Origin of the sequence: Pseudomonas sp. 57B-090624, from assembly GCF_003234055.1 — a bacterium.
GTDB classification, from domain to species: Bacteria; Pseudomonadota; Gammaproteobacteria; order Pseudomonadales; family Pseudomonadaceae; genus Metapseudomonas; species Metapseudomonas tohonis.
This window is the reverse complement of the sequence record NZ_QKRU01000060.1, coordinates 1-43,260: the sequence shown is the minus strand read 5'-3', so window position 1 is coordinate 43,260 and position 43,260 is coordinate 1. Positions and strand designations below refer to the sequence as shown.

36 protein-coding genes are annotated in these 43,260 nt (G+C 68.1%); 12 read left to right on the top strand and 24 right to left on the bottom strand.

What is annotated here, in order from left to right:
* Window positions 1-560: 560 nt before the first annotated feature.
* From DMX10_RS24145 to DMX10_RS24085, 13 genes are all read right to left on the bottom strand, one after another.
* The gene (locus tag DMX10_RS24145; protein ID WP_111263475.1) at window positions 561-2,078 is read right to left on the bottom strand and encodes a YdgA family protein; all 1,518 of its coding nucleotides are present in this window, start codon (window positions 2,076-2,078) and stop codon (window positions 561-563) included.
* 153 nt (window positions 2,079-2,231) lie between these two features.
* The gene (locus tag DMX10_RS24140) at window positions 2,232-3,305 is read right to left on the bottom strand and encodes an AI-2E family transporter (RefSeq protein WP_111263474.1); all 1,074 of its coding nucleotides are present in this window, start codon (window positions 3,303-3,305) and stop codon (window positions 2,232-2,234) included.
* A 75-nt stretch (window positions 3,306-3,380) separates the two neighbouring features.
* Window positions 3,381-4,199: a DUF4892 domain-containing protein gene (locus DMX10_RS24135; RefSeq protein ID WP_111263473.1), complete on the bottom strand. Its 819-nt coding sequence runs from the start codon at window positions 4,197-4,199 to the stop codon at window positions 3,381-3,383.
* An 8-nt stretch (window positions 4,200-4,207) separates the two neighbouring features.
* The gene (locus DMX10_RS24130; RefSeq protein ID WP_111263472.1) at window positions 4,208-4,870 is read right to left on the bottom strand and encodes a glutathione S-transferase family protein; all 663 of its coding nucleotides are present in this window, start codon (window positions 4,868-4,870) and stop codon (window positions 4,208-4,210) included.
* 50 nt (window positions 4,871-4,920) lie between these two features.
* Window positions 4,921-5,784, bottom strand: coding sequence for an alpha/beta fold hydrolase (locus tag DMX10_RS24125; protein WP_111263471.1), 864 nt, complete (start codon window positions 5,782-5,784; stop codon window positions 4,921-4,923).
* A complete protein-coding gene (locus DMX10_RS24120; protein WP_111263470.1) occupies window positions 5,781-6,590 on the bottom strand; it encodes an alpha/beta fold hydrolase in 810 nt (269 codons plus the stop codon). The genes DMX10_RS24125 and DMX10_RS24120 overlap by 4 nt, the downstream gene beginning before the upstream one ends.
* 112 nt (window positions 6,591-6,702) lie before the next feature.
* Entirely contained in the window at window positions 6,703-7,512 is an 810-nt protein-coding gene (locus tag DMX10_RS24115) for an AraC family transcriptional regulator (protein WP_111263469.1), read from the bottom strand.
* A 128-nt stretch (window positions 7,513-7,640) separates the two neighbouring features.
* A complete protein-coding gene (locus DMX10_RS24110) occupies window positions 7,641-8,084 on the bottom strand; it encodes a hotdog fold thioesterase (RefSeq protein WP_111263468.1) in 444 nt (147 codons plus the stop codon).
* 55 nt (window positions 8,085-8,139) lie between these two features.
* A complete protein-coding gene (locus tag DMX10_RS24105; RefSeq protein ID WP_111263467.1) occupies window positions 8,140-9,807 on the bottom strand; it encodes an AMP-binding protein in 1,668 nt (555 codons plus the stop codon).
* Between the two features lie 254 nt (window positions 9,808-10,061).
* Complete coding sequence (locus DMX10_RS24100; protein ID WP_111263466.1) at window positions 10,062-10,496, bottom strand: hypothetical protein; 435 nt, start codon at window positions 10,494-10,496, stop codon at window positions 10,062-10,064.
* A gap of 22 nt (window positions 10,497-10,518) precedes the next feature.
* Complete coding sequence (gene sixA / locus DMX10_RS24095; RefSeq protein ID WP_111263465.1) at window positions 10,519-10,983, bottom strand: phosphohistidine phosphatase SixA; 465 nt, start codon at window positions 10,981-10,983, stop codon at window positions 10,519-10,521.
* Window positions 10,980-11,327 (bottom strand): DUF4389 domain-containing protein, encoded by a 348-nt coding sequence (locus DMX10_RS24090; RefSeq protein WP_111263464.1) that lies wholly within the window; start codon window positions 11,325-11,327, stop codon window positions 10,980-10,982. Before DMX10_RS24090 ends, sixA begins: the two co-directional genes overlap by 4 nt.
* Before the next feature lie 30 nt (window positions 11,328-11,357).
* Window positions 11,358-12,380, bottom strand: coding sequence for an NAD(P)H-dependent glycerol-3-phosphate dehydrogenase (locus DMX10_RS24085; RefSeq protein WP_111263463.1), 1,023 nt, complete (start codon window positions 12,378-12,380; stop codon window positions 11,358-11,360).
* A gap of 330 nt (window positions 12,381-12,710) precedes the next feature.
* Here DMX10_RS24085 and DMX10_RS24080 point away from each other — a divergent pair, with 330 nt between their 5' ends.
* From DMX10_RS24080 to DMX10_RS24065, 4 genes are all read left to right on the top strand, one after another.
* Window positions 12,711-14,639, top strand: coding sequence for an ATP-binding protein (locus tag DMX10_RS24080; protein WP_111263462.1), 1,929 nt, complete (start codon window positions 12,711-12,713; stop codon window positions 14,637-14,639).
* Window positions 14,640-14,845: 206 nt separating this feature from the next.
* Complete coding sequence (gene fabA / locus DMX10_RS24075) at window positions 14,846-15,361, top strand: 3-hydroxyacyl-[acyl-carrier-protein] dehydratase FabA (RefSeq protein ID WP_021220691.1); 516 nt, start codon at window positions 14,846-14,848, stop codon at window positions 15,359-15,361.
* A gap of 11 nt (window positions 15,362-15,372) precedes the next feature.
* The gene (gene fabB, locus DMX10_RS24070; protein WP_111263461.1) at window positions 15,373-16,590 is read left to right on the top strand and encodes a beta-ketoacyl-ACP synthase I; all 1,218 of its coding nucleotides are present in this window, start codon (window positions 15,373-15,375) and stop codon (window positions 16,588-16,590) included.
* Window positions 16,591-16,800: 210 nt separating this feature from the next.
* Entirely contained in the window at window positions 16,801-18,426 is a 1,626-nt protein-coding gene (locus tag DMX10_RS24065) for a methyl-accepting chemotaxis protein (protein WP_111263460.1), read from the top strand.
* A 262-nt stretch (window positions 18,427-18,688) separates the two neighbouring features.
* Here the strand turns inward: DMX10_RS24065 and DMX10_RS24060 are convergent, their stop codons facing one another.
* The 6 genes from DMX10_RS24060 to DMX10_RS24035 form a co-directional block, all read right to left on the bottom strand.
* Complete coding sequence (locus tag DMX10_RS24060) at window positions 18,689-19,420, bottom strand: hypothetical protein (RefSeq protein WP_111263459.1); 732 nt, start codon at window positions 19,418-19,420, stop codon at window positions 18,689-18,691.
* 91 nt (window positions 19,421-19,511) lie between these two features.
* On the bottom strand, window positions 19,512-22,337 hold the full coding sequence (locus DMX10_RS24055) for a PAS domain S-box protein (RefSeq protein ID WP_111263458.1): 2,826 nt from the start codon (window positions 22,335-22,337) through the stop codon (window positions 19,512-19,514).
* A 198-nt stretch (window positions 22,338-22,535) separates the two neighbouring features.
* Window positions 22,536-23,255, bottom strand: a complete 720-nt coding sequence (locus DMX10_RS24050) for a response regulator (RefSeq protein WP_111263457.1) — start codon at window positions 23,253-23,255, stop codon at window positions 22,536-22,538.
* Window positions 23,256-24,001: 746 nt separating this feature from the next.
* Window positions 24,002-25,372: a DUF1329 domain-containing protein gene (locus tag DMX10_RS24045; protein ID WP_111263456.1), complete on the bottom strand. Its 1,371-nt coding sequence runs from the start codon at window positions 25,370-25,372 to the stop codon at window positions 24,002-24,004.
* 55 nt (window positions 25,373-25,427) lie between these two features.
* Window positions 25,428-27,383 carry a DUF1302 domain-containing protein gene (locus tag DMX10_RS24040; RefSeq protein ID WP_111263455.1) on the bottom strand — a complete coding sequence of 652 codons (1,956 nt, stop codon included), beginning with the start codon at window positions 27,381-27,383 and terminating at the stop codon, window positions 25,428-25,430.
* A gap of 391 nt (window positions 27,384-27,774) precedes the next feature.
* On the bottom strand, window positions 27,775-28,239 hold the full coding sequence (locus tag DMX10_RS24035) for a DUF3859 domain-containing protein (RefSeq protein ID WP_111263454.1): 465 nt from the start codon (window positions 28,237-28,239) through the stop codon (window positions 27,775-27,777).
* Between the two features lie 501 nt (window positions 28,240-28,740).
* Here DMX10_RS24035 and DMX10_RS24030 point away from each other — a divergent pair.
* Window positions 28,741-29,082, top strand: a complete 342-nt coding sequence (locus tag DMX10_RS24030) for a BRO family protein (protein WP_043246180.1) — start codon at window positions 28,741-28,743, stop codon at window positions 29,080-29,082.
* Between the two features lie 199 nt (window positions 29,083-29,281).
* Here DMX10_RS24030 and DMX10_RS24025 read toward each other — a convergent pair whose 3' ends face one another.
* Window positions 29,282-30,313, bottom strand: coding sequence for an amidohydrolase family protein (locus DMX10_RS24025; protein ID WP_111263453.1), 1,032 nt, complete (start codon window positions 30,311-30,313; stop codon window positions 29,282-29,284).
* Between the two features lie 121 nt (window positions 30,314-30,434).
* On the opposite strand from DMX10_RS24025, the gene DMX10_RS24020 reads away from it, so the two are divergent.
* The 4 genes from DMX10_RS24020 (at window position 30,435) to DMX10_RS24005 (ending at window position 34,238) form a co-directional block, all read left to right on the top strand.
* Entirely contained in the window at window positions 30,435-31,292 is an 858-nt protein-coding gene (locus tag DMX10_RS24020) for an ABC transporter substrate-binding protein (protein WP_111263452.1), read from the top strand.
* A 95-nt stretch (window positions 31,293-31,387) separates the two neighbouring features.
* Entirely contained in the window at window positions 31,388-32,809 is a 1,422-nt protein-coding gene (locus DMX10_RS24015; protein WP_371921725.1) for a methyl-accepting chemotaxis protein, read from the top strand.
* A 79-nt stretch (window positions 32,810-32,888) separates the two neighbouring features.
* A complete protein-coding gene (locus DMX10_RS24010) occupies window positions 32,889-33,308 on the top strand; it encodes an OsmC family protein (RefSeq protein ID WP_111263450.1) in 420 nt (139 codons plus the stop codon).
* Between the two features lie 66 nt (window positions 33,309-33,374).
* Window positions 33,375-34,238: a pirin family protein gene (locus DMX10_RS24005; RefSeq protein ID WP_111263449.1), complete on the top strand. Its 864-nt coding sequence runs from the start codon at window positions 33,375-33,377 to the stop codon at window positions 34,236-34,238.
* Here DMX10_RS24005 and DMX10_RS24000 read toward each other — a convergent pair.
* The gene (locus DMX10_RS24000) at window positions 34,235-35,035 is read right to left on the bottom strand and encodes a helix-turn-helix transcriptional regulator (protein ID WP_111263448.1); all 801 of its coding nucleotides are present in this window, start codon (window positions 35,033-35,035) and stop codon (window positions 34,235-34,237) included. The two genes, DMX10_RS24005 and DMX10_RS24000, sit on opposite strands and share 4 nt — an antisense overlap.
* Before the next feature lie 85 nt (window positions 35,036-35,120).
* Here DMX10_RS24000 and panB point away from each other — a divergent pair, with 85 nt between their 5' ends.
* Window positions 35,121-35,951, top strand: coding sequence for a 3-methyl-2-oxobutanoate hydroxymethyltransferase (panB, locus tag DMX10_RS23995; RefSeq protein WP_111263447.1), 831 nt, complete (start codon window positions 35,121-35,123; stop codon window positions 35,949-35,951).
* A 56-nt stretch (window positions 35,952-36,007) separates the two neighbouring features.
* Here the strand turns inward: panB and DMX10_RS23990 are convergent, their stop codons facing one another.
* The 3 genes from DMX10_RS23990 to DMX10_RS23980 all read right to left on the bottom strand — a co-directional run bounded on the left by DMX10_RS23990 (window position 36,008) and on the right by DMX10_RS23980 (window position 41,586).
* The gene (locus DMX10_RS23990; RefSeq protein ID WP_111263446.1) at window positions 36,008-37,015 is read right to left on the bottom strand and encodes an HD-GYP domain-containing protein; all 1,008 of its coding nucleotides are present in this window, start codon (window positions 37,013-37,015) and stop codon (window positions 36,008-36,010) included.
* Window positions 37,012-40,710 carry a PAS domain S-box protein gene (locus DMX10_RS23985; RefSeq protein WP_111263445.1) on the bottom strand — a complete coding sequence of 1,233 codons (3,699 nt, stop codon included), beginning with the start codon at window positions 40,708-40,710 and terminating at the stop codon, window positions 37,012-37,014. Before DMX10_RS23985 ends, DMX10_RS23990 begins: the two co-directional genes overlap by 4 nt.
* 150 nt (window positions 40,711-40,860) lie before the next feature.
* On the bottom strand, window positions 40,861-41,586 hold the full coding sequence (locus DMX10_RS23980; protein ID WP_111263444.1) for a dienelactone hydrolase family protein: 726 nt from the start codon (window positions 41,584-41,586) through the stop codon (window positions 40,861-40,863).
* A 261-nt stretch (window positions 41,587-41,847) separates the two neighbouring features.
* Between DMX10_RS23980 and DMX10_RS23975 the strand changes: the two genes are divergently transcribed.
* Together DMX10_RS23975 and DMX10_RS23970 are read left to right on the top strand one after the other, a co-directional pair.
* Window positions 41,848-42,450 (top strand): hypothetical protein, encoded by a 603-nt coding sequence (locus tag DMX10_RS23975; RefSeq protein WP_111263443.1) that lies wholly within the window; start codon window positions 41,848-41,850, stop codon window positions 42,448-42,450.
* The gene (locus tag DMX10_RS23970) at window positions 42,447-43,034 is read left to right on the top strand and encodes a hypothetical protein (protein WP_111263442.1); all 588 of its coding nucleotides are present in this window, start codon (window positions 42,447-42,449) and stop codon (window positions 43,032-43,034) included. Before DMX10_RS23975 ends, DMX10_RS23970 begins: the two co-directional genes overlap by 4 nt.
* Window positions 43,035-43,260 lie beyond the last annotated feature (226 nt).

The following is a 43,260-nucleotide window of genomic DNA, read 5'->3' as shown; positions in this document are numbered from 1 at the left end:
AATTCGTAGGATGGGTAGAGCCGTGCGAAACCCATGCTGTGCAGGCCGATGCTCGCGGTGTGGCTGGAGCCTTCCAATCGATGGGTTTCGCTGCGCTCTACGCCATCCTACGAAGCGGTGCCATGCAATTCGTAGGATGGGTAAAGCCATGCGAAACCCATGCTGTGTCAGCCGGCGTACACGATGTGGCTGGCGGCTTCGAATCCATGGGTTTCGCTGCGCTCTACGCCATCCTACGAAGCGGTGCCATGCAATTCGTAGGATGGGTAGAGCCGTGCGAAACCCATGCTGTGCAGGCCGATGCTCGCGGTGTGGCTGGAGCCTTCCAATCGATGGGTTTCGCTGCGCTCTACGCCATCCTACGAAGCGGTGCCATGCAGTTCGTAGGATGGGTAGAGCCGTGCGAAACCCATGCTGTGTCAGCCGGCGTACACGATGGGACTGGAGGCTTCGAATCCATGGGTTTCGCTGCGCTCTACGCCATCCTACGGGGCGGTATGGCGCCCATGAAAAAGGGCCGGCGCCTGGTGGCGGCCGGCCCTTTGTCGTGCCTGGGAGGATTATTCCTCGATCGGCATCTCTTCGTCCGGGAAGGCCGGCTGCTCGCCGCCCATGGCGCCGCCCAGGCCACCGGCACTGGCCATGACCAGGCCGGCGAACTCCTCGACCGTCATCTTCTTGCCGTTGAACTCCACCTGGCCGTCGGCGTAGTGCAGGCGGGCGCGGATGTCGTTGCCCTCCAGGGCCACGAGCTGGGTGGAAAGCAGCATGCCGCTGGCCATCTCGGTGGTCATGGAGGCCTGCTGGGCGATGGCTTCCTGGTCGTCCTGGCCCTGGAGCACGGCCTGCACGCTGACCAGGTCGCTGATCATCGGCTTGGACAGGCTCAGGTCCAGGTCGAGGCTAGTGATGGCTTCGCGAGCGATCTGGTCCGGCGGCAGGTCGAAGGACGCCGGCTTGGCCAGTTGCATGGCCAGGCTGAAGCGGCTCTCGCCATTGGCGGTCTTCAGGCTCAGGCGCTCCAGGGCGAACTGCGGCTTGCCTTCCAGCAGCTTGACGAGGTCGGCCTTGGCCTGCTCCTGCTGCGCCTCGGTCAGCTCACCGAGGCCCGGTTCGCCAGCCTGGCCGACCTGCTGGTACAGCGCGCCGTAGAAGTCGGCCAGGGATTTCAGCGCGACCGAGTCGAGATTCTTCATGGTCCAGACCATCTGCGCGCTGCCGATGGGCTTGTCGGCGTAGCTGATGCTGCCGGCGTCGAGCGTCAGGCTGCCTTCGATGTTGCTGCCGTTCTCGCGGGTGTCCTGGCGCTGGGCCAGGTCGGCGAGCACCACGGCCGGGTTTTCGCCGATGGCGACGTTGGCGGTCTTCAGGCTGAAGTCGCTCTTGCCCACGTACAGGCCACTGGCGGCGCGGCTCTGGTCGCTGGCCAGGGACAGGCCCTGGAACAGCACGTGCACCGGCTCGCCCTGTTCGGAAACGGCGTCGACCTTGAGGCTGTCCATGGTGCCGATGGCGGCGACGCGGTTGCCGCCGGCATCGCTGCGCACTTCCAGGTTCAGGCCGGAGAAGCTCAGGTGGGACTCGTCGTCCATCTGCATGTCCAGGGGCAGCAGGGCCAGGCTGCCGCTCATGGAGCGGTCGTAACCGATGCTGACGTCACCGACCAGGGGCGCGGCGCCCTTGCTGGCGGCGAACCACTTCTCGACGCTGGGGCTGGATTCCAGGGCGTAGTTGCTGGCAGCCATCACCGGCGCCAGCTTGAAGGCCTTCAGGCGCGACACCGGGAAGGGGCCGTGCTCGATGTTGTCGACGAACAACAGCTCCAGGCCCTGGCCTTCCTCGCCGACGCGCACGCGGTAATGGGCGGTGCTGCTGAACAGGCCCTGTTCGAGGGAGACCAGCTCCATCGAGGCGGAGGTACCGAAGGCCGGCGCGGACAGCTTCAGCTGCGCATTGGCCTCCTTGATGGAGGTGTCCAGCACGGCGGGCAGCTGGGTGCCGGTGTACCAGGCCCCCGCGGCGGAGACAGCGGCGATGGCGACGACTGCGCCCAGGGCGATCTTTACGGTTTTGCTCATTGTTCGACTCGCGGAGTATCCATGTGAATGTTGCTTCCCTGCATCCGCAAGCGGGGCCGATGCAAAGCGGCGCGGAAAAATGCGGCGCAAAGGCTATCACTGCGCCATTGCGCCTCCAAGCGGCGGCCTGCGGTTCTGATGGCCAGTCGACGTTCAGTGCGGGCCGGGCCCGTCAGGCTTGTCGATCACCAGCGGCTGGGGCCGGCCGATCCAGTCGGAGATCAGGCTGTAGGCCACCGCCAGCAGCGTCGTCCCGAGGAACAGGCCCATGAAGCCGAAGGCGAGGATGCCGCCGAACACACCGAGCAGCACCACCACCAGCGGCAGGTTGCCGCCACGGCTGATGAGGTAGGGTTTGAGCACGTTGTCCACGCCGCTGATGATGAAGAAGCCCCAGATCGCCAGGAACACCCCATAGCCGTAGTCGCCGTGCCAGAACAGCCAGGCGGTGGCGGGCACCCACACCAGCGGCGGCCCCATCGGAATCAGGCTCAGGGCGAAGGTGGCCAGGCCCAGCACCAGCGCACCCGGCACCCCGGCGATCCAGTAGCCGATCAGCCCCAGCAGGCCCTGTGCGGCGGCGGTGCCGATCACGCCGTTGACCACCCGTTGCACGGTGCCGGCCACCAGCTCCAGGTAGTGCGGTGCGCGGTCGCCGATCAGGCGCTCCAGGGCACGCTCGGCGAACAGTGCCATGCGCGGGCCGTCGCGGTAGAAGAAGAACACCAGCACCAGGCTCAGGGCCAGTTCCAGCATGCCGCCGCCGATCTGTGCGCTGCGTGCCAGGATCCAGTTGCCGGCCTGGCCCATGTAGGGCTTGAGGCTGGTGAAGAAGGCCGCGCCCTGGGCGTCGACCCGTTGCCACAGCGCCACCAGGCGCTCACCCACCAGGGGCAGCTCGCCCAACCACTCCGGTGGCTGCGGCAGGCCTTCCACCTGAACGTTCTTGACCAGCTCGGTGGCATCGCGGATGTGGTCGGCGAGGTTGAAGCCCATCCACACCAGCGGCACCGCCACCAGCAACATCCAGCCAGCGGTGAGCAGCCCCGCAGCCAGGGACACGCGTCCGTCCAGCAGCCGCGTGAGCAGGCGCATCAGCGGCCAGCTGGCGAAGGCCAGCACGGCCGCCCAGAACAGCGCCGACCAGAAAGGGGCCAGCACCCAGATGCAGGCGCCCAGCAACGCGAGCAGCAGTATCTGCACCAGCAGGCGATCGTTATTCAGCATGAACGGGGCACTCCGTGGCAAAACGCGACCGTGGCGCCGAAGGGCGCCACGGGTGACAAGCATGGACGCTGCGCTTCAGCGCAGCCACTCGAGGTGCAGGCCTTCTGCGGTGTTTTCACCCAGTTCCAGGCGTGCGGCGCGCACGCCCTGCTCCACCAGGGCCTGGCGCCAGGCTTCGCCGCCCGCGCCGGACAGGCTGATGCGCAGGGTGCTGTCGAGGTTCAGGCAGCGCGCCAGCAGGGTCGCCCAGGCGGGCGTGGGCGCCGCCGGCAGGCTAGTGAGGTGAAGCTCGCCGCTGCTCTTGAGCTCGCGCATCAGGGTGCCGGGGGTCGGCAGTATCTCGCCCAGGGGCGCTGCGGAATCCAGCTGCTCGGCGTGCAGGTAGGCGCGGCGATTGCCCCGGGTGATGGCATACAGCGCCAGCAGGCTGTCCTGCTGGGGTTCGGCCAGGCGCACCAGCAGGTAGGCCTGCTGCTCGTCCGGCCCATAGAGACGGGCGTTGCCGAACACCGAGTTGGCCCACAGGCTGCTGGAGCCACAGTCGCGGCCCTGGCACCAGTAGAGGGGCACGGCGCCCTTGTCGAGCAGGGCGACCCGGGCGTTGTCGAAAGCCTCGCCCGAGCCGTGGCCGCTTGGCAGCAGGTAGGTGACCGAGGTCTGCCGGCCCTGGGCATCGATCTTCTGCTCGAAGCGCAGCTGGTTGCTGATGCGCCGGATCGAGCCTTGCGGGTAGATGCGCTCCTGGTCGCCGGCTTCCTTGAAGTCGACGATCTCGGCGTGGGGGAAGCGCGGCAACGCGCTGAGGTCGTGGCTGTCGGGCAGGTCGGCGGCGTGCACCGCGATCGCCTGCAGGGACGCGGCCAGGAGCAGGCCGCTAACGATGAAAGAGCGCATGCGCCTCCTTAGCGAATCAACATGGACTGGGCGGACTTGACCACCGTCTCGGCGGTTTCCTGGCGCCTGGGCACCTGCAGGCCACGCTGCACGGCCGGGCGGGCCTCGATGGCCGCCAGCCAGCGCTGCAGGTGGACGAGGCCCTCGACCGGCACACCGGCCCAGTCGTGCAGGCGCACCCAGGGGAAGGTGGCGATGTCGGCGATGCCGTAGTCGCCGGCCAGGTATTCCACCAGCGCCAGGCGCGAATCGAGCACCTCGTAGAGGCGGCGGGTCTCGTGCTGGTAACGGTCGATGGCCGGCTGGAGGGTTTCCGGGAAGTAGCGGTAGAAGACGTTGGCCTGGCCCTGCATCGGCCCGACCCCGCCCATCTGGAACATCAGCCACTGCATGGCCACCGAGCGGCCCTTGGCGTCGGCAGGCAGCAGCCGGCCGGTCTTCTCGGCGAGGTAGACGAGGATGGCGCCGGACTCGAACACGGCGAAGTCCCCCTCATCACGGTCGACGATGGCGGGGATGCGCCCGTTGGGGTTGATCTCCAGGAAGGACGGCGCCTTCTGTTCCTTGCGCTCGAAGGACAGCGCGTGGGCCCGGTAGGGCAGGCCCAGTTCCTCGAGGGCTATGGAGACCTTGTGTCCGTTGGGCGTGGCAGCGGTATAGAGATCGATCATCCGGGCTCTCCTTGGGAAGGCGCCCAGCCTTCCCGGTTGCCCCGATCAAGTCAAGGCGAGGCGAAGAAGCTATTGAAACAGTCTGCTACGGCCTGGGCGCCGCTTTCGTCATTGAGGTGCAGGTGGTGGCCGCCCGGCTTGTAGTGCACGTCGAAGCCTAGACCCTGGAGCAGCTCGGCGATACGCGGCTCGGCACGGATCTGCCCCTGCTCCGCCAGCACCAGGGAGGTGGGGCAGCGTACCGCGCGGACGAACTCGGTGGCGTGGGCGAAGGTCAGGCGCATCAGCGACGGCAGGGTCAGGCGCATGTCGGTGCGCCAGGTGTAGCCGCCGGGCACCGGCATCAGGCCACGGTTGGCGAGCAGTTCGGCGGCCTCGCGGCTCACCGCCACCACGCCCTTCATGCGCGCCTCCACCGCGCGCTCGACATCGGTGTACACCGGCTTGCGCTTCTCGCGCAGCGCCAGCCGCGCCTTGAGCGCATCACCCAGGCGCTTGGGCGCACTGTCGGCCTCGCCGGTGTAGGGAATCAGCCCGTCGATCAGCGCCAGGCGCTCGATGCGCTCGGGCAGGGAACCGGCCACCAGCACCGAGACGATGGCGCCGAGGGAGTGCCCCATCAGCGAGAAGCGCTCCCAGCCCAGTTGCTCGGCCACCAGCAGCACGTCCTCGGCGTATTCCCACAGCTGGTAGCTGGAGCCCGCCGGGTAGTGCCCGGAATGGCCGTGGCCGGCGAAGTCCAGGGCCACGATGCGCAGCCCCTGGAGCTTCGGCGCCAGGCGCGCGTAGGTCATGGCGTTGTCCAGCCAGCCGTGCAGGGCCAGCACGGGCTTGCCGTCCTCGGGCCCGAAGATGTGCGCCGCCAGTTCGACGTGGGGCAGGTTCAGGCGGATTTCCTCGACGTGCGCGGTCATGCGTGCTCCCGGTCGGTGCGCTGGCCTTCCCAGCGGTTGAAGAGATTCCTCAGCAGTTCGGCGGTGTCCTGCGGGCGCTCCAGGGGGAACATGTGGCCGCCCGGCAGGGACAGGTATTCACCCTTGGGTACGCGCTTGACCAGGCGTGCGTGATGGGGCAGCACCACGCGGCTGTGGCGGCCGCGCACCACCGCCAGGGGCACCTCGAGCTGCTGCGGACGGCCCGGGCTGTTGTGCGGGACGCTGCGGTAGATGCTGATCTCGGTGGCCGGGTCGAACTTCAGCCGCAGGCCGCTGCCGGTCTCGGTGAAGCCGTGGCGCACGTAGGCCTCCAGGCAGTCCGGGTCGAAGCGGCGGAACAGGGACTTGCCGGAAAAATACAGGCGCGCCTCGTCGAGGTCGGCGAACTCCTCGCGCCGGCCCAGGGTGCGCCCGGCCGGGGTGATGCGGTCGATGAAGCCGAAGCGCTTGGCCGCGCGGATGACGATGCGGTCGGCCAGGGTCAGCACCGGCGAGTCGAGCATCGCCACGCCGCGGTAGAGGTCCGGGCGGCGCAGTGCCGCGTGGTAGTGCAGCACGCCGCCGAGGGAGTGGCCGACGCCGAACACCGGCTCACCGTGGGCCTCGAGGTGGTGGATGAGTTCGTCCACCAGGTTTTCCCAGTTGTCGTTGACCGGGAAGCGCGGGTCATGGCCGTGCTGGTCCAGGTGCCGGATGCGGAAGTCCGGGCCCAGCGCCTGGAACAGCTTGGCGTAGGTGGCCGACGGGAAGCCGTTGGCATGGGCGAAGAAGATCGTCTGGGACATGGCGATGCCGGCTGGTTGGGAACTGCCAGGGATTTTCCGGCAGCCCGGCGCCCTCGGCAATGACCGTAACTGCCAGTGATGATGGCGCTATTGCCACAGCGGCGGACGGCCCTCAACCCAGCGTGCGCAAGCGTGCCGGCGGCACTCCGTAGGTGCGGCGGAACAGCCGGGAGAAATGCGCCTGGTCGTAGAAGCCCAGCTGCAGGGCCACGTCGCTGAGTGGCTGCTGGCCACGCAGCACCAGCGGCAGGGCCCGCTCCAGGCGCAGCTGGGTCAGCCACTGGTGGGGCGGCAGGCCGCAGTGCTGGCGGAAACGCCGCAGCGCCTGCCAGGGGCTGAGGCCGCAGAAGGCCGCCAGCTCCTCCAGGGACGGCGGCGATTCCAGGCGCGACTCCAGCCACTCGCGCAGGCGCTGCCAGGTACGTGCATCGAAGCCCTGGGCGGGCTCGCTGACCCGCAGCGTCGAGCCCTGCCCGAGCAGGCAGGCCAGCGCCGGCCAGAGCAGGCTTTCCAGGGCCAGGCGGGAGTGGCCGAGAAACCCCGCGTGCACGGCCTGCAGGCGTGCCTGCAGGGTGGGGTCGCGCAGGGTCGCGCTGGTCAGGCGGGGGGCGCCCTGGCGACCGTCGCTGAGCACGCGACTGGCTTCATCCAGCCATTGCGGCTCGATGGCCAGCACGCGGATGTGATAGCCCTCCCCGCCCTGGCTGGCGCCGTCGTGGATCTGTTCCGGCGCCATCAACAGCGCGTCGCCGCGCCCGGCCAGGCGCGACTCGCCCCGGCAGACGAAACGCTGCCGCCCGTTCAGCAGCAGGCCCACGTGGTACTCCAGGTGGAAATGCCGGGGAAAGGCGAAATCGCGGTACTCGGCATCGATCAGGCGGACGCCGGGCAGGCCGCTGACGATATGACTGATGCGCTCCATGGGCGCCACTCTAGCGCGTGGCAGTGCGATCGGCTTGGATGAAATTGCGCGACTGCCGGGAATCATCCGCCGAAGGCACGCGGCAACCGCAGGGGCGACTGAACTCGCCCCTGCATAGAGCGGTGTGATCACCCCTTCGGCGGCTGCTCGCCCAGGGGCACGATGGCCATGGTCAGGCGCGAGATGCAGCTGGGCTTGCCGTCGTCACCGCTGAGGCGGATGTCCCATACATGGGTGGTGCGCCCCAGGTGCACGGGACGGGCGACGGCGGTGACGCGGCCACTGCGCAGGCCGCGCAGGTGGTTGGCGTTGACCTCCAGGCCCACGCAGTAGAAGCGGCTGGTGTCGATGCACAGGTAGCTGGCGGTGGAGCCGAGGCTCTCGGCCAGCACCACCGAAGCGCCGCCGTGGAGCAGGCCGTAGGGTTGGTGGGTACGGCTGTCGACCACCATGCTGGCGGTGATCGATTCGTCGTCGAAGGCTTCGAAGCGGATATCCAGCAGGCCGCCGATGGTGCCTTGCTGGGATGCATTGAGTTTTTCGAGATCGGGGGTCTGGCGCCACAGGCTCATGTCGGCTCCTCGCAAGAATGCCGCCGGGGTGGCCAGGGCTCCCGGCGGTCAGGGGTCACTCGTGCCAGAGCACCGCCTGGCGGCGCTCGATCCATTCGGGGAAGCGCGAGCCGTAGGTGCCCTCCACCACGTTGCGCTTGATCTTCAGGGTAGGCGTCAGGAAGCCGTTGTCGACCGCCCAGACCTCCTTGACCAGCACCAGGCCGAGCAGGCGTTCGTGCTTGTCCAGCGCCTCGTTCACCTGCTCCAGCAACTCGCGCAGGCTGCCCTCCAGCTCGGCGCGGGTACCGTTGGCCGCTTCCTGGCGACCGACGTCGGAAAGCACGCAGAGCGCCATCGGCTGCGGCAGGCCATCGCCCACCACGCACACCTGCTCGATGCGGGTATGCACCGCCAGGCGGTTCTCGATGGGTGCCGGGGCCACGTACTTGCCCTTGCTGGTCTTGAAGATTTCCTTGATGCGGCCGGTGAGGCGCAGGTTGCCGGCGGCGTCCTGCTCGCCCTTGTCGCCGGTGCGCAGGAAGCCGTCGGGGGTGATGGTCTCGGCGGTCTTCTCCGGGTCCTTGTAGTAACCCTGCATGGTGGCGCCGCTGCGCACCTGCACCTCGCCATCGTCGTTGATGCGCACCTCGACACCGGGGCTGTTGCGGCCGATCCAGCCGGTCTTCTGCTCGCCCGGGCGGCACACGTGGGAGTAGCCGCAGTTCTCGGTCATGCCGTAGACCTCGAGCACATCCAGGCCCAGGCGCTTGTACCAATGCAGCAGCGCCTCGGGCACCGGCGCGGCGCCGCACAGGGCCACGCGCACGGCGTCCAGCCCGAGCCCGGCGAGCACCTTGCGGCCGACGATGCGACCGATGATCGGCAGCTTGAGCAGGCGGTCGAGCTTCTGCGCCGGCATCTTCGCGTACACCCCCATCTGGAACTTGGTCCAGATGCGCGGCACGCCGAAGATGGCGGTGGGACGGGCGCGCTTGAGGTCTTCGAGGAAGGTGTCGAGGCTCTCGGCGAAGAACACCGTCTGCCCGGCATAGAGCGAGGCCATCTCGACGAACATGCGCTCGGCCACATGGCACAGCGGCAGGTAGGACAGCAGGCGGTCGTCTTCACCGGTCTTGAACAGGTCGACACCGTGGCCGGCGGCGAAGGCGAAATTGCCGAAGCTCTGCATCACGCCCTTGGGCGTCCCGGTGGTGCCGGAGGTGTAGATGATGGTGGCCAGCTGCTCGGCGGCGGTCCGGGGGTTGTCGCGGATCGGCGTCTCCGCCTGCAACTCGCTCCACTGGTAGTCGAAGGTGCCCTCGGGGTGGATCGGCAGCGCGATGGTGGCCACGCCTTCGGGAATGCCGCTGGCCATGGCGGGCCAGTCGTCCAGCTTGCCGATGAAGGCCAGGGCGGTTTCCGAATGCGCCAGTACCTGGTGCACGGACTCGCCGGTGAGGTTGGGGTAGAGGGGAACGGAAACGTGCCCGGCCATCCAGATCGCAAGATCGGCGACTATCCAGTGGGCACAGTTCTTGGAAATGATGGCGATGCGGCTGCCCGGAGGCAGGTCACGCCCTCTCAGCCAGCTGGCGGCGCGTCGCGCCTGGTCGCCGACATCGCCCCAGGTCAGCTCCTCGACCCTGCCGCCGGACAGCGGTTGGACCAGGTAGCGTTTGTTGGGGTGACGTGCCTCTCGCTCGAAGAACATATCGAGCGGCAAACGGACTGCATCAGCCACAGGGCCTCCTCCTTTCTTGTTTTTCTGGGGACAACCAAGCACTTGCTTGGGCGAATATTCCACGCAGTAGGAAGCGGCGCAAGTTAAGAAATGTATCGGGCTCGGACACAGGCTCCGGGAGCCTCTGGGGCGGGGGTTGCAGCGGGAAATGATGGAGAGGGCGGCGGCGTTGCGCGCTGCCTGGCGACTCAGGCGCCCCTACCCGAGCGGGCCCGCCACAGGGCGGGCCGAGTGCTCCGGACCGGGAGCGCCCGTCAGTTCGACGGCGAGACGAACCAGGCCTCGAGCCCGGGCTTGTCGGTCTGCTGACCGGGCCGGTAGATGTAACCGGAAACCCGCGCATAGTTGTCCCAGTCGGTGCGCCAGAGCATGGTGCCCTGGTACTCCTTGCCGTTGCGCTTGAAGTCGATGCGCAGCCCCGAGGCGCCGTCCACCAGTTCGGAGTTCTCGAAGTGCGCCTTGCCCGTCCAGCTCTCCTCGCCCACGGTCCAGGCCAGGGACAGCTCGCCCTCGTCCTGGTAGATGTCCAGCTCGCCGGTGTAGGGCTTGCCGGTGTCGAGGTCGCGACCGACGATCCAGTAGTTGCCGACGAAGAAGGAAGGGTCCGGGTTGTCCGCCGCCAGGAGGGTGGAACCGGGCAGCAGGGTGGCGAGCGCCATCAGGGCGCGGAGCGTGATGCGTCTGAGCATGTGGGTCGTCCTTGGGGCGGGGTCAGATCCGGTGTGCGTGGTGCAGGGAGCGCAGCTCCATCAGGCCCGCGAGGGCCATATCGCCCTCCAGCTCGACGAGGCTGGCGGTGCCCAGGGGCAGCGGCTGCTGGCGATGACCGTGGATCAGCAGGCCCGCCAGTTCGCCGACGAAGGGGTTGTGGGTCACCAGCAACAGCTCGCCCTCCTCCCGCTCGGCCAGTCGCGCGAGGGCTTCACGCGGGTCGCTTTCCGGGGTCAGCCAGGGCTGCGTCACCAGCGCGCCGGAGAAATCCAGCGCCTCGCGCACCAGTTCGGCACTCTGCTGGGCCCGCAGGTAGGGGCTGGCGATGATGGCCTGCAACGGGCGACCGGCCAGGCGTGCCGCGGCATGCAGCACCTCCTGGCGGCCATTGCGGGTCAAGGGGCGTTCGGCGTCGGTGGCCGCGCGGGGCTCGGCCTCACCGTGGCGTAGCAACCACAGCCTCACAGCTTGGGCTCTTCGTCGCGCGCGGGGTGCGGTGCCGGCGGCACCACGTGGGCGGCCTCGCCTTCCGGCGGGCGCGGCGTGGGCCAGTCGGCGAAGGGCCAGGGCTTTTCCTCGGTATTGAAGGTGCCGAAGCGGCCGATCTGCGCCAGGTACTGGCTCAGGCTGTCGCCGAACCCCATCAGGCCGCCACTGGGCGCGCCGTAGAAGGCCCGGTAGCCGAGCTGCGCCAGGACCACCACGCCGAGGACGATCTCGGCCAGTTGCCAGACGACGACGAAGATCAGCATCCACAGCACGCGCAGCAGGATCGACTCCCGCTGCAGGTCTTCGCGCTCATCACTCATGGGAATCTCCTTGTCCGAAGTTGGCGGGGCTCAGAAGCCGCTGGTGGGAATGAAGTCGACGTCGGTCTTGGGTTCGGCGCGCATCAGCGCCTCGATCACCTGGGCCAGCGTACGCCCCTCGAAAAGAATGGCATGCAGGCCAGCGACCAGCGGCATGTACACCTGCAGCTCCTCGGCACGGGCCTTGAGCACCTTGAGGGTGTTGACGCCCTCGGCCACCTCGCCCAGGCGCGCCACCGCGTCTTCCAGGCTGAGGCCTTCGCCCAGGGCGTGGCCGACCTGGTAGTTGCGGCTCTTGGGCGAGGAACAGGTGACGATCAGGTCGCCGACGCCGGCCAGGCCGAGGAAGGTCATGGGGTTGGCGCCGAGCTTCACGGCGAAGCGGGTCATCTCCGCCAGCGCGCGGGTGATCAGCATGCTCTTGGTGTTCTCGCCCATGCCCAGCGCCGCGGCCATGCCGGCGATGATCGCGTAGACGTTCTTCAGCGCACCGCCCAGCTCGACGCCGAAGCGATCGGCACTGGCATAGACGCGGAAGGTCTTGCCGTGCAGGGCGGCCTGCACCTGCTGGCACAGCTCGGTGTCTTCGCTGGCGACCACGGTGGCGGTGAGGGCGTGGTCGGCCACCTCGCGTGCCAGGTTGGGGCCGGAGAGCACACCGATGCGTGCCTCGGGGGCGATGTCTTCGAGGATCTGGCTCATCAGCAGGAAGCTCTGCGCCTCGATGCCCTTGGTCAGGCTCACCAGCATGCGCCCCTTCAACTGGCCGGCGACCGGTTCGAGCACCTTGCGCAAGGCGCTGGAGGGAATGGCGACGAAGATCAGCTCGCAACTGGCGAGCACCGCATCCAGGTCGGTGGTGGGTTCGACGCCGGGATGGATCTTCACCCCCTTGAGGTAGCGCGGGTTCTCGCGGTTGGCGCGGATCGCCTCGGCCTGCTCGGGATCGCGCATCCACTGCTGCACGCTCTTGCCGTTCTCGGCCAGGAGGTTGGCGATGGCGGTGCCGAAGCTGCCGCCGCCCAGCACCGCGATCGATTGCTGTTGAGTCATAACCAGTCCATGTAGAGCCATCGGGGATGGCGGTTGCGCGCATTATACGGAGGGCCGAGCGACCAGCCAGTCTCAAACGAGCCATCTGCCACTGGTCAAGTGTGAACCCAGGCACGACAATTCAGCCTTCTAAGACCACGTCGGACGAACGGGGTGCCCAACCCGCCGCGACGGATGCCATTCGACCAGAGCGCAGGCCCAGCTAGAGTTTCCCATGCATTCATCTTTTCCATGGACGAGCCTGTCACGAGGCACACGGATGATCCGCCGCCCAGCCCCCCTCCTCTTCTCCACCGCCATCGCACCGGGCGCCCGCCTCGGGGAGTGCCGATGAACCTGCGCCGTGGCTGGGACATCCACACCCGCACGCAACTGATCAGCCTGGGCCCGGCCCTGCTGCTGACGCTGCTGCTCACCGGCTTCTTCACCTTCGCCCGCCTGCAGGACCTGCGCCAGGAGCTGAACCACACCGGCCAGCTGATCGCCAACCAACTGGCGCCAGCCGCCGAATACGGCGTGATCGCCGGCAACCTGCCGGTACTCGAAGGCCTGCTCAAGGCGACCCTGGACACCCCGCACGTGCGCTTCCTCGAAGTGCGCGACCGTGAAGACAACATCCTCGTCTACGTCGAACAGCCCGGCAGCCTGGACAAGGCCGGCCCCCAGGTCGAGGTGTTCCACGCGCCGATCCGCATGCAGCAGATGAAGCTGGACAGCGAGGCGCTGTTCCACAGCGAGCGCAGCAACGGCAAGCTCGCCACCGGCTACCTGGGGCGCGTGGTGGTGGGCATGTCCAACGACGCCTTCAGCAGCCGGCAGCAGGAAATCCTCCTCAAGGCCACCGTGCTGGCGCTGTTCGCCCTGGTGCTCACCTTCCTCCTGGCGCGGCGCCTGGCCACCCGCCTGTCGCAGCCGATCAGCGCCATGGGCGAGGCGGTCGAGGCCATCCAGGGCGGCAACTACCAGGCCAGCCTGCCGGTGGTGGACGAGGGCGAGCTGGGCGACCTGGCGCGGCACATCAACAACCTCGCCAATGGCCTGGCCAAGGCCAGCCGCGAGCAGCAGCAGGCCATCGACCAGCTGATCAGCGCCCGCGAGGAGGCCGAGCAGGCCAACCGCGCCAAATCCGACTTCCTGGCGATGATGAGCCACGAACTGCGCACGCCCATGAACGGCGTCCTGGGCATGCTGCAACTTCTTGAAACAACCGAACTGAACCGCGAACAGGCCGAGTACGCCGCCCTGGCCGCCGAATCCACCGAGCACCTGCTCAAGGTCATCAACGACATCCTCGACTTCTCGCGCATCGAACGCGGTGCACTGGAGCTGGAGCGCATCTCCTTCAACCTGCTGGAACTGGTCCAGGGCTCGGTGCAGGTGTTCCAGCACAGCGCACTGCAGCGCGGCCTGGCGCTGACCCTGGAAACCCAGGAAGGCCTGGAGCAGATCGAGGTGCAAGGCGACCCGACGCGCATCCGCCAGATCCTGGTGAACCTGGTCGGCAACGCCCTGAAATTCACCGAGGACGGCGGCATCCGCGTCCTCACCCAGTGGCAGCCGCTGGACGACGAAGTGCTGTGGCTGACCTGCGCCGTGCACGACAGCGGCATCGGCATCCCGCCGGAACGCCTGGAGCACATGTTCGACGCCTTCCAGCAGGCCGACAGCTCCATCTCCCGGCGCTACGGCGGCACCGGGCTCGGCCTGCCCATCGCCCGCACCCTGGCCGAACGCATGGGCGGCACCCTGCGCGCGGAGAGCCTCGAGGGCCGCGGCTCGATCTTCACCCTGGAAATCCCCCTGCCGTTCCGCCAGCAGGAGCGCCGGGCCAGCGAGGGCAGCGCCAGCGACACCACCAACGGCGGCGGCCAGCAGGTGCTGCTGGTGGAGGACAACCCCGTCAACCAGACCGTGATCGAGGCCATGCTGCGCAGCCTCGGCTACCGCGTCAGCCTGGTGGGCGACGGCGCCCAGGCGGTGCAGAGCGCCTCGCGCCAGCACTTCTCGGCGATCCTCATGGACTGCCGGCTGCCGGTGCTCGATGGCTACGAAGCCACCCGGCAGATTCGCAAGATGAATGGAGGGGCCCGCACGCCGATCATCGCCCTCACCGCCAACGCCCTGCAGGGCGACCGCGAAGCCTGCCTGGACGCCGGCATGAACGACTACCTCGCCAAGCCCTTCAAGCGGGCCGACCTGCAGCGCGTCCTGCAGCGCTGGCTGGGTGGCGCGGCGGATTGCCCCCCCGACCTTCGGTGAGTGGGCAACAGTGCTAAAGTGCGGCAGGCTTGCGCCGCAAAGGGCCCGCAGCAACGGCGCAAGCGTCCTTGAACAAGTGAACGACTGTACTCTGTGACTTTCACTGCAACGCAACAGTCTATGACTAGTCTGCTGATTCGACGCCTGTGCGCGCGGCAGTGTGGACGAAATGCCAAGCCCTGCACGGGGACCATTGAGGAGCTCGCATGACCAAACAAAACGCCTATTCCCGGGAAGACCTGCTGCGCTGCAGTCGCGGTGAGCTGTTCGGCCCCGGTAATGCGCAACTGCCCGCCCCCAACATGTTGATGATCGATCGCATCGTCCATATCAGCGAAACCGGCGGTAAGTACGGCAAGGGCGAAATCGTCGCCGAGCTCGACATCAATCCGGACCTGTGGTTCTTCGCCTGCCATTTCGAAGGCGACCCGGTGATGCCGGGCTGCCTGGGCCTGGATGCCATGTGGCAACTGGTCGGCTTCTACCTCGGCTGGCAGGGCAACCCCGGCCGTGGCCGTGCCCTGGGTTCGGGCGAGGTGAAATTCTTCGGCCAGATCCTGCCCACCGCGAAAAAGATCACCTACAACATCCAGATCAAGCGCACCATCAGCCGCTCGCTGATCCTCGGCATCGCCGATGGCACCGTCAGCGTCGATGGCCGCGAGATCTACAGCGCCGAAGGCCTTCGCGTCGGCCTGTTCACTTCCACTGACAGTTTTTAAGGGTTATCCGCATGCGTCGTGTCGTGATCACTGGCCTGGGCATCGTTTCCTGCCTGGGCAATGACAAGGAAACCGTTTCCGCCAACCTGCGTGCAGGCCGGGCCGGCATCCGCCACAACCCGTCCTATGCCGAAATGGGCCTGCGCAGCCACGTTTCCGGTTCGGTCGACCTGAACCTCGAAGAGCTGATCGATCGCAAGATCTTCCGCTTCATGGGCGACGCCGCCGCCTACGCCTACCTGGCGATGGAACAGGCGATCAAGGACTCGGGCCTGCAGCCCGAGCAGATCTCCAACCCGCGCACCGGCCTGATCGCAGGCTCCGGCGGCGCCTCCACCGTCAACCAGATGGAAGCCATCGACACCCTGCGCGAGAAGGGCGTCAAGCGCATCGGCCCATACCGCGTCACCCGCACCATGGGCAGCACCGTATCCGCGTGCCTGGCCACCCCCTTCCAGATCAAGGGCGTGAACTTCTCCATCTCCTCCGCCTGCGCCACCAGCGCCCATTGCATCGGCCAGGCCATGGAGCAGATCCAGCTCGGCAAGCAGGACGTGGTCTTCGCCGGCGGTGGTGAAGAAGAACACTGGAGCCAGAGCTGCCTGTTCGACGCCATGGGCGCCCTCTCCACCCAGTACAACGACACCCCCGAGAAGGCCTCCCGCGCCTACGACGCCAAGCGTGACGGCTTCGTCATCGCCGGTGGCGGCGGCATGGTCGTGGTCGAGGAACTGGAGCACGCCCTCGCGCGCGGCGCCAAGATCTACGCGGAAATCGTCGGCTACGGCGCCACCTCCGATGGCTACGACATGGTCGCTCCGAGCGGCGAAGGCGCGATCCGCTGCATGCAGCAGGCGCTGTCCACCGTCGACACCCCGATCGACTACCTGAACACCCACGGCACCTCCACCCCGGTCGGCGACGTCGCCGAGATCCGTGGCGTGCGCGAAGTGTTCGGCGACAAGGCCCCGGCCATCAGCTCCACCAAGAGCCTGTCCGGCCACAGCCTGGGCGCCGCCGGCGTGCACGAGGCGATCTACTGCCTGCTGATGATGGAAGGCAACTTCATCGCCGGCTCCGCCAACATCGACGAGCTGGACCCGGAAGTGGCCGACCTGCCGATCCTGCGCGAGACCCGCGAGAACGCCAAGCTGGACACCATCATGTCCAACAGCTTCGGCTTCGGCGGCACCAACGCCACCCTGGTGCTCAAGCGCTTCTCGGCCTGACGCACCGCCGCAAGGCCAGCGCGACACCCACCATGCCCGTATCGATCGATACGGGCATGGTCGTTTCAGGCCCCGTGAAAATCCCCCGCCCCCGTTCCAGAGCCTCCGCAAGCCAGCGCAGCGGCGAAGTTCACGCGTATCCCACAGGGCTTCCTATACTTTTTCCGAGCCTCCCTGGTTCGAATCGCAGCCACCCCGGAGAAGTTACCCATGTTCCTGCGCCAGTTCCCCATCGCGCCACGCGCGGCTTTCGGCTTCGCCATCATCACCTTGCTGCTGGTGTTGACCGGCCTGTTCTCGCTCAACCGCATGTCGGTGATCAACGACGCCTCCACGGTGATCAGCCAGAGCTGGCTGCCCAGCGTACGCACCATCGCCCAGATCAACCTGTCCCTGACCGAGCTGCGCCAGGTCCAGCTCGGCCACGTGCTGGCCTCGGACACCTCGTCCAAGCAGTTCCTCGAACAGCGCATGCGCGAAATCATCGGCCAGCTCGGCAAGGCCGAAGACACCTACAAGGCCGGCATCGACCCGGGCCGCGACGAACAGCTCTTCGAGCGCTACCTGCAGGAGAAGAAAGGCTTCATCGCCGGCGTCGACAAGCTCCTCGCCCTCTCCAATGCCGGCGAAGTGGCCACCGCCACCGAACTGCTCCAGGGCCCGCTGCTGGACAACTACCGCACCACCCTCAAGGCCCTGACGGAGCTCTCCGACTACAACACCCAGGGTGCCGACGCGGCCAACGCCAAGGCCGACGCGGACTACGCCAGCGCCACCAACGCCGTCATCAGCGTGCTGGTGATCGCCGCGCTGGTCACCGTCGCCCTCGCCTGGGCACTCACCCGCAGCATCACCGTGCCGCTGGGCGAGGCCGTGCTGGTGGCCGGCGTGGTCGCCAGTGGTGACCTCACCGGGCGCATCGACACCGCCGGCAACGACGAGCCGGCGAAATTGCTCACCGCCCTGCAGCGCATGCAGCAACAGCTGCGCGGCACCATCCAGCAGATCGGCAACTCGGCCACCCAGCTGGCCTCCGCCGCCGAAGAGCTCAACGCGGTGACCGAGGAAGGCAACCGCTCCCTCACCCGCCAGCACGACGAGATCGAGATGGCCGCCACCGCCGTCAACGAAATGACCGCTGCGGTGGAAGAGGTCGCGCGCAACGCCAGCTCCACCTCCGACGCCTCGCGCGCCTCCGAGGAATCCGCCCAGTCCGGCCGCGACCGCGTGCAGCAGACGGTCCAGGCGATCCGCAGCATGAGCCAGGAAGTCGCCCACACCTCCACCCTGGTCGAGGGGCTGGCCGACCGCGCGCAAAGCATCAGCAAGGTGCTGGACGTGATCCGCGCCATCGCCGAGCAGACCAACCTGCTGGCGCTCAACGCCGCCATCGAGGCCGCCCGCGCCGGCGAGCAAGGCCGAGGCTTCGCCGTGGTCGCCGACGAGGTACGCGCCCTCGCCCACCGCACCCAGGAATCCACCCGCGAGATCGAACAGATGATCGGCAGCATCCAGAGCGGCACCGGTGAAGCCGTCGGCGCCATGAACCAGAACGACCAGCGCGCCCGGCAGATGCTGGAGATCGCCGAAGCCGCCGGCCGCGCCCTGGAGGAGATCACCGAGCAGGTCGGCCAGATCAACGAGCGCACCCTGGTCATCGCCAGCGCCGCCGAAGAACAGGCCCAGGTCGCCCGCGAAGTGGACCGCAACCTGGTGAACATCCGCGACATCTCGGTACAGACCGCCACCGGCGCCAACCAGACCGCCGCCGCCAGCCAGGAACTGTCGCGCCTGGCCGTCGAACTCAACGGCATGGTGGCGCGCTTCACCGTCTGATCGCGCTCGCGTGGCCCGTCGCCAGGGAGGCCCAGGGCAGGCTGCAAACGAAGAACCCCATCACCTCGCGGCGATGGGGTTCTTTCGTTTACACAGCCCCTTCATTCGAGCCTGGGAAACCACATCCCTGGGGCGCCTGCGACGATTCGACCGGGCACCCAGCCGGATGAACGCCTGCCGCAGGGTGGGTAGAGCGCAGCGAAACCCACCACGCCCACCCCCAATGCTCCCGGCAACCCGCTGGAGGCGAACCGACCGTTCCTCAGGCCGCCCGCACCGGGTCGACCCGCGTCCCCGCCTCGCGCGAGGCCACCAGCAGCGGGCGCTGCGAGCGGATGGCCCGCGGCTCGATGCGGCCCTCCACCGGCAGCTCGGCGAGCGGCCGGCGCCAGGCCAGGTAGACCGCCAGGCTCGCCAGCAGCGCCAGCGCCAGGTGAACGGCACTCGGTTCCGGCGTGGCCCAGGCCAGCAGCAACACACCCAGGCTCGATGCATCGCGACGCTGGCGGCGCCACTCCTCGCCGGCCTCCTCGCGCCCCTCCTCGGCCAGGCCGAACAGGCGCCGCGTGGCAGCGTGCAGGCCGCCCGCCGCCAACTGGTCACCGAGCAGCACCGCGTAGAGCAGTAACGCCCCGCCCAGGCCGAAGGCCGCCGCCAGCACCTGGCGCAGCGCCGGCCCCTCGACCCGCCACAGCTCGCCGCCCAGCGGCTGCCACAGCGCCAGCAGCGCCAGCGCCGCCAGGCTGCCCAGCAGCACCCGCGCGCTCTGGGCGGCGCCACGGCTCACCCGATACACCAGGCCCGCAGCGACGAGCAGCGCAGCATCGACGGCCAGCGCCCAGCCCAGCGGCAGCAACGGCTCGCCGTCGAGACGGGCCGGCGCCCAGGGAAGATTGGCCACGAAGGCGATGGAAAGGATGAACGCGGCGAGAAAGACCAGGTAGCTGATAACGCCGAAGGTGAAAGTCGCGGTACGTCCGAGTGTGCTGTTCATGATGCGGTCCTGCCGGGGGTCTGGAACTGCAGGGCTCTGCAGTCAGGGCCAGATTGCCCCGCGCCTGTATCTGCCCGATGGCAGCGACCGCTCAGTTTGTTTCAGTCTGGTATCCGTGGTCGGCACCTGGCAGCCAGTTGCGCAACAGACGATGCAGGCGCCCCTGGTCCAGCGGCTTGGTCAGCAGCGCCTTGATGCCCTGGGCCTGCACCTCGGCCTCCACCAGGCTGTCGCTGAAACCGGTGTAGAGCACGATGGGCAGGTCCGCCCGCGCCGCCAGCAGGCGCCGCGCCAGTTGCAGGCCGGTGAGGCGCGGCATGCTCTGGTCGAGGATGACCAGATCCCAGGCGTAGGCGTCGGCACACAGCTGCCGGCTGGCCTCCTCCGGGTCGCCGAACAGTTGCGCGGCGAGCCCCCAGTTGGCCAGCAACTCGCCCATGAACTCGCCGACCACGGGGTCGTCGTCCACCACTGCCACCCGCCCGCGCAGGGCTGAGCGTGGCGGCAGCGCCTCAGGGCAGGCCGTTACCTTGAGCGTGGCCTCTGCCGCCTGGTGATGGGCCGGGATCAGGATGCGGAACGTGGCGCCCTCACCCGGCGAGCTGTCCAGCTGGATGTGGCCGCCGTACTCGTGGACGATGCCGTGCACCATCGACAGGCCCATGCCGCTGCCCTGCCCGCTGGCCTTGGTGGAGAAGAACGGCTCGAAGATCTGCGTCCGCAGCGCCGCGTCGATGCCCGGCCCGCTGTCGCTGACGGTCAGGGCGACGAACTGCCCGTCGATACGCTGCTGGCACGAGGCGCAGACGCCGGCCTGCAAGCGCGCCGGCTCCAGCCCCACGCGCAGGCGACCGACCCCGCTCATGGCGTCGCGGGCGTTGATGCACAGGTTCATCAGCACCTGCTCCAGCTGCACCGGGTCGGCCAGCACCGGCGGCAGGTCGTGGGCCAGGCGCGTCTCCACCTCCACCGTGGCGGGCAGGGTGGAATCCACCAGGCGGATGAAGTTGCCCAGCAGCAGGTCCAGCGCCACCACCTGCGGGGTGCCACGGCTGCCCCGGCTGAAGGTGAGCATCTGCTGGATCAGGTCGCGGGCCTTCTCCGCCGAGCGCTGCACCCGAGTCAGGTACTTGCCCAGGCGCTCGTCATGCAGGGACTCGGCATGCTCCTGGGCCATCACCGTGTAGCCCAGCATGCTGGTCAGCAGGTTGTTGAAATCGTGGGCGATGCCGCCGGTGAGGTGCCCGATGGCCTCCATGCGCTGGGCCTGGCGTAGCTGCTGCTCCAAGCGCGCCTTCTCCTCTTCGGCCTGGCGCCGCTCGGTGATGTCGCGCAGGTAGCAGATGTAGCGCGGTCCCTCGTCCCCGCTCACCTGGGTCAGCGCCAGCTCGGCGGGGAACTCCTCGCCGCAAGCCCGCTGGGCGACCACTTCCATGCGCTTGCCGAGAAAATCGCCGGTACCGGTCTGGGCATAGCTCTCGAAGGCACGCTCGTACACCTCGTGGAAGCGCTCGGGAATGATCAGCTTCAGCAGCCACTGGCCCAGGGCGTCGTCGCGGGCGATGCCGAAGCAACGCTCGGCCGCCGGGTTGAACGCCAGGATGCGCCCGGCGCGGTCCATGCCGATGAAGCAGTCCAGCGCCGTGTCGGCGATGGCGCGGTGCTGCAGCTCGCTGGCGCGCAGGGCCTGCTCGGCCTCCTTGCGCTGGGTGATCTCGCGGCAGAACACCAGGATGCGGTCGACACCGGACAGGGTCACGCGCTTGAGCGAGATATCGTCCCAGTGCAGGCTGCCGTCGCGGTTGCGCCGGTGCCACTCGAAGCGTTGCGGCTCGCCGGCCGCCGCCCGCGCGAGGAAGCCGGCCGCCTGCCGGGCGGTATAGGGCTCGTAGCCGGCGCTGAAGGCGTCCATGTCCAGCCCGAGCATCTCCTCGTAGCTGTAGCCGACGGTCGAGCAGGCCCTCGGGTTGGCATCCACCAGCGCGCCGCTGTCGATGTCCAGCACCAGGATGGCGTCCTCGGAGCCGGCGAAGATCGCCCGGCAGCTCGCCTCGGCCTCCAGGCGCTCGATCTCCGCCGCCGCCCGCACCGAGAAGATGCGCAGCACCGACTCGGCCCGCTCGCGCTCCTTCATCGGCCCCATCCGCCCGGCGGCGATCAGCCCCAGCGGGCGCCCGTCACTGGCGAACAGCGGGTAGCCGGCGTAGCTGTCGACCCCATAGGCACGGAACACCGCGTCCCCGGGGTAGCACTCCAGCAGGTTGCTGCCGACGAAGTGGAAGGCCTTGCCCAGCACGTGGCTGCAGGCCGTGCCCTCCAGCGCGTAGGTGGAATTGGGGCGCAGCTTGCCGGAGTAGTACATGGCCAGGGTGGTGAGCTTGTGCGGGCCCTCGTCGCTGATGCGGCTGACGTAGGCGAAGTCGGCGTGCAGCGAACGCACCATGTAGCGGGCGATGGCCTCGAACACCTCGTTGCCGGTGGCCGCCGAGATGCCCAGGGCGACGTAGCGCAGCACCTCCTCCACGCTCTTGCGCGAACTGATGTCGGTGGAGATGCCGCAGACGGCGGTGACCCGGCCCTCGCCATCGAACAGCGGGAACTTGCTGGAGAGGTAGGTGCGCACCACGCCGTTGAACGGCAGCCGCTCCTCGAACTCCTGCTCGCGGCCCTGCTCCACCACCTGCAGGTCGTTGGCCCGCAGCACATCGGCCAGCTCCTTCGGGAAGTACTCGTGGTCGGTGTGGCCGATGACCTCCTCGGCGCGCACCCGGAACAGCTGCTCGAAGGCTCGGTTGACCAGGCGCAGGCGGCCTTCCAGGTCCTTCACGTAGATGACCGCGCTGCTGTTGTCGACGATCTGGCGCAGCTGGTGTTCGGCGGCGCCATCGAACAGCGGGCGGGGTGCCGTCTGGCTCATCGGAAGGCCTCCACGAGCCTGGGTGATGGCTGGAGTATAGAGAGCCGGCCCCCGCCTTTTGAGGGGGTACAACGCGGTTGAAACAATTGAAACAAAGGCGGCTAACCGGTATCCCGGCGTCCTGAAGCTGCGGGGAACACCGGAGCTTCGCGAGCAGAGCTCGCTCCTACGGGGAACTCGACGAGGGGGGCCGGGCGATCAGCCCGGCACGAACATGTAGCCCACCCCGCGCAGGGTACGGATCACCTGGGGCTTGTCGGGGTCGGTCTCCAGCTTGCGGCGCAACCGGGCGATGCGGATGTCGATGGAGCGGTCGAAGGGGTTCCAGTCGCGGTTCTGCGTGAGGTTGAGCAACTGGTCGCGGGACAGGGGCCGGTTGGGGCGCTGGGCGAAGGCCTGGAGCAGGTCGAACTCCATGGCGGTGAGGGGGATTTCCGCGCCGCTGGCATCGAACAGCTGGTGGCGGTCCAGGTCCAGGCGGCAGGCCCCCAGTTGCAGGCAGTTGCCGGCCTCGGCGGGTGCCTCCACGGCCACGGCGCTGGGCACGCGCTGGTAGCGACGCAGCACCGTCTTGACCCGCGCCAGCAGCTCGCGCGGGTCGAAGGGCTTGGCCACGTAGTCATCCGCGCCCACCTCCAGGCCGATGGTGCGATCCACCGGGCTGCCGGCGCCGGAGACCATGATCACCGGCAGGTCGTGGTGCTCGCGCAGGTAGCGGGCCAGGCTGAGGCCGTCCTCGCCCGGCAGGCCGACGTCCAGCAGCACCAGGTCCGGCAGGCCGGCGGCCAGGGCGGCGCGCATGCCGGTGCTGTCGCAGGCGGGCTCCACCTGGTAGCCATGGCCGCCCAGGTAGTCCTGCAGCAACTCGCGTACCTCGGAATCGTCGTCCACCACCAGAATCTTGACCTGCCCGGCCATGGGTCCCTCGCTCATCGTCAATGCGAACGCGGGGAATATAGCGCGGCGCCGCTGCGGCGAGCAGCCCTGCTGGACCACTAAAAACATGTAGCCCGGCTGCGCTTAGTGGGCCCCCGCGTTCGCGGGGATGACGGTGCAGTCGAATCCCCCCGCACACCCCGTCACCCTCGCGCACGCGGGGGTCCACTGGAAGGACACGTGGCCGGCTGCGTTCAGTGGGTCCCTGCGTTCGCTGGGATGACGGTGCAGTCGAATACCCCCGCACACCCCGTCACCCTCGCGAACGCGGGGGTCCACTGGAAGGCACGTGGCCGGCTGCGCTTAGTGGGTCCCCGCGTTCGCGGGGATGACGGTGCAGTCGAATACCCCCGCACACCCCGTCACCCTCGCGAACGCGGGGGTCCACCGGAAGGACACGTGGCCGGCTGCGCTTAGTGGGTCCCCGCGTTCGCGGGGGTGACGGTGCAGTCGAATCCCCCCGCACACCCCGTCACCCTCGCGCACGCGGGGGTCCACCGGAAGGACACGTAGCCGGCTGCGCTTTGTGGGTCCCCGCGTTCGCGGGGATGACGGTGCAGTCGAATACCCCCGCACACCCCGTCACCCTCGCGCACGCGGGGGTCCACTGGAAGGACACGTGGCCGGCTGCGCTTAGTGGGTCCCTGCGTTCGCGGGGACGACGGTGCAGTCGAATACCCCGCACACCCCGTCACCCTCGCGCACGCGGGGGTCCACTCGAACAGCCCTCAGCGCGATGCCTTGCGCCTCAACGCGGCGGGGTTGAAGGCGGCGTCGCCCGGGGACGGCTGGCTGAAGTCCACGGTGCCCGCCTCTTCGTTGTCCAGCCACTGCACGCCGTAGCGACGTGCCTGCAGGTCGTGGAAGGTGTCCAGCGCGGTCCACACGGTGGGCAGCTCGTAGAAGTTCTTCAGGTAGGCCAGGGACACGCGCCACAGGTCGCCGCGGCCGTCGTACTGGTCCACCACGGCGGCGCCCCAGCTGTCCTCGTCGAGGTACAGGGTGCGCTTGGAGTAGATGTGCCGCGCGCCGGCCTTGAGCTTGCCTTCCACCACCCAGACGCGGTGCAGCTCGTAGCGGGTGTATTTCGGGTTCACGTGGCCGGGCAGCAGCAGGTCCTTGTACTTCACTTCCGGGCTGGTGAGCTTGTAGTTGTTGTAGGGGATGTAGATCTCCTTCTTGCCCACCAGGGTCCAGTCGTAGCGGTCCGGCGCGCCGTTGTACATGTCGGTGTCATCGGCGGTGCGCAGGCCGTCGGTGGACTCGATGGGCGTGTCGTAGGCCAGGGTCGGCGCGCGGCGCACGCGGCGCTGGCCAGGGTTGTAGCCCCAGGCCTGGCGGGGCTCCTTGACCTGGTCGAGCATCTCCTGCACCAGCGCGCCGTTGCCGGCCAGGCGTGCCGGGGCGGTGGTGAAGGTCATGTAGTAGAACAGCGTGTTCTGCAGGTCGGCATAGCTGCCCTTGGGGTCGTAGAAGCGGAACAGCGCCTCGTCCTCGGAGGTGACCAGGGAATAGGCGCCGTTGCGCTGCACCCCCGCCTCCGCCGAGCGCCGCACGATGTAGGTGCCGCGATAACGGGTGATGTGGTTCCAGATCGCCTCCAGGCCGTTCTGTGGGATGGGGAACGGGATGCCGCCGTAGGCGTCGGCGAACCCGTTGCCGCCGTTTAGCAGCTTGCCGGTGGTGGCGTTCTTCAGGGTGTTGTCGTAGACCCACTGCGGCGCCGAGCCGGAGCGCCGGGTCGGGTAGACCGGCATCTGGAAGCTGTCCGGGTAGGCGTTGAACAGGGCGATCTCGCCGTCGGTGAGGTTGGCCTTGTACTGCTCGAGGTTGGCCTTGGTGATGGTGAACAGCGGCCGGTCGGCGGCGAAGGGGTCGATGTGGTGCTGGCCCGAGCCCTTGTAGCCCGCAGGCGCCTGGGTGATGCCGCCGGTCCATTCCGGGATGGTGCCGGCGGCGTTGCCGGCGCGCTCCGCGCCCAGCGGGGTGAGGGTCGACTTGAGCGTGGCGGCCTGCTCGGCCGAGACCGCCGCCAGGGCGTCGGTGGCGCTGCCGGCGAGCACGATGGCGGCCAGCAGCAACGAGTATTTCTTCAACATGGGGTGCATCTCCCTGTCTTGTACGGCCCGGCGTTCTGCCGCCGGGCGCTCGGCATCAGAACGAGTACTTGGCGGTGAGCGAGACGTTGTCGCGGTCGCGGGTGCTGTTGTTGCGCCCGGCGCCGTAGTACTCGGTGTACTGCAGGCCCACCTCGAAGCTGTTCAGGTAGGTGGCGTCGATCCCCAGGGTGTGCGCCTTGCGGCCTTCGATGAAGTTGCCGGTGCGATCCGAATTGCCCTGGAAGTCGTGCTGGAAGACGGCGTATGGCGACAGCTTCACCCCGGCGTAGACGTCGTTCCAGCTGCCGGAAACCAGCAGCGTGTAGCCGTAGCTGTCGCGGCTGATCTGGTCGCTGTCGGTGGTGCGGTCGTCCTCGTAGGCCTTGTCGGTGGTGCTGGAGAACTTGCGCACCGAGCCGTCGAAGGCGGTGTACTTCAGGCTGCTGCCACGGATGTGCTGCGAGGCCACCTCGGCGACACCGATCACCGAATCGAAGCTCAGGGCCGGGCCGAAGTTGTAGATGGTGGACAGGGAGATGTTGTAGGTCTCGGCCCGCTCGTAGTTGTCGAAGATCGAACTGCGGCAGAGCTGCTTGCCGGAGACGGCGGCGCAGGCGGCATCGTTGGCGACCCCGGAATTGACCAGGTCGGACCCATTGATGCCCTGGAGCAGCAGATCGCTGAGCAGGTCATCGGTGGCGGAGATGGCGATGGGCGCGTTGGGACGGTAGGAGAGTTCGCCGGAGACGGATGCATCCCCCACCGTGGTGTTGAAGCTGAAGCCGTACATGCGGATGTCTTCGACATAGCGGCGACGGGCCTGGGCGTTGCTCGCCAGGTCGAAGGTCGCCAGCGCGCCGGCGTACTCGGGCGGCAGGCTGTTGCCCGCCAGTGCACCGCCCAGGGCGGCCAGGTCGACGCCCTGGTAGCCGTCCAGGTCGATGGCGATCTGCGGTTCCTTGGCGTGGTAGTTGACGAAGTAGAAGCCGAACTCGGTGGAGTTCAGTTCCTCGGCGATGTAGCGGAAGGCCACACCGAACTGGCCACTGTCGTCCGCCTGCAGGTCCTTGCCGATATTGGCCACCTTGAACACACCGGTATCGCCATTGAGGTAGGCATTCGGCCCATTGGCGCCGTTGCCCAGCAGCCCGAAGCCGGCGAATACGTCATACAGCGGCATCAGCGGCGCCAGGTCCGTCGAGGTCGTATACGCCGTATGCCCCCCATCGGCGAACAGGTCGGTCTCGGAGAAGTAGGTGCCCACCGGGTCCAGGCGGGTCTCCTTCCACTTCCACTGGTAGAAGGCTTCCATGGACAGGTTGTCGGTCAGGCCCAGGTTGAAGCTCAGCGCCTCCATGGGCACCAGCACCTCCTTGAGTTCGGAGCCGGGCAGGTGGAACTTGGCGGCGTCCACCGGGTTCACCGTGTTGACCCCGCCGCGGTAGAACACGCCCTCGCCCCAGTTGATCACCTGGCGGCCCACCTTGGCGCCGAGGGGCATGGCGCCCACATCCCAGCTGCCGTAGAGGTAGGCGTCGAGGATCTCGCCCTTGCGCCCGGCGATGTGACGGGTGTCCTGGGTGAAATGGTCGTCATCCGGGAAGGACTGGCTGGGCCGCTCCACGCCACCGGTGGTGCCGTAGTAGTCGTTGCGCTTGTCCATGATCTGGGTGTCGTAGTACGCCGTGCCACGGACGAAGGCGCCGTAGTTGTCGTACTTCAACGAGAGGTCGGAAGTGGCCTTGTACACCTCCGATACCAGGCCGGTATCGAAGTTGCGGTTGCCGTCATCGGCGTTGATGTCGCTGATGTTGTCCGCGTCGCGCCCTTGCACCCGCCACATGGCGCCGTAGGACAGCGTGGTGTCGATGGAACCGCTGAGCTGGTTGTCCAGCAGGCTGAACTCGACGGCCTGCGCGGAGCCGGCGATCAGCAGCGGCAACAGCCCGAAAGCTGCCCCCGCCTGCAGGGGCCTGCACCCGATCGCGGATAAGCGGATATGCCTCTTCATAGCAAACGTACCTCCCTTGACGGCCAAGATTTCTGGGCTGGATCTATGTCCGGCCCTTTTGTTGTTTTCTCTCGGCTGCGGAGCGGCGTCCGGGCGGTTCAGGCAGGCCTCGGCGACGCTCTCGCAGGTATCCATCTTCGTCGCGGGATGCACGCCGGCGACGGTCACGCTGTTGTTCTTGTAATGAGCGGGAATCGTTAGTTGGTACGATAGTGCAGGCAAGGTAACAAAGTGTGTACGGACTGCCAACCGTCCATTTCGGCTAAAAACGGTAATTTTTTAAGAAAGAACTCACCGTAAACCACCACGAAACACCATCACGGCGGGTTATATCCGGCCAGAAACGCAAAGACCCGGCACAAGGCCGGGTCTCATTCGCCGCGAAGATCGATCAGCGCACGTCGAAGCGCTTCTCGGCCAGCAGGCGGTCGCCCTGGAACACCAGGAAGCGCCACTCGCCGGGGACCACTTCGTGGGTCTCGGTAAACTCGTAGGCCATCACGTCCTGGGGCGCGCCGGGTGCCATCTTCTGGATCACCTCGAACTTGTCGTGGCGCACGCCGTCGGGGGTGGTCACGCCCGGGGTGAGGTACAGCAGGGTCAGCGGGGTGTCGTTCTCGTGCTTGCCCACCAGCTTGTAGCGCATGCCGAACTTGGTGCCGAGCTTCGCCGGAACCTGGTCGGTGGGCAGGATGTTCTGGGTGCTGCTGGTGAGCACGCGCTCACCGGGCTGGTAGTCCTGGTAGCGGCTTTCGAAGACGCCGAACTCGATCGGCCCTTCGACACGCACGTCGGCCATCGCCACGCCGGATGCCAGGCCGAGGGCGATCAGTGCACTCAGTCGGGTTGCTTTCATGTCTCGCTCCTTGGTTGGGATGGCGCGAGGCTATGACACCTTCATGACCAACTGATGACAGGTTGAGACCCGGCTGCAAAGCTGACCGGTGCGTGGGGTGGATGACGCTCCTTTCATCCACCGGCGGAGTAGCCTGGGGCGCGCAGATGCGCCTGCAGACGCGGTGCCGGGGCAGCCCTGCGGGCTGCTTGGCGACTGAAGTCGCCCCTACGAATGTGCCGCCTGAAAATTCCTACGCGACGACCGCATTGCCGGCCTACAAGGGGCTTGGCTAGGGTTCCCGCCGTTGTACCCCTCGGGGCACAACCGGGTGTGGAAGCCCGCTACATAGCCAATCAATCGCCATAGCGACATGCAACACGTCGGCAGTCTATGGCGGACTGTGCGAGCGGGCTTCGGCCCGGCCCGGTTTTGATTGGCCCGGTACTTCCACACTCGCACGGTCCGCCACCCTTCAAGGATTCGGTGGCGGCTCCCCAGCCCTATGGACGGAGCATTGCCATGTCCCTTCCCCAGATCACGCCGCGCCACTTCCTGCGCTACCGCCGCCAGTTGCGCGCCTTCCTCATCGGCCACGAGGCCTGGTTCTCCACCCGCGACCTGCGCCGCCTGCTCAACACCGATATCCACGAGCGCCTGCTCGCCAACCTCTGCGACGACCAGCGCAAGCGCGTGCACCTGCGCACCGCCAATGGCGGCTTCGAAGAGGAAACCGTGGTGAGCGAATCCGGCCTGCACGCCCTGCTCTTCACCTACTGCTACCACCCGGAGAATCGCAACCTGCGGCGCTGGGTCACCCAGGCCGTGCTCCCGGAATTGTGGATGTACCGCACCCCGGGCTGAAGCCCGGGCTACACACCGTTGCAGGTTGGGTGCACCCGGCAGCAACCCATGCGGGAGCTGGTCGATGCGTAGGGTGGATGGCGCTCTTTTCATCCACCAGCGTTGCTCCCCGGGGACGCCGATCGGTGGAGGTGAAAAGCGACCTCCACCCTACTCCGCTCCCGGCACCGAGCCGTTGCAGGCCGGGTTGAACCCGGCATTACGGCGCGGCGACCTGCTCCAGGTGCTTGGGGTTGCGTGGCAGCACGGCGAGGAAGTTGTCCTGCGCCACGCGCTTGGCCACGCCCTCGGGCAGGGCGTCGAGGAAGGGGTCGTAGGCGCGCAGGTAGTCGCCCAGGCCTTCGAAGCGCCCCACCACATCGGAGCCGAGCATGAAGCGCTCGGGGTACTTCTCCACCAGCTTCAGCCACTCCGGGTCGGGCGTGCCGTTCTTGTCCACGAGGTAGGGCTGGAGCACGGTCCAGGAGAGGTCGACGTAAAGGTTGGGGTAGTCGCCGAGCATGCGCTTCAAGGTGGGCAGGAGGAAGTCGAGCTTCTTCTGGTGGCGATGGATTTCCATGCTGGTGCCGGCATGGGCCCAGATGAAGCGTACGTGCGGGTGGTTGCGCAGGGGTTCTTCGATCTCCGCCAGGTACAGCGGGTTGCGCTCGCGCTTGGAGGTGATGTTGGAGTGCAGCATCACCGGCAGGTCGTACTCGGCGGCGAGGTGGTAGATGCGCGACATGGCTTCGTTGTTGGCGCGCGGGGTGTCGCCGTCGATCAGCGCGGTGAGGTCGTCGTGGCGGGTGAAGACCTCGCCAATGCCCTGCCACAGCCCCGGGTCCAGCTCCAGCATGCGGCGGATGTGCGCGTCGGAGTTCTTGTCGTTGGGGTTGAACCCGCTGAGGAAGGGATGGAAGCGATGGCGCTGGTCCTCCGGCAGCTTCTTCACGGCGGTGGCCACCAGCGTATCGGTGGCGGTGTACCAGTAGGCATCGGCATCGTCGCCAGCGTAGTAGCGCGGGCGCTTGGGTTCGTCCTCGTGCCACTTCTTGGCCACCGGGATGCCGGAGATCATCACGTGGTCGATGGCCCCCGCATCCATGGCCTTCAGCAGCCCCTGCATGCCTTCGCTTTCCTGGAAGAAGTCCACGTAGTGCAGGTGCGAATCGCTGTAGCGGTAGTCCCGCGCCTGGGCGGCGCAGGCACTGAGGGCGAGGATGGCGGCGAGGCAATGGCGGGCGATGGGCAAGGGGCGTCCTCCTGACGGTCGTGGCAAGGGTAGACCGGCACCACGCCCGGCGGGTTCACCTGGATGCTCTGATGGCCTACTGCGACTATGCTGCAGCAGGCTCGACCAAAAGAATTCCACCATGCCGCGCTGCGCCCTTCTCCTGCTGTGTTTCGTCACGTTCGCCTGCCCCGCCGGCGAGCGCCTGGTCTATCCCCTGCATTCCAATGGCGAGGACCCGGAAGCCTATGTGGTCGAGCTGTTGCGGCTGGCCCTGGCCCACAGCGGCGGCGACTACCAGTTGGAGCCCTCCCTGGAACCCATGCCGCAGTCCCGCGCGCAGCTGTCCCTGGAGCGCAACGACGGCCGCGTGCAACTGATGTGGACCATGACCACCCGCGAACGCGAAGCCGACCTGCTGCCGATCCGCATCCCCATCTACAAGGGCCTGATCAGCTGGCGCGTGTTCCTGGTGCGCGCCGACCAGCGCGACCTGCTCGCCGATGTCACCCGCCGCGAACAGCTCGAAGCCCTGCGCATGGGCCAGCGCCATGACTGGCCCGACACCGACATCCTGCGCGCCAACGGCTTCACCGTGGTGACCACGCCGGGCTACGAGAACCTGTTCCGCATGCTCGAGGCCGGCCGCTTCGAGCTGTTCCCCCGCGAAGTGGTGGTGGCCTGGGACGAACAGCGCCGCGCCGAGGCCAACGGCCTGCACCTGGCCGTGGACGATCACCTGGTGCTGCACTACCCCACCGCCTTCTACTTCTTCACCTCGCGCCAGCGCCCCGAACTGGCCGCCGCCATCCAGCGCGGCCTGGAGGCGGCCATCGCCGACGGCGGCTTCGAGCGCCTGTTCCAGCGCTACCACGGCGAGACGCTGCGCCGTGCGCGCATGGAAAGGCGCCGGCTGATCGAGCTGGCGAACCCCGACCTGCCAGAGGGCACCCCCATCGAGCGCGATGAGCTCTGGTACCACCCGGCTGCACCCAAGTAGCGCCTGGGCGCCCCGCCCGACCCGTGCCGGTGCAGCCCGGGTGCCCCGTCGCCCGGCAAATCCCGGCCGTGCCGTAATGGCACTTCGCTTGCAGCATGTCCCGCAGACCAAGAGAGAGGGATATCGCCATGCTGCAGCTTCTGCGCCCCGCGCGCCGCGCCCCGGACGAAGGCGCGCTCGACGCGCTGTTCACCGCCCACGACCTGACCACCCGCCTGCCCACCGGCACGCCGCTGATGGCCCGCCTCAACAGCTTCGTCGACGGCCTGCAACAGCGCATCCGCACCAGCCTCGGCGCCGCCGTCGGCATCGCCGCCCACGCCCCGGAGCTGGCGCGCATCGCCGCCGCCAACCAGCAGAGCGGGCAACTGCTGGCGCAGTCATCCGAGCTGATCGCCAGCGCCAGCGAAGAGGTCACCACCACCCTCGACGCCGAACTGGTGCCGGGCGCTGCCGAGGTGGCGAAGCTCTCGGGCGATGTCTCCAGCACCCTGCGCCAGTGCCAGCGCAACGGCCAGGACGTGCTGCGCCAGGTGGATGCCATCGGCGCCAGCGAACAGCAACTGGGCAGCGTGATCGGCAACCTCACCGGCCAGCTGGAGGAAGTCAGCAAGGTGATAGGCGTCATCGCCAGCATCTCCCAGCAGACCAACCTGCTGGCGCTCAACGCGGCCATCGAGGCCGCCCGCGCCGGCAGCCACGGCCGTGGCTTCGCCGTGGTCGCCGAGGAGGTGCGGCGCCTGGCCGGGCACACCACCGACGCCACCACCCAGGTCAGCGGCATCATCGAACGCTTCCGCGATGGCATGGCGCAGCTGGCCGAAGCCGGTGAGCGCATGCACCAGGCCGTGGCCGAAGGGCACCAGGGCATGCTGCAGGTGGGCGCCGGCCTGGACAGCACCCGCGCGGCCATGGACAAGCTGGACGGCCGCGTCGGCCAGATCGCCTCGGGCACCGAGCAGATCGGCCAGGCCGTGCGCTCGATCAACGGCGACGTGCAGAACATCGCCCAGGTGGCCGCCGAGCTGCTGGGCAAGGCCGGCCAGGTGCTGCGCCACAGCCAGGCCGTGCGTGAGGACGGCGACCGCCTGCTGCAGGGCCTCGGCGACTTCCGCCTGGAGATGCACCGCGACATCCAGCGCAGCATCGAGCGCCTGGCGTGCGAGCCGGCGCTGCTGGGCGACTTCGCACAGGCCGAGGGGCTGCTGGCCGATACGCTCAGGCGCGATGCGCGCATCGAGCTGTTCTACCTGGTGGATCGCACCGGCATCCAGCTCTCGGAAAACGTCTTCGCCCTCGACGTGCCGCACCAGGGCGACTCCTGCAAGGGGCGCAACTGGGCCCAGCGCCCCTGGTTCCGCGCGGTCGCCGATGGCCTCGCCAGTCACATCACGCCGGTGTACCGTTCGTCAGCCACCGACGACTTCTGCTTCACCGTCTCGGTGCCGGTTTTCGGACCCCGTGGCGAACTGCAACGCGTGCTTGGCGCCGATGTACGCCTCAGCGCGCTGCTCTGAACGGTCACGGGAACACTCAGGCGGTGGGCGGCCGCTAAGCGAACAGGACCGCCTACCCACACCACGCAGAGGACTGCCAATGACCATCACCGTCACCACCGAATCCGCGAACGGCTATCGCCACAGCATCAAGGTCGGCGAGGAGCACGAGCTGTTCACCGACCTGCCCAAGGCCCTGGGCGGCGAAGGCAGCGCGCCGGAGCCGCACGACTACTTCGACGTCGCCCTGGGTGCCTGCAAGGCCCTCACCGTGACCCTCTACGCCCGCAGCCACGACATCCCGCTGACCGGCATCGGTGTCGAAGTCGTCCATGACAGCAGCAAGGAAAAGGAAGGCCTGTACGGCATGAGCGTGAAGCTCACCCTGCGCGGCGCCCTCACCGACGACCAGCGCGCCACCCTGTTGCGCATCGCCGACAAGTGCCCGCTGCACAAGCTGATGACCACCACCGAGGTGAAGATCGAGACCCGCCTGGCCGAAGGCGACTTCAGCCAGTAACCCGCCCCTCTGGGCTTCCCGCGCGGACGCGCTATGCTTGCGCACCCACCGCGCCGGAAGCCCAGCATGAACGACATCCTCACCCTCCGCCCTCGCGCCGAAGAAGTCGCCGGGCTGCCCATCCTCCGTCCGTTGCCAGCGGCCCAGTGCCGCAGCGTCGGCCCCTTCGTGTTCTTCGACCACATGCTCGCCAGCGCCTACCCGCCCGGCCAGGGCATGGACGTGCGCCAGCACCCGCACATCGGCCTCTCCACCCTCACCTACCTGTTCGAGGGCGAGCTGCAGCACAAGGACAGCCTCGGCTCGGACCAGCGCGTGCAGCCCGGCGATGTCAGCTGGATGACCGCCGGTGCCGGTGTCGCCCACGTCGAGCGCACCCCGGCGGAGCTCGTGGCCCGCGGCTCGCGCATCCACGGCCTGCAGGTGTGGCTGGCGTTGCCCCGCGAGGAAGAGGAGCGCGCGCCCAGCTACAGCCACCACAGCGCCGCCAGCCTGCCGCAGCAGGACGCCCTCGGCGTGCGCATCCGCCTGGTCGCCGGCAGCGGCTTCTGCCTGGAGTCCCCGGTGCCGGTGCTCTCCCCGACGCTCTACGCCGATGTGCACATGGAGGCCGGCGCCACCCTGCTGGTGCCCACCGAGCACCCACAGCGCGCGCTCTACCTGCTGGACGGCGAGGTGCTGCTGGACGACCAGCCGCTGGCCATCAACACCCTCACCGTGCTGCCCGAAGGCGTGCAGTTCAGCCTGGCCGCCTGTGGCAGCGCGCACCTGGTGATCATCGGCGGCGCGCCGCTGGACGGCCCGCGGCGGATGAACTGGAACTTCGTGTCCAGCGACCCGCAGCGCATCGACGCGGCACGCGCCCGCTGGGCCGCTGGCGACTGGCCGCACGTGCCCGGCGAGACCACGCGCATCGAACTGCCGCGCTAGCCGCGCAGGCGGCTTGCGTAGACGCCCGGCGTGCAGCCGTAGTGGCGCTGGAACAGGGCGATGAAGGCCGAGAGGGAGTCATAGCCCAGCTCGCTGGCCAGGGCGGTGACGCTCATGCCGTCGGCCAGCAGGGGCAGCGCCACGAGCAGGCGCAGGCGCTGCCGCCACTCGCGGAACGACAGCTGCGTCTCGGCCTGGAACAGCCGCACCAAGGTGCGCCGCGAAGCGCCCACCTGCCCCGCCCACGCCTCGATGCCACGGTTGTCCGCCGGGTCCGCCTGCAAGGCGTCGGTGATCCGCCGCAGCCGCGCATCGCGCGGTAACGGCAGGCTGAAGGGTGCCTCCTCCAGGTTGCGCACCTCATCCACCAGCACCCGCAGCAGTCGCGCTTCGGCCCCCTGCTCCGGGTAGTCACGGGGGAAGCCCGAGGCGCGCTCCATCAGTTCGCGCAGCAGGGGCGTCACCTGCAGGACGGCGCACTCGCGCTGATAGCCGTCCAGCACCGAGGCGTCCAGGTACAGGCTGCGGAACTCGATGGCCCGCTCGCTGTAGGCGGTGTGGCGGACCCCGGCAGGGATCCACAGCGCGCACTGCGGTGGCAGCAGGTAGCTGTGCCCTTCGGTGAGCACCTGCATCACCCCGGCGCGGGCATAGGTGAACTGCACCCAGTCGTGGCTGTGCATCTCGATGGGGTGGCCCGCCGGGATATCGAACATGCGCAGGTAGACCGGGCGCGGCAGGCGCGGGTAGTCGGGAATCGGGGGAACGGCGGGCGGCGTTTGTCTCGCTGGCGACATTGACTGTCCCTTTTGCTCAAGTGAGCAGGAAAATGCCGATGGTAGCCTGCGCCACGCCCATCCGTGCACTGCCCAGGAGCCTTTCATGAGCACCCATTGCCCCATCGCCCGACTCACCGTCCCGGCCATCCGCCAGCGCAAGGGCGCCGGCAGCCTGGTGGCGCTGACCGCCTACAGCACGCCGATGGCGCGCTGGGTGGACGCCCAGGCGGACCTGATCATCGTCGGCGACTCCGTCGGCATGGTGCTCTATGGCATGCCCAGCACGCTGGGCGTGACCCTGGAGATGATGATCGCCCACGGCCAGGCGGTGATGCGCGGTTCCAGCCGCGCCTGCGTGGCGGTGGACCTGCCCTTCGGCAGCTACCAGGCCAGCCCCGAGCAGGCCTTTCTCAACGCTGCGCGGCTGCTGCGCGAAACCGGCGCGGCGGCGGTGAAGCTCGAAGGCGGCGAGGAGCTGGCCGCCACGGTGGCATTCCTGGTGAACCGGGGCGTGCCGGTGCTGGCCCATGTCGGGCTGATGCCGCAGCAGGTCAATGCCATGGGTGGCTTCAAGGCCCAGGGGCTGGACGCCGCCGGTGCCGAGCGGATACGCCGCGACGCCCTGGCGATGCAGGCGGCCGGCGCCTTCGCGGTGGTCGTCGAGGGCACCGCCGAGCCGTTGGCGCGGCAGCTGACCGAGGAGCTGGCGATCCCCACCATCGGCATCGGCGCGTCCCCCGCCTGCGACGGCCAGGTGCTGGTGAGCGAGGACGTGCTGGGCCTGTTCGGCGACTACCAGCCGCGCTTCGTCAAACGCTACGCGGAGCTGGCGCCGCAGATCGAACGGGCGCTGGCGGCCTATGCCGGGGATGTGCGTGCGGGGCGGTTCCCGGAGCCGGGGCATTGCTTTGGCGTGAAAGCTGTTTCGGGGTGAAGCGTCGGTGGGCTGAAGCGGAGCGCCGCCCGGCCCACCCTGCGGCCCCCAGGCGGCTACTCCACCTGCCCTTCCGCCCAGCGCTCCTTCACTTCCAGGACGGCCGGCATCTGGCTGATGAACAGTTCCACCAGGTTCGGATCGAAGTGCCTGCCGCTCTGCTCGCGCAGCAGCGCGATGGCGTCCTCCACCGACCAGGCCCGCTTGTAGGGGCGTTCGCTGGTGAGGGCATCGAAGACGTCGGCGATGGCGACGATGCGCCCTTCGATGGCGATGTCCTCGCCCCGGAGGCCATTGGGGTAGCCGCTGCCGTCCCATTTCTCGTGGTGGGTCAGGGCGATGATGCGGGCCATGCGCAGCAGCCCGCTGGGGTGCTCGCCGATGATCTCGGCGCCGATGCGCACGTGCTCGCGCATCACCAGCCACTCCTCGTCATCCAGCTTGCCGGGCTTGCGCAGTACGGCATCGGGGATGCCGATCTTGCCCACGTCGTGCATGGGCGCGGCGTTGAGCAGGTCTTCGCAGGCCGACTCGCTCCACCCCAGGGCGCGGGCGAGGATGCGGGCGTAGTGGCTCATGCGGATGACGTGCAGGCCGGTCTCGTTGTCCTTGTACTCGGCGGCCAGGCCCAGGCGCTGGACGATCTGCAGGCGCGTCTGCTTGAGTTCGTCGAGGCGCACCAGGGACAGGTGCGTACGCACCCGGGCCTTGACGATGGGCGGGCTCACCGGCTTGGTGATGTAGTCCACCGCACCGACCTCGAAGCCCCGCGCCTCGTCCTCGACGTCGGCCAGGGCGGTGACGAAGATCACCGGGATGGCGCTGGTCGCCGGGTCGGCCTTGAGCCGCGCGCAGACCTCGTGGCCGGTCATGCCCGGCATCATCACGTCCAGCAGCACCAGGTCCGGCGACTCGCGCTGGGCCAGCTCCAGGGCCTTGGCCCCGTCCTTGGCGAACAGCAGGCGGTAGTCGTCCTGGAGGATGTGCCGCAGCACCTGGAGGTTGGTGGGCTCGTCGTCCACCAGCAGCAGGCAGAGGCGGTTGTCCGGGGGGGTAGCGGTCATGCGGAAATCTCTCCCGTTTCGAGCCAGGCCAGCAGGTCGTGGAGGTGCCGCAGCGCCTGGTCGAAGTCGAAATCATCCATGGCGCCCTGCAGGTCCTGCAAGCGCGAATGCCCGGGCCGGCCTTCCAGGCCCTGGCGCAGGGTCTCCAGCGCGGCGTCGTCGAGCCCGCCACGGGTGAGTTCCTGGGCCAGGGCACGGCCGGCCTGGATCAGGGGGGTGAGGTCCACCGGGCCCGAGGCGGCCGGCACCGCGGCGCTGCCGGGGAACAGCGGCAGCGCGTCGCGTACCGTGTCCAGCACCCGCTCCAGGGTGTGCAGCAGCGGCTCCAGCTCGGCCACCTTGCCGGACAGCCCGCAACGCTCCAGGTCACCGGCGCAGCTGGCCATCTGGGCCAGGCCGAGGTTGGCGGCGGCGCCGCGCAGGCGGTGGGCGATGGCCGCCACATCCGCCAGGGCCTGGCGTTCCAGCGCCGCGCGCAGCTGGGCGAGCAGGTCGTCCTGCTCCTTGAGGAAACGGGCGATGGCGGCGGCCATCTGCACCGGGCCGCCCCAGAGGTCCTTGCCGCGGTTCCAGTCGAACAGCGCGGCCACCTCGCGTTCCAGGGGCACGGTGTCGATGACGACGGCCTGTCGGCCCTCCAGCAGGCGGGCCATCTCGGCCACCAGTTCAGGGACGTCCAGGGGTTTGCTGGCGAAGCCGTTCATGCCGGCATCGAGGGCGTTCTGCCGATCACGGTCGAGCACGCTGGCGGTCAGGGCGATGATGGGCACCGGCGGGCGCCCTTCGCGGCGTTCGAAGCCACGGATCAGGCTGGTGGCTTCCAGGCCGTCCATGCCGGGCATCTGCACGTCCATCAGCACCAGGTCGAAGGTTTGCGCGGCAAAGGCCTCGACAGCCGCGCGGCCGTCGCTGACTCCACTCACTTCGTGGCCGAGGCGCTTGAGGTTGATCTCCAGCAGTTCGAGGTTCTGCGCCACGTCGTCGGCGGCGAGGATGCGCAGGCGCGGCAGCTGCGGGATCGCCACCGGGCGCTGCTCGCCCTGGCGCACCTGGGCGCCACGGCCGAGGGGGACCTCGACTGTGAATACGCTGCCCTCGCCTTCGCGGCTCTGCACGCGGATGTGCCCGCCCATGAGCTCCACCAGCTGCCGGGAGATGGTGGTGCCCAGGCCCGTACCGCCGAAGCGCCGGCTCATGGAGGCGTCGGCCTGGGCGAAGGGGTCGAAGATCTTTTCCAGGCGGTCCTCGGCGATGCCGATGCCGGTGTCGTGGATGGCCAGGCGCAGGGCGCCGGGGGCTCCGTCCACCACCAGGCGCACCTGGCCACGCTCGGTGAACTTGACGGCGTTGCCCAGCAGGTTGGTGATCACCTGCTGCAGGCGCAGCGCGTCACCCTTGAAGAAGTCGCCCAGGTGCGCGGCGTACTCCAGGTGCAGCGCCAGGCCCTTCTTCTCGGCGCCCAGGCGCTGGGCCGCGCAGACCTGCTCGCAGAGCTCGCGCAGGGAAAAGTCCAGGTGCTCCAGCTCGATGGCGCCGCGATCCAGCTTGGCGGTGTCGAGGATGTCGTTGAGCAGCCCCAGCAGCGAGCGCGAGGAGTGCTGCACGGTGCGCAGGTGGCGGCGCTGGCTCTCGCTCAGCGGTGTGTCCAGCAGCAGTTCGGAGAAGCCGATGATGGCGTTCATCGGGGTGCGGATCTCGTGGCTCATGTTGGCCAGGAAGCTGCTGCGCGCCGCTGCGGCCTGTTCGGCACGATCGCGGGCGTTGCGCAGGTCCTGCTCCATGATCCGCCGGGGGGTCAGGTCGGTGGCCAGCTTGAGCACCTTGAAGGGGCGGCCGTCGGCGTCGAGGATCGGGTTGTAGGTGGCCTGGATCCACACGTCCTGGCCACCCTTGCCGAAGCGCCGGTATTCGCCGGAGCGGAACATGCCCTGGCGCAGGTCCTGCCAGAAGCGGGCATAGCGCTCGCTGGCCACCAGTTCGGGGTCGCAGAAGAGGCCGTGGTGCTGGCCGAGCAGTTCCTCGCGGGAATAGCCGAAGAGGTCGAGGAAGTTTTCGTTGACCTCCAGCACGTGGCCATCGAGGTCGTACTCGATCATCGCCATGGCCTTGCTGATGGCGTTGACCTTGCCTTCGTACTCGGCGTTGCGCAGCTTGGTCTCGGTCTGGTCCAGCAGCACGCCATCGACCCAGCGCGCCTGGCCCTGGTCGTCGAGTTCGACGCTGCCGCTTTCCCATACCCAGTGCTCCTGGCCCGCGCGGTCCAGCAGGCGGTACTCCACCACATAGCTGCGGCCCTTGCGGGCGGCGGCGTAGACCTCGTCGGCGACACGTTCGCGGTCGTCGGGGTGGGCCAGTTGCGCGAGGGTGCATCGACGGGCGATGAAGTCCTCGGCCGGCCAGCCGGTGAGGCGCTCCACCGCGTCGCTGATGAACAGGGTGGTCCAGTCGTCGTCCAGGAGGCAGCGGAAGGACACGCCGGGGATGTTGCGGATCAGCGAGCGGTACTGCTGCTCGCTGTCGCGCAAGGCGGCCTCCATGCCCTTGCGCTCGCTGATGTCGGCGACGAAGACCACGAACCAGGGCCGGCCCTCGCGGTGGGAGACGCCGAGGCTGAGGCGCACGGGGATCTCGCGGCCATCACGGGTCAGCCCGACCAGCTCCAGCTCGGAGCCGGAAAGGCGGCTCTCGCCGGTGCTGCGGTACTGCTCCAGCGCGCGTTCGAGGTCCCGTGAGTAGGCGCTGGGCAGCAGCACGCTCATGTGCTGGCCGATCAGCTCCTCGGGGCGCCAGCCGAACAGGCCGAGCACCGCGTGGTTGACCGAACGCACCACGCCTTCGTCGTCGATGGTGAAGATGGCCTCGAAGGCCGCGTCCAGCAGCGAGGACAGGTGGCTGCGCCCGGCCTCCAGCTCGCGGAACAGGTGGCGATAGCGCAGCAGGCCATTGGCGGCGCCGACGAACACGCTGAGGGAGATGGTGGCCATGGCCACGGCCAGCGCCAGGTAGAAGCTGCCGCGCACGCCCTGGGGCATGGCGAACTCCTCGGTGCCGACGAAACGCGCCGCCGCCATGCCGGTGTAGTGCATGCCGGCGATGGCGAGGCCCATCACGGTGCCGCTGACGACGATGGCCGGGACGCCGCCGAGGTGGCGGCGCAGGCCGAAGCGCACCCACAGGGCGATGATCGCCAGCACCACCGCCACCAGGATCGACAGGGCGAAGCCCCAGGGGTCGTAGCGCAGCAGCGGGGCCATCTGCATCGCCGCCATGCCGCTGTAGTGCATGGCACCGATGCCGGCCCCCACCAGCACACCGCCGCCGATGAACTGCACGGCGCTGACCTGGTTGCGCGCCAGCAGGTTCAGCGCCACCCAGGAGGCGAACAGGCTGGGCAGCACCGAGAGCACGGTGACGGCCGGGTCGTAGCGCACCGCGGCGCACAGCTGGAAGGCCAGCATGCCGATGAAGTGCATGGCCCAGACGCCACCGCCCAGGGCGGCGGCGCCGGTGATGATGGCCACCTGGCGATACAGGCGGCTGCTGCTGAGGCGCGCGACGCCGGCCAGTTGCAGGGCCATGCCGGAGGTGAAGATGGCGATCAGGACCGACAGCAGCACCATCCAGGGGTCGTGCTGGCCGAAGACCAGCAGGCTGGGCTGGTTGGCATCAAAGAAGAACGGGGACAGATCGGGCATCGAATCCGGGTCTCGCGGGCGGGGCGGGCATCTGGAGAATCAACACGCTCGCGGCCCGTCAGTCAATGTCGGGCCGGCCAGTGGATATGCGCGCATGACCGGCAAAATGCCATCATCCGCGTGCGAATGCAAAACCACCTGTCCGGCCGGTCAGGTGAAGACTTCGTCCAGCAATGCATCCATGGCCGCGAAGGCCCGACGGGCGACCCGCGGGTTGTATTCGGCGACGCCGGGGCGCTTGGCGTCGGGGTCGGTGAAGGAGTGCACGGCGCCGCCGTAGCTGAGCAGTTGCCAGTCGACACCGGCAGCACTCATCTCGGCGGCGAAGGCAGGCAGTTGCTCGCGGGGCACCAGTGGGTCGGCGGCGCCATCGAGCACCAGCACCGCGCCCTTGATGCGCCTGGCGGCAGCGGGGTCGGGCGTGTCCAGCGCGCCGTGGAAGGAGACGAAGGCCTTGAGGTCGGCCCCCGCGCGGGCCAGCTCCAGGGCACAGGTGCCACCGAAGCAGAAGCCGAAGGCGGCCTGGCGGTGAGGATCGACCCTCACCGCGTGCTGCTCGCGCAGGGCCTGCAGCGCGGCGAGCATGCGCCGGCGCAACAGCTCGCGGTCTTCCTTGAGCGGCGCCATGGCGGCCCCCGCTTCATGGGCATCGGCAGGCCGCACCCCGGCACCGTAGAGGTCGGCCAGCAGCACCACCCTCCTCTCCTCGGCCACCTGGCGCGCGGTCTGGATGGCGCTTTCGGTGATGCCGAACCAGTTGGGTGCCATCAGCAGGCCCGGCCGCGGGTCTTCGACATTGGGGTCATAGACCAGTTGCCCCTCGAAGACCTGGCCGTCGACTTCATAGCTGATGGCGTGGGCGCGGATTTGACTCATGGATCACCTCTCATCGTGGAAGGGGGACGGCCGTCCGCTCTGGCCTGGGGCTCCTGGCCCGAGCGAAGGAGCTTAGCCGTGCTCGGCGGCGAACGCACGAGCGATGATGAACGCATCGGGCCTGAAGCCGTGGGCCCGATCGCGTTCCTGCCGCCGGGACCGCGCTGCGACTTGCAGAGGCGCCATCAGATTGGCATCATGCGCCGCCGGTTTTCCGGCATCCGTGATTTCCAACCGAATTCTTCTCACAAGGAGCGTGACATGAAGGGGCCTTTCGCCGCTGTCCTTCTTTCCCTGTCCCTGCTGGGTGGTTGCGTGACCGTGCCCCAGGGCACCGACTTCCCCGCCCCCGACAAAGCTGCCAGCCCTGTCCAGCAGAGCGTCGCCCTGGCTCCGGTCGAAGTGACCGACAAGACCTTCGTCAAGTGGAATGCCGGGCAGACCCAGTCCAGCGGCATGACCCTGAGCCTGGGCAACTACCTCAAGGCCAGCAACCGCTTCAGCAACGTGCGCATGCCCGGGCAGGCCATCGCCCCGGACGACCAGGTGCTGTCGTTCAGCTTCGACACCTACAACGTCCACCGTCGCCCCTATGGCGGTTACTTCCCCTTCGCCCTCGTCACCCTGACCGGCTACATCTGGTTCGGCGGCACCTCCCACATCGACGAGTCCAACGTCAGCGGCCGCCTCCAGGTGAGCGACGCCCAGGGCAAGCTGCTCTACAGCTACCAGACCCGCCAATACGGCGAGCGCAGCATCTCGCTTTATTCCATGGGCCCGGTGAACGGCAGCCCCGAGCGCCAGAGCGCCGTTGCCGACCTGCTCGACCAATACCAATCCGATCTTGGAAAACAAAACCAATGACCCACTTCCTGCGCATCACCACCCTCTTCCTGGGCCTGGCCCTGCTCACCGGCTGCGCCGGCTTCCGTTCGGGCGAAACCGCTGACCTCGGCACCTGGCCGCAAGCCAAGGAGCAGAAGCCCTCGCTGCGCTACGTGGTGGAAGGCAAGGTCAAGATGAACGACGAAGACGGCGCCGTGCCGCCGGCCACGGTGAAAGCCTGGTCCGACATCACCGGCAAGGCCTACAAGGAATCCAACCTGTTCTCCTCGGTCAACGAAGGCTTCGGCGATGCCGACATCACCGCCGAAGTGAAGGTGACCAACGACGGCCACGGCAGCATGGCGCTGGCGATCATCAGCGGCCTGACCTTCGCGGTGCTGCCCGCCACCGCCGAGGACCGGGTGATCACCCAGACCACCTACCGCAGCCGCGACGGCAAGGTGCTGGCCGAGGTGACCAAGCAGGACAGCGTGCGCACCTGGATCCAGATCCTGTTGCTGCCCGGCGCAGTGATCGCCAACCCCTTCAGCAAGATCAACGAGATCCACTACGACAACAACAAGGCGACCATCCTCGACGCCAGCAAGAACGGCGTGTTCTGAACGCCCGCCCTGCCATGAAGAAGGCCCGCACTTGCGGGCCTTCTTCATTTGAGCGGATGAGGACTCGACAGGATGAGCACGTGCCGTAGGGTGTGCCGTGTGTTTAGCCGGGATACATGGGTAACGCTTGTCGGGGGACATGGGTAACGGGTTGCTGGTCGTTACTTCTTCTCTCTCAGGTCGAACTGGCGGATTGTCTTATGGATGAAAATCACATCGTAGACAC

What these genes read in the sequence shown, in the direction of transcription:
- DMX10_RS24145 (WP_111263475.1), bottom strand. Translation starts at nt 2,078, where the DNA reads ATGAGCAAAACCGTAAAGATCGCCCTGGGCGCAGTCGTCGCCATCGCC.
- DMX10_RS24140 (WP_111263474.1), bottom strand. Translation starts at nt 3,305, where the DNA reads ATGCTGAATAACGATCGCCTGCTGGTGCAGATACTGCTGCTCGCGTTG.
- DMX10_RS24135 (WP_111263473.1), bottom strand. Translation starts at nt 4,199, where the DNA reads ATGCGCTCTTTCATCGTTAGCGGCCTGCTCCTGGCCGCGTCCCTGCAG.
- DMX10_RS24130 (WP_111263472.1), bottom strand. Translation starts at nt 4,870, where the DNA reads ATGATCGATCTCTATACCGCTGCCACGCCCAACGGACACAAGGTCTCC.
- DMX10_RS24125 (WP_111263471.1), bottom strand. Translation starts at nt 5,784, where the DNA reads ATGACCGCGCACGTCGAGGAAATCCGCCTGAACCTGCCCCACGTCGAA.
- DMX10_RS24120 (WP_111263470.1), bottom strand. Translation starts at nt 6,590, where the DNA reads ATGTCCCAGACGATCTTCTTCGCCCATGCCAACGGCTTCCCGTCGGCC.
- DMX10_RS24115 (WP_111263469.1), bottom strand. Translation starts at nt 7,512, where the DNA reads ATGGAGCGCATCAGTCATATCGTCAGCGGCCTGCCCGGCGTCCGCCTG.
- DMX10_RS24110 (WP_111263468.1), bottom strand. Translation starts at nt 8,084, where the DNA reads ATGAGCCTGTGGCGCCAGACCCCCGATCTCGAAAAACTCAATGCATCC.
- DMX10_RS24100 (WP_111263466.1), bottom strand. Translation starts at nt 10,496, where the DNA reads ATGCTCAGACGCATCACGCTCCGCGCCCTGATGGCGCTCGCCACCCTG.
- DMX10_RS24090 (WP_111263464.1), bottom strand. Translation starts at nt 11,327, where the DNA reads ATGAGTGATGAGCGCGAAGACCTGCAGCGGGAGTCGATCCTGCTGCGC.
- DMX10_RS24085 (WP_111263463.1), bottom strand. Translation starts at nt 12,380, where the DNA reads ATGACTCAACAGCAATCGATCGCGGTGCTGGGCGGCGGCAGCTTCGGC.
- DMX10_RS24080 (WP_111263462.1), top strand. Translation starts at nt 12,711, where the DNA reads ATGAACCTGCGCCGTGGCTGGGACATCCACACCCGCACGCAACTGATC.
- fabA (WP_021220691.1), top strand. Translation starts at nt 14,846, where the DNA reads ATGACCAAACAAAACGCCTATTCCCGGGAAGACCTGCTGCGCTGCAGT.
- fabB (WP_111263461.1), top strand. Translation starts at nt 15,373, where the DNA reads ATGCGTCGTGTCGTGATCACTGGCCTGGGCATCGTTTCCTGCCTGGGC.
- DMX10_RS24065 (WP_111263460.1), top strand. Translation starts at nt 16,801, where the DNA reads ATGTTCCTGCGCCAGTTCCCCATCGCGCCACGCGCGGCTTTCGGCTTC.
- DMX10_RS24060 (WP_111263459.1), bottom strand. Translation starts at nt 19,420, where the DNA reads ATGAACAGCACACTCGGACGTACCGCGACTTTCACCTTCGGCGTTATC.
- DMX10_RS24055 (WP_111263458.1), bottom strand. Translation starts at nt 22,337, where the DNA reads ATGAGCCAGACGGCACCCCGCCCGCTGTTCGATGGCGCCGCCGAACAC.
- DMX10_RS24050 (WP_111263457.1), bottom strand. Translation starts at nt 23,255, where the DNA reads ATGGCCGGGCAGGTCAAGATTCTGGTGGTGGACGACGATTCCGAGGTA.
- DMX10_RS24045 (WP_111263456.1), bottom strand. Translation starts at nt 25,372, where the DNA reads ATGTTGAAGAAATACTCGTTGCTGCTGGCCGCCATCGTGCTCGCCGGC.
- DMX10_RS24040 (WP_111263455.1), bottom strand. Translation starts at nt 27,383, where the DNA reads ATGAAGAGGCATATCCGCTTATCCGCGATCGGGTGCAGGCCCCTGCAG.
- DMX10_RS24035 (WP_111263454.1), bottom strand. Translation starts at nt 28,239, where the DNA reads ATGAAAGCAACCCGACTGAGTGCACTGATCGCCCTCGGCCTGGCATCC.
- DMX10_RS24030 (WP_043246180.1), top strand. Translation starts at nt 28,741, where the DNA reads ATGTCCCTTCCCCAGATCACGCCGCGCCACTTCCTGCGCTACCGCCGC.
- DMX10_RS24020 (WP_111263452.1), top strand. Translation starts at nt 30,435, where the DNA reads ATGCCGCGCTGCGCCCTTCTCCTGCTGTGTTTCGTCACGTTCGCCTGC.
- DMX10_RS24015 (WP_371921725.1), top strand. Translation starts at nt 31,388, where the DNA reads ATGTCCCGCAGACCAAGAGAGAGGGATATCGCCATGCTGCAGCTTCTG.
- DMX10_RS24010 (WP_111263450.1), top strand. Translation starts at nt 32,889, where the DNA reads ATGACCATCACCGTCACCACCGAATCCGCGAACGGCTATCGCCACAGC.
- DMX10_RS24005 (WP_111263449.1), top strand. Translation starts at nt 33,375, where the DNA reads ATGAACGACATCCTCACCCTCCGCCCTCGCGCCGAAGAAGTCGCCGGG.
- DMX10_RS24000 (WP_111263448.1), bottom strand. Translation starts at nt 35,035, where the DNA reads ATGTCGCCAGCGAGACAAACGCCGCCCGCCGTTCCCCCGATTCCCGAC.
- panB (WP_111263447.1), top strand. Translation starts at nt 35,121, where the DNA reads ATGAGCACCCATTGCCCCATCGCCCGACTCACCGTCCCGGCCATCCGC.
- DMX10_RS23990 (WP_111263446.1), bottom strand. Translation starts at nt 37,015, where the DNA reads ATGACCGCTACCCCCCCGGACAACCGCCTCTGCCTGCTGCTGGTGGAC.
- DMX10_RS23985 (WP_111263445.1), bottom strand. Translation starts at nt 40,710, where the DNA reads ATGCCCGATCTGTCCCCGTTCTTCTTTGATGCCAACCAGCCCAGCCTG.
- DMX10_RS23980 (WP_111263444.1), bottom strand. Translation starts at nt 41,586, where the DNA reads ATGAGTCAAATCCGCGCCCACGCCATCAGCTATGAAGTCGACGGCCAG.
- DMX10_RS23975 (WP_111263443.1), top strand. Translation starts at nt 41,848, where the DNA reads ATGAAGGGGCCTTTCGCCGCTGTCCTTCTTTCCCTGTCCCTGCTGGGT.
- DMX10_RS23970 (WP_111263442.1), top strand. Translation starts at nt 42,447, where the DNA reads ATGACCCACTTCCTGCGCATCACCACCCTCTTCCTGGGCCTGGCCCTG.